Below are 56907 nucleotides of genomic sequence, written 5' to 3'. Positions count from 1 at the left end.
CCCACGACGGACGGATCCTGGAAACCCTCCTCCAAAGCTTCCAGCCAACCGGGCTCGGCCACCGCGTCGTCGTCCAGATAGGCCACGATGTCGCCCGAGGCGGTCGCCGCACCGGTGTTCTTGCCACCGGACAGCCCCTTCTCGTGCGCGTTCTCCACCACGATCGCGTTGGGATATTCACGCTTGAGCATCAGGTGCAGGTCGGGGTTGTAGTCGACGACCAGAATGATCTCGTGCGGCTTCCGCGTCTGGCCCTCGACCGATGCCACGGCTGCCCGGATGTCCTCCCAGCGCTCCTCGGTGTAGACGCAGATGACGACACTGGTCTTCATGACTAGGCGGCGCCCTGGTCGGCGGCCGGGGCGGCGGTCTGGGGCTCGGGCAGCACGGCGGCCGGCTTGGCGCGCCACTCCCTGATGATGGTCTTCAGCACGCGGATGCCGTCCCGGACCGCGTGGAGGTTGCTCTCCCCGTGGATCCGGCAGCGCTCGTGGCTGGGGACCTCCTGGATCTTCAACCCGGCCTTGGCGGCCCTGATGTTCATCAGGGTCTCGACCTCGAAGCCCGCGCAGTCGATGTTCAGAACGTCGAGGTGACGCGCCCAGAAGGCGTTGTACCCGTAGCAGAGGTCGGTGTACTGCGTGCCGTAGATCTTGTTGACCAGCCCGGTGAGCACCTTGTTGCCGAACGTGCGGGTGAAGGTGAGGTCGTCGCTGCCCCCACCGGTCGCGTAACGCGAACCCTTGACGAAGTCGGCACCCGTGACCAGCGCACCCACGAACTGGATGATCTCCCGGCCGTCGGTGGACCCGTCGGCGTCGATCATCACGATGATGTCGCTGGTGCAGGCGGCGAACCCCGCGGCCAGCGCGTCACCCTTGCCCTTGCCCGTCTGGGTGACCACCCGGACGTTCGGCCGCAGCCGCTTGGCGACGGCGACGGTGTCGTCCACCGAGTTGCCGTCCACCAGGACGATCTCGTCGATCCACTGCGGCAGCGTGGCGAAAACGTGCGGAAGGTTCTCCGCCTCGTTCATGGCCGGGACGACCACGCTGACCGTAGGGGAAATGGCCATGTGAGGGGTGAGCGGGGTGAAACGCTCAATAGGAGGCATCGACCTCAGCGGAGGCTTGGCCGAGTGCTTGGTGATGTCGGGACTCATGATTACGGATGTCCTTCCGAACGGTCGGTCGTCATGGGTGGCTGCCAGACGGACCCGGAGCCGTGCACGATCGGAACGATCGAGGGAAGTGGCGAATGCGGGTGAGGATGCATGAAGGGTCCTGGCGGAATGAGCTGCTGAGGTAGTGGGACGAGTCGAGGGGCCTAACCGGCCCCCCATGGTTCCTTGACAACGGTGGCGGGCGATTGGTTCTGGACGGAGGTGCGCATCCGGCCGAAACCTTTCAGCACACGATCAGCCAGTCGATACAGTTCAGGGCGGTCGGTCACGATGGTGCGTGCTTTGTTGACAGGTGCCCGACCCATCCAGTGAACGGCCGCCGTCGGCGACGGGCGTGAGACGCGCCCCTCGGCGACGAAAAGATCACCCGTCTTTAGCCAGCCCTTGTATTCGCGGCCGCCCTTGCCCATGTCGACCTGGCGCAGGCCCGCGTTCGCCGCGTGCTCCGCCATCAGCAGGTGGTGCACGATCCCCGGTGAATAGCGGGCGAACTCGGTGTCGTAAGCGGGGAACCAACCCACCAGGGTGTCGGCCGTACGAAGACCGAAATGTCCCGCGACCGGCGTGTCGCCGGCGTAGACCATGGTCAGCACGCCGGAGAAGGTGCTCGACCTCTCGGCGTGCATCTCGTCCAGCAGCTGGACGATCCACGGCTGGGCGAAGCGGTCCACCCGGCCGGTGCGGCGGTACTGGTCCGACTTCCACTGCATCAGCTGACGCAGCGCTCCACCGTCGGTGGAGTCCCACTCGAAGCGAAGCTCGCCCTGCTCGCGGCCGAGCTTGCGCTCTTTATAACGGACAGTCTTGTAGTTCTTGGGAGAGTTGGCGCGAACCTGCTCGATGTAGGCGTCGAAGCCGACGCTGAGGTCCATGATCGGCGCGGGCCGCACATCGGTCTGGTGCGCCTCGAAGGTCGGCTGGCCCGCGACCATGTGGTCGAAGTCGAAGACCGAGAGCTTGCACGCGCGCAGCAGGGCGCGCAGGTCCACCTTCAGGCCGGGGATCGAGATCAGCCCGTGGCAGGTGGTGAGGAACCCGCCCAGCGGCTTGCCGATGCCGAAGTTGTGCCGCTCGTAGGGGAAGAACCCCACGATCTTGTCGCCGTCCTCGATGACGGCGACGCGGACGTAGTCGCGAAGCCGCCCCATGGCCAGCGCGAATTCCACGGACAGAAACGGATTGTCCAGGGAGGCGTCGGCTCCCTGCAGGTCCCGCCAGCGGGAGATCTCGGCCTCGCCGAGGTCTCTCGGGCGAACGATGCTGATGTTCACCTTGACCTGGCCCCCTGTTCGGTCTGCAAGCTCTCGCTCCCCCGGTACAAAACACGCAGCACGTAGATGAAGCCGCTCAGTACAGCGATGGTGGCCACTCCCGCCCGGGGCGACCACGCGTCAAAAGAAAGCATGGCGGTGGCAAGTAGAACGTTTACAACGAGACTTGCCGCCGCCCCCACTGATAGTGCCGCAAGAGGGTCACGATCACGCAACAGTCCCATGACTGCCGCCCCGGGAACCACCAGAAGGAACATGGGGGTTAAAACCAGACGAAGGGGTGTATCCACGCCCGCCAGGGTCAGAACCGCCCCAGAAATGCAGGCAACGGCGAGTATCCACGTGAACACTCGACGGTCGATCGGCATCTCTGGCTCCCCGGATGGACAGGTGGACGGCTGGTGGCCACCTCATGTGACCAACCGGCGCGCACCAACGTCAATGGCGACGTCTGGCATCTGTCCATGGTTTACCTGATTGCAAAGAGATGTCTGTCCCACATCCAAGGTGTGGTCAAAGAGTCAAGACGTCTCCGGTGCGGGCGTGGACTCCGGCGAGAGGCTCTCCGAGGGGGTCGGCACGGGGTCCGGATCGGGCTCGGAAGCCGTTGGTTCTGGGCTTTCCCACATGATCGTGCAACTCGGGTCGCCCCCTGCGGACCGGAATGAGACCCGTCCGGAACTCTGGTTCCCGATGTCAGAATAAGTGACCCAAATCACTCCCGTCGCACCAGCCTTGAGCCGTCCCCGCCGTGGCTGGACGGTCAATCCTCCCGATGCGGCCGCCGACCAGGCGAGGGGGGCGTTGTGCGCGGTGACCCGGATCTGCCCTCCTTCCTGGCCGATGTGCGACGGGCACGAGACGGCCAGCCGGGCGGCGGGACGGGGGGCGGAGGTGCGCGCGGGGCGGGACCGCTGGGGCGCCGTACGGCGGACCGGGCCGGGGGCGGGTGCGGCGGAGGGCGTCACCGAGGAGACCGGCTCCGGGGTGGGCTCGGGTTCCGGGGTGTCCTCCGGCGTCGCCTCCTGCGGCGAGGTCGTCTCGGGACCGGGCTCGAAGGTGATCGTCGGCGGTGCGGGCTCGGGCGCGGCCTCGGCCAGCCCGGTCGAGCCGGAGCCGATGTCCTGCCCGGTGAGGGCGATCATGCCTCCGGTGGCCGCCAGGAGACCCACCGCGGCCACGACGATCGGGACGCTGCGCTTGCTCCTCCTGCGCCGCGCCGTGCGGCGCGGCCCGGACTCGCGGGCGGGCCGGGCGGTCACGACGGGGAAGCCCGACCGGTCGAAGCGGTCGCCCGCCTCGACGATGGCGGCCCTGGTCGCGTCGAGGGCGGGGTTCACGCACGTCTCGATGACGCGGCGGCGCAGGGAGAGCGGCGGGAAGAGCACCGGCACCAGGTCGAGCAACCGCCCGGCCGAGACGTGCCGGTCCCGGCGTTCGATGCAGACCTCGCACCGGGCGATGTGGCCCGACAGCCGCCTGCGCAGCATCGGGGGGAGCGGCCCCTCCAGCGAGTCCACCATCGCCGACAGGTCGGGGCAGTGCGCCCGGCCGACCCTGGCGAGCACGACCGCGGCGGCGGCGTTCTCCACGTGGTCGCGGGCCCGGCCGAGCCGTGTCGTGACCTGCCGGGAGGTCAGCCCGACGACCGCGCCGACCTCGCCGGCGCCCAGGCCGTGCCGGAGGGAGAGCTCCAGAATCTCCCGCTCCGGCCCGCTCAGCTCGGCTAAGGTCTCGTACACCAGCCAGGCGAGTTCGCGTTCCTGGGGGTCGTCGTGGCCCTCCGGGGAGGGCAGGGGCGTCGTCCCCTCCTCGCCCTGGGGGCGGATCGTGCAGCGGAAGCGGACGAGGGCGTACAGCCAGGGGCGCAGGCGCCCGGCGTCGCGCAGCCGGTCCACGCATCCCTGCGCGGTGACCAGGGCGTCGTGCACCGCCTCCGCGGCGCCGTCCCGGTCGGCCAGCAGGGAACCGGCGTAGTCGGTCAGGCGTTCGGCGTAGGCGTCGTAGAGGCTCGCGGGCGCCTGCGTGTCGGCATGCCTGAGCGCCTCCACGAGTCGTTGGTCGTCGGCTCGGCCGACGGTCGGCCATCCGGGCACGGGCTTTCCTCCCCGTAGGACGCTTTTGTTCACGGGCCATGCCCGAGACCCCACATGCGTGGGACGCCACTGATTCATTGGGGGTTGTCCTGATATGCCGACCTGGCATGAGCTGGGAAAACTGAGACGGCCGGTGCCCGTGGGGCGCCGGCCGTTCAGCGGAGGCGGGAGTGACGGAGATCAGCAGTTGGGCGAGCAGAGGCGGCGCTTCATGCCCTCCAGGAAGAACTTGCGGATCTCCAGGATGTTCTTGGCGATGTAGGCGTCGCCGTTGGTCGCCTTGGCCAGCGCGTCCATCTGCCGCTTGCCGGCGGCCGCCTCGGGGCCGAAGGCGATGAGGATGATGCTGATCGGCTTCTCCGGGTCGAACTCCTGCTTGAGGAAGTTCACGATCTCCTTGTTGCTCATCCCGCCGTCGGGGTCGTCGTTGCCGGCGCCGTCCGTCATGATGAGGATCGTGTTGATCTTGTCGCTCTTGTAGTTGTCCTTCATCATCTTGTAGGCGGCGGCGAGGGTGTCGTTGAGACCGGTGTCGCCGGTCGCCTTGGCCTGGACCGTCGACAGCTTCTGCCTGATCAGGTCCCGGCGCAGCACGCCCTCCACGTTCTCGGTCAGCGGGCCGACCGGGACCGCCTCCCGGTAGTCCACGCCCTGGCCGTCGAGGTGGGTGGAGAACTCCCACAGGCCCATCTCGCTGTTGGTGGGGAACAGCTGCATGCCCTCGAGGGCGATCTTGCCGATCGCCTGCATCCGGGTCAGGCCGGTGCCGGGCACCGGCAGCGCCATGGTGCCGGAGACGTCCAGCAGGGTGACGAGCCGGGTGCCGAGGTTGAGCCGCGACCACGACTGCGACAACCGCGCGACGGTCTTGGCGTCGGGCACCTCCAGCGCCTGCGGCGCCTTGGCCTGGAAGCCGCCGGTGTCGGAGATCGCCTTGCCGCCCTTGCCGTCCGGGGTGCGGAAGCCCTGGTCGCGCAGGGCGGTCTTGGCGGCGTCGGTGCCGAGCTCCTTGGTGAACTCCTCTGCCACCTTGCGCGTGCCCTCGTCGCGGGACATGACGACCACGGGATAGTCCAGGACGAAGGTGCCCTCGGCCGGATAGAGCGGCACGGCCGGGACGTCGGGCTTCTTGGTGGCGTTGAACGCCCAGACGCCCTGTTCGGAGGAGATCCCCAGCGGGGTGCGGCGTCCCTTGACCCCCAGGCTGGCCAGCAGGGCCTCCTGGTCCTTGACCGTCGAGCCGGACAGCGTCTTCATCGCGCCGACCAGCTGCTCCTCGCCGACGCCCGCGGCGGTGGCCACCCCGGAGGCGGCCAGCAGCGCGCCCAGCCCGGCGGCGTTGAGCGAGGGGTCCAGCGCGAGCACGCGCACCTTGCGGCCGGGGCCGTCGACGTTGGCCGCGTTCGTGGCGTTGATCATGCCGCTCCAGCTCGCCTCGCCGAAGCTCTTCTGCAGGTTCGACACCATCGATCCGGCGGCCACCATGACCACGGGGGACTGGGCGACGGACCCGGAGGGCGCGGGCACGGCCGGGTTCTTCGCGCGCAGGCCGGTCACCCACAGGGACGAGTCCGGGATCCACAGGTCCATCGCGCCGACCTTGCCGCCGCTGCCGCTCAGCCCGGCGGCCACCGTCGCCGAGGCGGCCTTGCTCACCTTGACGCTCGCGCACCCGCCGTCGACCTCGTGGCCGGCCTTGTTGAACCGGTCGGCGATCTTCGCCAGGGCGGGCTGGATGTCGGGCGAGGCGGTGACCCGGAGCGCGACCGTGTCCCCGGAGCACCCCCGGTCCCGGTTGATGATCACGAAGGCGGCGACTCCGAGCAGCACGGCCAGGGCGACCGATCCCGCCAGCGGGACCAGTACCTTGCTCCGCCCCCCGTTCCGTCGACGGCGGGCCGGCTCGTTGTATGAGGTGTAGCCGTCGTCGAGTTCATCTGTCCGGTGCCGTCCGCCCACGATGCCCTCTTCGGTGTCGATGTCATGAAGCTAGCGGGTCACCCTACCTAGAGGTAAACCGCAATATTCACGGAACTGTACTGGGAAGGCTTAGTGTGGCAAAACATCTCTTTTGGTGCTGTTATCACTCTACGTAGCGGTAGTGAATGCCTGTGTCTCATGAGATGAGACGGAGACGGGGGCCGCGGCGCGGGATCCCCCGCCGCGTAGGCTGCATCGGGGGACCAGTCGCCGGATCGGGGGGAAGCCGTGCCGTTCACGCCCAGTCACATCGCCGCGGTGCTGCCGCTCGTCTCTTCGGAGCGGATGCGCCGCCTGCTCGATCCGTGGGCGCTGGCGCTGGGCGCGATGGTGCCCGACCTGCCCATCTTCCTGCCGTTCCTGCCCGACTACCGGATCTGGCACTCGGCGGTAGGCGTGCTGACCCTGGCGCCGGTGGCCGTCGTGCTGCTCATGGTCGTCTTCCACGGCCTCCTGCGTGAGCCGCTGACCGCGCTGCTGCCCGCCTCCCTGGCCGGTCGCGCGGCCGGTCTGGCTCCCGGCCGGTACGGCGTGCGCCGCCTGCCCGCCGTGCTCGCCGGAGGCGTCGCCGGGGCGTTCACCCACATGGCCTGGGACTCCTTCACCCACTCCTACAGCTCGTCCATCTGGGGCTGGCACTGGCTGGACGTCCGGGTGGCCGGGCTGCTGCCGGTGTTCCGCGTGCTCCAGTACCTGTCCACGCTCGCAGGCCTGGCCCTCGTGATCTGGTGGGCCCGGCGGGCGCTGATCCGCATGGAGCCCCAGCCGGTGCCCGCCCGCCTGGCCATGTCCGGCCGGACCCGGCGCCGTGTCCTGGCGGCGACCGCCGTCGCGACCCTGCTGGGGGCGGCGGCCTGGCCGCTGCTGTTCCCGCCGGACAGCCCCTCCGCCGTGGTCACCCGGCTGGGCGCCGGGGCGATGGCAGGCTGCTCCCTCGGGCTGCTCGCCTACGCCGTGACGTGGCGCTTCAGGAAGACCGTGGCAGTATTCGAAGGTGTCTAACGCCCCGCATCCCGGCCTGGCCGACTACGCCAACCTGCGCGACGTCGAACTCCGCAAGAGCCTGGAGGCCGAGCACGGCCTCTTCATCGCCGAGGGGGAGAAGGTGATCCGCCGGGCGGTCGCCGCCGGCTACCCGGTCCGCTCGGTGCTGCTGACCCGTCGCTGGGTGACCTCCCTGGCCGACGTCCTCGACGGGCTCGGCGACCGCGTCCACGTGGTGGACGACGAGGTCATGGACGCCGTCGCCGGGTTCCCCGTGCACCGCGGCGCGCTGGCCTCGATGGAACGGCGGGCGCTGCCCTCGGTGACGGAGATCCTGCGCGGGGCGGGCGCCCTTCCGGAGGGCGGGGAAGCGGGCGGGGCGGCCCCCCGGCGCGTCCTGGTCCTGGAGGACCTCGTCGACCACGGCAACGTGGGTGCGATCTTCCGCTGCGCCGCCGCCCTGGGCGTCGAGGCCGTGATCCTCTCGCCCCGCTGCGCCGACCCCCTATACCGCAGGGCGGTGAAGGTCTCCATGGGCGCGGTCTTCGCGATCCCGTACGCGCGGATGACCAACTGGTACGACGGTCTGGCGGAACTGCGCGCCGCGGGCTTCCGGACCCTGGCGCTCACCCCCGACCAGTCCTCCGTCCCGCTGGACGAGGCCGTCATGGGGGAGCGGGTGGCGCTGCTGCTGGGCTCGGAGGGGGACGGGCTCTCCTCCCGCTGGCTGCACGAGGCCGACGAGTCCGTGTGCATCCCGATGAGCCCGGCGGCGATGGGCCTGGGCGTCGACTCCCTCAACGTGGTGGCGGCCGCCGCCATCGCCTGCCACGGCCTGATGCGCGGCGCCAAGGAACGGGCTTAGGGGAATCCCTAGGTCGGTTCCCGAGGTACGGCGCGGCGGCGAGGGCTAGATTCGAGGGTCGGCCGCCGCGGGGCGCCCGGGAAGGTGGGTGGTCGCGCCGGTGCGGGACGGGACATCTCAACGTCGCGATTCTCGTCTGGAGGTCCGGCATGCTTCTCGGCAAGGTGGCCGTGCCGCTCCCGGAACTGCGCTGGCCGGTACAGGTCGCGCTGGAGGGGCCGGCCTGCGGAGCACGGCACGACATCGTCGCCCCGGAGGGCTACCTCGTCGAGGCGCGGCTCGCCGCCGACCTCCTCGGCCGGGACCCCCGGCTCCGGTGGATCCGGCCCGAGCCCCACGAGATCGAGCCCGCCGGTCTGACCAGGCTCGTCGCGGCGAGTCCTCCGTCCCCGGGCGGCCCCGTACCGGACCCGGCGCCGGCCGGTGACGCGCCGGACGCCGCGGAGGCCGGTGCGGCGCTCGGCGCCGCGCGGACCGGCGGCGTGCCGGGCTCGGAGCGGGCCGACGCCGTACGGGATGCGCCGCGGACCGGTACCGCGGTCATCCAGCCGGCGGTGGGATGGGCCCTCGACCGGTCCGCGAGGCCGGTGGTGGGAGAGGAGCTGGTGCTGCTCTCGCGTCTGGGCGGTGCCGGGACCGGGGCCGCGGACCTGGCGGTCGGGGTCACGGCGGCGATGGAGGCCGCCGGACAGCTCGGCTGCCCCCTCCCCGGTGAGAGCGTCGCCCGGCTCGTCGAGGTGACCGGCGGCAGGGCGGCCGTCGTCGACTCCGTCCTGCGGGCGCTGCGGGACCGCGACGGCGGCGCCCTGGAGACCTGCCTCTGGCGCGCGGCCGACCTCAACGGCCTCATCGCCGGGATCTGCACGAGGCTGCTGCACGGGGCCGACGCCGTACGGCTGCACGCCGTCGTCCTGGCGGCGCGCCTGGGCTACGCCCACGGCGGGCTGCCCGCCCTGCGCCCCGCGCTCCGCGATCCCGAGCGTGAGCCGTGGTGGCAGCCGCTCTCCGGCGGCTGGTACCGCATGCAGCCCCTGTGGGCCACCGCGCTCCGCGCGATCAGGGTGCGCGGGGACGAGGCCTTCCGCGACCGGCTGACCCGGCTGGTGGGCGAGCTGGAGGGAGAACGCGCCTACGAGGAGGCGGTCGATCTCTGCCTGGGCGCGGGCGCCTTCGAGATCGGCGCGGCGCTGGTGGCGGAGACGGCCGGAGAGCTCGGGTCCGGCGGACGGCCCCGCGCCCTCGGGCACCGCCTGACCGGGGTTCCCCGCGCGGTCCTCGCCCGCTATCCGGTCCTGGCGGAGCTGGACCGGGAGACGGCCCGGGACGCGGCGGGGCAGGACGGCGGGGCGCTGTGGAACGAGGTCCGTGCGGCGCTGATGAACGGCAGGTTCGGGGCGGCCCTGGCCGCCGGGAAACGGGCCCGTCAGCTCGCCCCCGAGGGCGGGCGGGGCGCGCCCGAGCACCTCGCCCACGCCCTCCGTCTCGCCCGGCGCGCCCGGTGGACCCGCTCGACGGAACGGCGCATGCGCCTGCTCCTGCGGGTGGCCGAGGCGGCGAGCCTGCCCTGCGATCCCCCTTCCCCCGCGGAGCAGGCCGCCTCTCCCGCGTGGACCGGTGAGACGATCCCGTACGCCGGGCCCGCCGTGACGACGGACGGCAGCCCGCCCGCGACGGGGAGCGAGGCGGCGTGGGCCGGGGCCGCCGCGGAGCCGGTCGCCGGACCCGTGACGGGACACGTCGCGCAGGCGCCGCCGGAGCGCACCGAGGACGATGCCGGCGGAGGCGCGGGCGAGGGCGACAGTGAGGGAGTCGGGGAAGTCGGGGGAGTCGGTGGGGGAGTCGGCGGGGGAGTCGTCGTGCGGGCGCGACTACTGGGCGGCCTGCGGCTGACGGTCGGGGGACGTCAGGTGACGGGCTGGTCGGGGCATCTGGGCCGGGCGGTCCTCGAATTCCTTCTGCTGCGGCATCCCAAGCCGGTACGGCGGGACACGCTGACTGACGTCTTCTGGCCCGGGGTCCCCGAGGCGTCGGCGCGCAACCGGCTCAACGCGGTGCTGTACAGCCTGCGCGGGGACCTCAGGAAGGTCACCGGCTCGCCGGTGGTCGTCTACGAGCGGGAGGGCTACTCCCTGGCCGCGGGTCTCGACGTCCGGCTGGACACCGAGGAGTTCATGGCCGGGCGCGCCGAGGCGGTCCGGCTCCGGCAGACGGGCGACCTGCAGGGGGCGATCGGCCGTCACGAGGCGGCCCTCGCGCTGTACTCCGGGGAGCTGCTGGAGGACTCGCCGTACGTGACCTGGGTCATGCCGGAACGCGAGCGGCTGAGCGCGGCCCACCTCGACCTGACGGAGAGCCTCGCCGGCCTCTACCTGGAGGCGGGGGCGTACGCGGCGTGCGCCGACGCCTGCCGCCGCCTCCTGGTGCGCGACCCCTGCCGGGAGGCGGCGCACCGCCTCCTGATGCGCTGCTACGCCCGGCAGAACCAGCCGCACCGGGCGGCCGCGCAGTACGAGCTGTGCAGGCGGGAGCTCGACGCGGTCCTCGGCATGACGCCGGATCCCGAGACGGACCGCCTGTACGAGGCCGTACTCCGGCACCGGGCGATCTGACCGGCGGGTGAAGGGCGACCCGGAGACACCGGGCGATCCGACCGGCGGGGCCGCCCGCCCCCGGCGGCCCCGCCGGTCCCCGGCCCGGGATCACGTTCCGCCGGGACCGTCTCCCAGGCGCAGGTCGCCGCGCTCCTCGATGAAGGCGAGGATCTCACCGAGGTCCCAGCCCCGGACGCTCCTGGCGTCGCCGGTCTGGTGGTGCGACACCTCGCAGGCCAGCGCCTCCCGCGTCCGCGCGTCCACCGTGATCGCCAGGGTGAACGACTGGCGGTGGACGCGCCCGGGCGGGGCGGAGGCGGCGGGCCGGTCCTCCTCCGCGGCGGCGAGCGCCGCGGCCTGGCCGATCCAGTCCTGCCTGACGATCTTCTCGGGGCCGATGCCGATGCCCTCGGTGAGCGAGGCCACCTCCTCGGCGGACCGGGCGGCCAGATCCGCGAAACGGATGATCCCCGCCTCACGCAGCAGGTCGGCGGCCTTGGGCCCGATCCCCTTGATCAGCTTCAGGTCGTCGCCGGGGCCGGCGTCCGGCGCGCTCTCCGCGACCGGCGCACCGGCGGGGACGACGTCATCCCCCTGCGGTGCCCGTTCGCCGGCTTCCGCGACACCGGCCGGGAGACCGAGGGGGACGCCGACGGGGACGCCGACGGGGACGAGGTGGGAGCGGCCCGCGTTGTCGTCGCGGGTCCAGAACCCGTCGGGGGAGAAGACCACGATCTCGCACGCGTAGACACCGGGGTCGAGTGCCGACAGGTCCACCTCGTGCCGTCTGCCGGGGGAGTTCCCGGTCCGCCCGCCGAGCGCCCTGCCCAGGACGAGCCGTCCGGGCACGGTGTGGAAGCGGACGCTCCAGGTCGTGTCCGTGTCGGTCTCCCAGGTGAGCGTGGAGCCCGTGACGCCGACCTCCAGGATCCGGGGGAACGCGGTCGTCCGGCCCAGGGCCACGGCCGCCGCGGCGTCCAGTTTGCCCGCGCCCCACGCGTCGTCGGGCGCGGCGGCGCTCGGGCCGTCCCGGCGCGCGGACCGCGCGAGGATCTGCCCGACCTGCTCGCCGGTGAGCTCCGGCCGCTGGGACAGGATGAGCGCCGCGGCTCCGCAGACGTGCGGGGCGGCCATGCTGGTGCCCGCCATCAGGGTGTGGTCGCCGTCCGGCTGGGGGAGGCGGGCGCTGTTCCAGCACCGGGCGGAGGTGATGATCTCACCGGGGGCCGCCAGGTCGGGCTTGCGGTCGCCGAACCGGGTGGGGCCCGCGCTGCTGAAGTCCGACAGCCCGCCCAGGGAGGCGGGGTCGAACGCGCCCGAGGGCCGGATCATGTAGGAGGCCACCGTGATCACACGGCGGGCGGTGCCGGGGATGGAGACGGTGCGGGACGGGTCGGCGGAGCCCGGGGCGAAGCGGCTCTGCTCGGCGGCCCCGGGCCCGGTCCGCGGCGCCCGTTCGATCCACGCGTCGTAGCGGCCCTCGTGTACGGCGTCGCCGTACAGGACCAGGCGCCAGCGGCCGGCCTCGAGTTCCGCCGCGTCCCCGGCGGTCAAGATGACCGTGGTCGAGGTGTCGCCGGTCCCGGCCGAGTCCTCCTCGCTGTCGATCGTGACCAGGTTGCCGCGGTCGGTGGTGAACAGCCGCCGCTGCCCGGGGGCGGCGGTCGCGGAGGCGGACCCGCTCGGCGGCACGACGCCGACGTCGAGGCGGTCCCGTCCCGGGAACCAGATCTCGATGATGTCGTCCTGCCGGTTGCCCGGCCGGACGAGCACGTCGAGGGAGACCGTCTCGCCCTGGCCGATCACGCCCCCGGCGTGGACGTCCCATCGCCGCTCGTTGCCGGCGGACTTCACGATCGCCACGCCGGGACGCCGGGCGAGGTCGTCCAGCGCCCGCTCCACGAGCGTCTCGCCGCAGTGGCCGCCGCCGTTCATGCCCTGACTGATGTTGACGGCGACCGGGTGCCCCTCCGCCCGCCGTACGGCGTAGTCCACCGCCTCGACCAGCTGGGCGGAGCGGCCCAGCGAGCCGCCGGGATCTCCGGCCAGGGCCACGACGACGAGGTCCGCCTCCGGTGCGATCCCCGAGTAGTCCCCGCCGAAGCCGCTCTCGTCACCGGCGGCGATGCCCGCCACGTGCGTGCCGTGGCCCGTCTCGTCGTCCTTGTGCGGCACCACCTGCAGGGGGTCGCCGTCGATCAGCGCCTTGTCGAGGTCCGCCTTGACGTACTCCACGCCGTAGGGGACGGCGCCGCCGGGCGCGGTCGGCGCGGCCTGGTCCCACAGGTACAGGACGCGCGAGCTGCCGTCGGCGTGCCGGAAGGAGGGGTGGGTGTAGTCGATGCCCGAGTCGATGATCGCGATGATCGTCTTCTTGCCGCGGATGGGACCCGTCTCGCCGTCGATGAACATCTCGGCCCGGACGTCGCACCGGGAGACGTTCAGCTCGGGGAACAGCGGGCGGGAGGCCTCCACGCGTTCGACCGCCGGGTGCGCGGCCAGCCGTTCGAGCCGGTCGACCGGCACCCGGGCGGCGTACACGCCGGCGCCCCTGTCCGGGTGCGGCGCAGGGGAGGGGACCGGGGACAGGGCCGGGGACAGGCGGGACACCTCCTCCGCGAGCTCCCCCCATCCGGTGCCCGCGGCGCGGATGAGCACGTCCACCGTCCCCGTGCCGTCCCCGCTCCGCCAGCCGACGCGTTCGGCCAGCGGCGGCGCCTCGGCCGGCGGCCGGTCCGGCCGTTCGGCGACCGTGCGCAGGAGGTGCCGGAGGCGGACGTCGAGTGTGCTCATGATGCTCCCCTGCCTGTTCCCGTTTCCTGTTCCCGCTGCCTGTCTCTAGGGGTGGTCGTGACCGCCGGCGTCCTCGGCGTTCGCCTCCGGGCCCGGCCGCTCCGGGTGGGTACGGCGGGTCGGCTCGATCCGCAGCACGAAGGGCAGCTCCGCCACCCGCCGCAGCGCCGCGGCCCCCTCGACCCGGCCCGGGAGGACGCTTCCGCCGGCGGGGCGGGCGTGGAAGCCCGCCTCCGCCAGCGCGGACCGCTGCGCTGGGCCCGGCGGCCCGTCGGTGAGCACGAGGAGTTCGACCGCCCCGGCGAGGTGCCCGCCGGACAGCAGGTGCCGGCCGCGGGCGTCGAGCTTGTCCCGCCAGTCCCGGGTCACCACGGCCTCCCCGCGCCCGGCGTCCGCCGGGTCCCCGGCCCGGTCAGCTGTAGACCATGACGCGGACGGGGTTCTCCTCCACGAACCCGGGAAGGATGTCGGGCGCGCCGAGGAAGGCGGGCTGCAGGCCCGGGTGGAACCAGCGGGTCGCGAATCCCGCGAAGGGCGGCAGCCCGATGCCGGGGCCGAGGACGTCCACGGTGATGTGGATCTCCAGCAGCCGGGGCCGGCCGTCGGCGGGAGGCGGCTGCGTGGGGATCCTCATGGGGAGGATGTTGATGAACCCCGGGCCGAACGCCGCCGGGGGAAGGGAGAGCACCGGACCCTGCGAGACCGTGTTGAGGTCGACGGTCAGGCCCCTGATCTGGTAGGTCAGCGGCGCCATGACCGCGGCGGCCGCGGGGCCTCCGGCCAGCGGGGTCGGGTTGCGCCACAGCACGGCGAACAGGTAGGCCTCGTACCCGCTCTGGATCACCCGGCTCGGCTGGAGCGGGCCGCCCGGTACGACGCGCTGGTAGGGGCCGACCGCCATGAGGTCGAACCAGAGGTAGGGGACGGGCAGCGGGGTGATGGGCGTGGTCTCCTCCGGGGAGATCCCGGCCTCCTGGAAGCCGGGACGGTACATCGCCTGGGGCTGCTGTCCCGGCCGGCCCTGCTGGTAGGCCTGGCCCGGCTGGAGCTGCTGCGTCCACTGGCCCTGCTGGCCCTGCTGCGACTGCTGTTGCGCCGCCTGCCCCTGCTGGTAGATCTGGCCCTGCTGTACGCCCTGCCCCTGCTGATATGTGCTCTGTCCCTGCTGGTAGCCCTGCCCCTGCTGAAGGCTCTGGCCCTGCTGGTAGGGGCCCTGCTGGTAGCTCTGCTCCTGCCGGCGCATCTGCGCCTGCTGTGCCTTCTCGGTGAGGACGCGGTACTTCCTGCGGTAGATCTCGGTGTACTGCTCGAGCTTGCTCCAGATCTCCTGGACGACCTCCTGCACCACCGCCTGGTCCTCCCCGGTCTCGAGGATGGCCTGGGTGAGGGCCCCGGTCTGGGAGCCGGGGTACTGCTGCTGGGCCGTGGAACCGGAGGAGCGCTGCGCCATGGAAGGTTCGCTCATCGTCATGGGATCTCACCTTCGAGAGCCGGGCGGGAGGTGCCCTCCCGCATCCCCTCGACCGTGGCACGGCGCGCTTAGCGGGCGCTCAGGCCGTGGCGGAGCCGGGACTCAGTTCTGGCTGAGAAGTCCCTCCCGCCCTGCTGGGACGCCCGCGGCGCGGGCGTCCATCGCTCAGGTCCCGCTCAGGTCCCGCTCAGGTCCGGCTCAGAGGTCGTCCCGTAGCCGGTGGTCTGCTCGCCGTACCCGGTGGCCTGTCCGGAGCCCCAGTCCAGCAGCCGCCTGGCGGACCGGAACCGGCGCTCGGACGTGCGGTCGCCGAGCACCACGCCGACCAGCAGGTGACCGTCGCGCGCGGCGGCGAAGGCCAGGCAGTAGCCGGCGGCGCGGGTGTAGCCGGTCTTGACGCCCAGCACGCCGGGAACGGCGCCGACGAGCTTGTTGGTGTTGGTCCAGGTGTGCGCGCGGTGCACCGCCGTCCTGGGCACGACGTGCCTGCGGGTGGAGACGATGGCCGACAGCACGGGGTCGCGCAGTGCGACCGCGGCGAGCCTGGCCTGGTCGAAGGGGGTGGAACGGCCGCCCCGCGGCTTGGGCAGCCCGTCGGCGTTGGTGTAGAGGGTGCGGGTCATGCCCAGGGCGCGGGCCATGGCGTTCATCTTGGCGGTGAACCGCTTCTGCCCGGGGCCGTAGACCCTGGCCAGGGCGTGGGTGGCGTCCGCGCCGGAGGGCAGCATCACGCCGTAGAGCAGGTCCCTGACGGTCAGCCGCTCCCCGGCGCGGAGCGAGGCGTCGGTGGCGTCGTTGCGCTTGGCGTACTTGACGTCCCCGGCCGTGATCTTGACGACGTCGTTCAGCCGGGCCCGCCGCAGCACGACGTAGGCGGTCATGATCTTCGTCAGGCTGGCCACCGGCGCCGGGGTGGTGGCGCGCCGGCTGTAGTGGACCGTTCCGGTGGTGGCGTCGATCAGATATCCGGCGCGGGCGGTCAGGGTGGGTACGGCGGGCGCGGTCGGGGCGGATGCGGCCGGGGCGGACGCGGTGGGGGCGGGTGTGGTCAGAGTGGGTGTGATCAGAGTCGGCATGTGGGCGGGTGCGGCGGCGGCGGGTGCGGCCGGTCCGGCGACCAGGAGGGCCGGGGCGGCTAAGACGGCACAGGCGATCAGGCGAATTCCCCCGTTATGCATGGGAATCATCGTGACAGGGGCGATAGCCGATATGCGGTTTCTAGCGATTCCGGTAATGAAACCTTGGCATCCGTGGCGCCTGGCGAGGAAAGCCGGAAATCAGCCCTGGGCGCCCGGGGTCGGGCCCGCCTCGGCCGTCATCGGCTCCGCTGAGGCCGCCGGGCCGTCCGTGCCCGTCTGACCGTCCCCGCTCACCGGGCCGTCCGTGCCCGCCCGGCGGGAGCGCGCGCGGCGGCGCCGTACCAGCAGGACCACCGCCGCGACCACGACCGCCGCGACCACCGCGGCCATGACCGGGGACTCCCCGGCCAGGGCGAGCCAGCCCCAGATGACCGAGTAGAGGCCGAAGTACGTCACCGGGCACCAGGTCAGGCAGCCGAGCGCGCTGGCCAGGAGGTACTTGGGATAGGAGATCTTCAGCACCCCGGCCACCCAGGGCAGGGAGTGCCGCACGCCGGGCACCCAGAAGCACCCGTAGACCGACAGGGCTCCCCAGCGCGCGACGAACCGCTCGGCCTTGAGGATCCGCTCCTTGCCGATCTTCCTGCCGAGGCGGGAGGCGTAGATCCTGGGACCGAGCACGTGGCCGATCCAGTAGTAGGCCTGGAAGGCGGCGAACAGCCCGACCATGCCGACCAGGAACAGGATCCACACCGCCGGGGACGTGGGATCGGGGACAGCAGCCGCCGTACGTCGCATCACCGAACACCACCGCCAGGATCGTTCTGCCGTTTCCTCGATATTAGGGCAGCCTTACCTCATTTTGGGTTACAGGATCCCTGCAAGCGGGCCGCAAGCAGAGAGCAACTCACCGGGCGTACACCTTAGGACGACGAAGGAAGGTGTGTGTCATGAGTCCGCGAAGCAGAGTGACGCCGGTACTGGCCAGCGGGACCGCGAGTGTCGTGAAGCTGCTGGTCGCCACTCTCGCCTTCGCCGGGGCCTACGTGGGGGTGGAGGCGTCCGAGAACGCCTCCGGCCAGGCCCGGGCGAACGCGGCGGACTCCCGCGTGGAGACGGTCAACCTGTCCTCGGACGCGCTGTCCGTCCCCGCGACCGAGACCCTGAAGTCCGGCACCGTCACGGTCAGCGCGATCGTCGCCACCGCCCAGGGGTGTGACAAGCCTTACAAGGTGCAGAGCGTGATCGACAACGAGGACCCGGAGGACATCGTCTCCTACGGCTGGAGTCTTGAGCGCTGGAGCCCGGCCGCCAAGAAGTGGCGGACCTACCTGACCGCCGACTCCGGCTTCACCGGCAGGACCCGGGTCGTCGAGTGGCAGCCCCGGATCGTCGGCAACCCCGGCTGGTACCGCGTGAAGCTGTCGGTCACCGACCAGGGTGTCCTGAACAGCGAGAAGTTCCAGGTCAGCTGCTGAGACGGCGACCCTGACGGCCGGTCCGGCGCGTTCGCCGGGCCGGCCGCACCCATCCTGAAGACTGCCCGCCCGGGAGTGCGGCCCGGGCGGGCGCCGGACCGGCCGACGGACCACCGAGGCCGGGCGGGTGCCGTACCGATCGACGAACCGTCGAGATCGGCCGGGCGCCGGACCGGCGGAATGCTCCGTCCCGGAACGCGGCCATTTCGCGGAGCCGCGTTCCGGGACGGTCCGCTCAGGCGCCCAGCGAGCGCTGCGCCGCCTCCACCCAGCGCGGCACGCCGACCCGCCGGGCAACTTCCAGAGCCTTCTCGTAGTGCGGCTTGACCGCGTCGGTGAAGCCCAGCCGGAGCGCCAGGTCGCCGAGCGTCAGGGCGACCGGCCAGAGGGCGACCACCCCGGTGCCGGCGCCGGCGATCCGGTCGGCGAACGGCTTCAGCGTGTCGTAGGCCTCGACCATCCGCTCGCGGTCGTCGAGCAGCATGCCCGCCAGCGCGCGCCAGATCATCGCCAGCTCGTACAGGAAGTCGGGGCGCACCGGCGTCTTGACCGCCAGCAGAGCCCGGGCGTCCCGCATGTGCCCGGCGGAGGCCAGGGCGACCGCGTACGCGTCCAGGGTCCACTTGGCGCCGCGCTGGTGGGCCTCGGCCAGCAGGTCCACCATCTCCCCGGCCTTGCCGTCGACGAGGTGCAGGCAGAAGGTGGTGATCACCGGCAGGTCCTGGCGGCCCTCCAGCATCCCGGCCCGGGCGGTCAGCCGCGCCGCCTCCTTGTAGGCCTGCGCCGCGCCGGCGAAGTCACCGGCGATCATCAGGCGCTGCCCGGCGTACCAGGCGCCCACCGCCATCGGCGCGGGCAGGCCGTACTGCCGGGCGAGCTGCTCGGCGGCGGCGACGTGCGCGTCGGCCTCGGCGAACGCGCCCGAGGCGGCCGCGCACTCCATCAGCACCAGGTGGGCCAGCGCCTGGACGGCGACCTGGCCGCTGGCCTCGCCGACCTCCAGCAGCTCCCGGCCGATGACCTCCCGCTCGCCGACCGGCGTGATGCCGTAGGACTGGCGCAGGCGCCCGCTCAGCGCGGTCGCCAGCAGGGCGGGGTCGCCGGTCCTGCGGGCCAGCTCCTCGGCCTCCAGGGAGGCCTGCTCACCGCGGGAGGTGTCAGAGCCCTCCAGCTCCAGCGCGAGCGTGGCCAGCAGGCTCGCCCGCAGCGACTGCTCGGCGGAGGGCAGCTCGACCAGAGCCTGCTCGGCGACGTCGACGATCTCCCACGCGGTGCGGGTGAAGTCGCGGGCCATGCCCTTGTGCGGTACGGCCAGCGACGCGGCCACCCGGGCGGTGAGCTCCAGGTTGCCCAGCGGCCGGGCGGCCTCCATCGCCTCGCGGCGCCGGCGCCGGGCCGCGGCCATGTCACCGCACAGGGCCAGCGCCTTGATCAGCCGCAGCGTCAGCAGCAGCCGCTCGTGGGCGGTCTCCGGGGTCTCGGCGGCGCCGGAGCGGTCGAAGGCCGCGATGGCCTGCTCCCACAGGGTGGCCGCCTCCCGGTGGGCGAAGCGGCGCTCGGCCTGCTCGGCCGCCAGGCCCGCGTAGTGCACCGCCTTGGCGGCGGTCTCGGTGGTCCCGGCCGAGTCGTAGTGGTGGGCGAGTGCGGCCACGTCGGAGGGGTTGCGCCGCTCGATCACCGCCGCCACCGCGGCGTGCAGCCGGGAACGGCGCAGCCGGGAGGCGTCGGAGTAGAGCGTGTCGCGGACCAGGTCGTGGTCGAAGCGGAGCATGCCGGGGCCCGGCTCGGTGACCAGGCCCGCCAGCAGCGCCGCCTCCACGGCGTCGACCACGGCGTCCTCGTCGCCGGCCACGTCGACCAGCACGTCCACGTCGACGTCGCGGCCGATCACCGCGGCCTGCAGCAGGATCTGCTGGGCCGCCGTGGGCAGCCGGGAGATCCGCCGCCGCAGCACGTCGCGCACGCCGGAGGGCACCCCGGAGAGCACCTCGGAGGCCGTGGCGCGGTCGCCGGCCGCCTCGGCGTCGAGCAGGCGGACGGTCTCGCGGACGAAGAACGGGTTGCCCCGGGTGCGCTCGACGATGCTCTCGACCGCCTCCTGGTCCACCTCGCGCACGCAGGTCGCCCGGACCAGCTCGGCCACGGCCTTGGGGTCGAGGCCGGACAGGGCCACCCGGACCGGCCCGAGCCGGGCCAGCGCGGCCAGCACGTCGGCCTGCTGGTCGGTCAGCTCGCTGTCACGGCAGGTCACCAGGAGCAGCACCCGGCTGCCGGCCAGCAGGCTCGGCAGCGCGCGCAGCAGCGCGAGGGTCTGGTCGTCGGCCCAGTGCAGGTCCTCCAGCGTCAGCAGGATCGGGGTCTCCCTGGCGACCGAGGCGAGGTAGCCGCCCACCGCCCGGTGCAGCCGGAAGCCGCCGGAGGCCTGGTCGTCGTCGGGGACGGGCGCCGCGTCGTCCAGCAGGGGGGCCAGCAGCGGGGCGTACTCGCCCGCGCCGGTCACCTCCACCAGGGTGCGCAGGATCTCCACCCACGCCCAGCCGGGCGGGGTGGCGCTGCTGTCGGGGCAGGCGCCGGAGGCGGTGCCCCAGCCGTCGGCCGACAGCCGGTTGGTGAGCTGGCGCACCAGCGTGGTCTTGCCCGCGCCCGCGTCACCGCTGATCACCGCGACGGTGAAGCGGCTGGTCCTGGTCGCGGCGGAGACCAGCCGGTCGAGCTCGGCGTCTCGGCCGACGAACGGCTCGGGCTCCAGCGGCGGCGGCTCCACCGGGATCATGGTGGGCCGGGGCGGCCAGGTGTCGGCCGCGACCGCGGGGCGCTGCTGCCGCGGGGCGACGGGCAGCTGCAGGCCGGGGTCCTGGGCCAGGATGTCCGACTCCAGCTTGCGCAGCGCGGGGCCCGGGTCGATGCCCAGCTCGTCGGCGAGGATCGTGCGGGCCTTGCGCAGCGCGGCCAGGGCGTCACCCTGGCGCCCGCAGCGGTACAGGCCCAGCGCGAGCAGGCGCCAGCCCTCCTCGCGGAGCGGGTGCTCGGTGGTCAGCGCCTCCAGGTCGGGCACCGCCTCGGCGGGCATGCCCAGGCGCAGGCCGGTGTCGGCGTGCCGCTCGCGGGCGATCAGCCGCAGCTCGGTCAGCCGGTTCACCTCGGCCTCGGCCCACGGCTGGTCGGCGAAGTCGGAGTACGGCGTGCCGCGCCACAGGGCCAGCGCCTTCTCCAGCCCGAGCCGGGCGGAACCGGGGTCGTCGGCGTCCAGCTGCTCGCCGGCGGCCCGGACCAGCGACTCGAAGCGGAGCGCGTCGACCTGGTCCGGAGCGATCCGGAGCGCGTAGCCGGAGGCGACGGTCACCAGCAGCCGGTTGGGGCCTCCGCGCGGGCGGCCGGGCTCCAGGACCCGGCGCAGGCGGGAGATGTAGACCTGCAGGCCCGACTGCGCGCCCTTGGCGGCGTCGTCGTCCCACAGGTCGTACAGGAGCGAGTCGACCGGGACGACCTGTCCGCGGGCGACGAGGAGCCGGGCGAGGACGGCACGTTGCCGCAACCCGCCCAGGTCGAGCGCGTCGTCACCGGAGTGCGCCTCGACCGGACCGAGAACCCGGAACGCCACCATGTCAGCCGCCACGGTATGCGTGCTTTCGAATCGCGCACAAGGTCTTTCCCAATCTGGCAGATGTGAGCACCCCTCAGGGTGCCCGTGAGGCTCCGCCTGAGCGGGGACCCGCGCGCATCCTAACGGCTGACCGGCTCCTTGTCGGGCGCCGGAACGACGCCCTCGCGCCGGCGCAACAGCGCCCACGCGCCCAAGGCCAGACCGCCGAAGGGGATTTCGACAGTGTAGGTCCAGAAACCGAACAGAAGTGCCGCGGCGGTGGCCGAATCCAGTGGCGCGCCGAAGAAGACCAGTGCGCCGACGGTCCCGGCCTCCATGATCCCGGCTCCGCTCGGGGTGACCACGGCGGTGGTCAGGACCCGCGACAGGGCGAAGACGGCGATCGACTGGGCCAGTCCCGGGTAGGCGCCGGTGGCGTGCAGGCAGGTCACCAGGATCAGCCACTGCAGGCCGAGGAAGGAGATCATGCCCAGCGTCAGGCCGGGCCAGCGGCTCCGCACGATGGTGGAGGTGTCGGCGCGCAGCCGCTGGAGGGCCCCGGAGGCGGCGTGCTCGGCGGGCCGGATCCGCCGGGGCGCGAGCCGGGCGAGCGCGTCGAGGACCCGGCCGAGCAGGGTGGCGGCGCGGTCCCAGTAGAGGGCGGCGGCCACCACCGTCACCAGGATCAGGATGGACACGGCCCCCACCCAGCCCGCGTTGACCACGGTGGGGCTGAGCTCCTGCCCGCTGGCCAGCAGGGCGACGATGCCCAGGGCGGGCAGGATGAAGCGGAACAGCGTGTTCCAGATGCCGCTGGCGAGGGTGGAGACCACGACGGCCCGGACGGGGAAGCCCCAGCCCTTGGTCATGGCGAAGGTCAGCGCGACGCCGGCCGCGCCGCCGAAGGGCAGCAGGTTGCTCACCGCGCTGCCGGCGGCGTTCAACGTCAGGGCCTGCGGGTGGCTCAGTCCGGGCAGGGAGGCGGTCAGCACGAAGGTGTAGGCCAGCAGGCTGGCCAGCCAGACGACGGCCATCAGCGCGACCGTCTGCCAGCTGAGCGCGGCGAAGCGGGCGCCGATCTCACTCCAGGAGACCGTCTTGCCCGTCAGCGCGTGCACGATCTGCGGCAGGAAGACGACGAGCGCGGTGGCAAGGCCCAGCGACACGACCGACAGACCGATCTGGACCCACTTGTTCTTCATGCAACCCCCTGCACCAAGTGTGCCGGTCCCCGGGTCATCCTTTCGGAGGAACTTCGAAGGGGTGCCTCAGCCGGGTGCCGGGTGCCAGGCCGCGCCGGACGTACCACTCGGTGCCGAAGATCAGGCGGTAGAGCGGCCCCGGGACCTTGAGCATCACGCCCAGGGTGCGGGTGTCGGCGCCGGTGGCCTGGGTGGCGTGGGCCGCCATGCTCGCCCGCTTCTGCCGGGCGAAGCGGCGCACGTTCACCCGGTGGGTGATCTCCTCGCCGGGGGAGTAGGCCCTCTCGAAGGCCCGGATGTCCAGCTGCGGATAGAACCTGCGCACCAGCTTCAGGCCCCGCAGCAGGGGATCGCGGTTGACCGTGGCCTCCAGCACGACCGGGGTGCCCGCGATCTCCGCCGCCCGGCCGCCCACGCGGTTCACCTGGACGTGGTCGGGGTGGCCGTACCCCCCTGCGGGGTCGTAGATCGTCAGCAGGTCGGCCTTCTCCTCGGTGAGGATCCCCGCCAGCCGCCGCGCCGCCTCCTCGCAGTCGGCGTCGATGAAGGCGTTCGGCGGCCGGTCCTCGGCGATCCCCCCGCCGGGGGCCAGCCCCGAGTCGCCGTAGCCGAGGTTGACCACGCGGGCGCAGCCCAGCGCCGCCGCCGACTTGTACAGCTCGGCGATCCGGGCCTCGCCGAGCGCCTCACCGGGGGCGAGGTCGGCCTGCCCGCGCTCGCCCGAGGTCGCCACCACCAGGACCACGCGGTGGCCCTGCGCGGCGAGCATGGCCATGGTGCCCGCGGTCAGCAGGGCCTCGTCGTCGGGATGGGCGTGGAAGAACACTGCTGTCATCGAAGCGGCCACGCAAGCATGATCTCATGCGGCACTACCCTGGCAGCGTGAGGATCCTCCACGTCAGTGACTGTTACCTGCCGCGCCTGGGCGGGATCGAGGTGCAGGTCGCCGATCTGGTCCGGATGCAGCGCGAGGCCGGGCACGATGTCGAGGTGGCGACCGCCACGCCCGGCGAGCCCCTGCCCGGGGTGCACCGGATCGTCGCGAAGCTCCCCTTCGACCTGCCGGTCCACCCGTCCGGTACGGGACATCTGCTCCGGTTGATGGCGGCCCGGCGGCCCGACGTGGTGCACGTGCACACGGGCGCGGTCTCGCCGTTCGCCTGGATGGGCGTGCGCGCCGCGGCCCGGGCCCGCCTGCCCATGGTCGTGACCGTGCACAGCATGTGGGATCCGGTCACCCGGGCGCTGTACCGGGGGCTGCGGCTGCTGTTCGAGTGGCACCGCTGGGGACTGGTGGGCACCGCGGTCAGCGAGGCGGCCGCCCGGCCGATCCGCGCCGTGGCCGGCCGCGGCGTGCCGGTGCACGTGGTCTCCAACGGCCTGGACGTGTCGGGCTGGCGTCCTCGGGGGCTTCCGGAGCCTCAGGGATCTCAAGGGTCTCAGGAGGAGGTACGGCTCGCGCCGTCATCGGGGACGGCCGGGGCCGTGCAGGCAGCGGTGCACGTGGTGGCCGTGGGCAGGCTGGCGCCGCGCAAGCAGCCGGTCAGGCTGCTCCGGCTGCTGAAGGAGGCCCGGGCCCGGGTGCCGTCCGATGTGCCACTGCGGGCCACCATCGTCGGGGACGGCCCCGCCCGCGCCCAGATGGAACGTTACCTGCGGGCCAACGGGATGACGGGCTGGGTCTCGCTGCCCGGCCGCTACAGCCGCGAGCAGATCCGCGCGCTGCTGGCCTCGGCGGATGTGTTCGTCGCCCCCGCGCCCCGCGAGTCCTTCGGGCTGGCGGCGCTGGAGGCCAGGTCGGCGGGGGTCCCCGTGGTGGCCAGGGCGCAGAGCGGCGTGGCCGACTTCGTCCACCAGGGCAAGGAGGGCCTGCTCGGCCGGAGCTTCGACGACCTGGTGGCCTCGGTGGCCCGGCTGGCCCGCGACCGCGACCTGCGCGAGTCGATCGCCGCGCACAACCGCGCGACCGAGCCGGTGGCCAGCTCCTGGCCCGCCGTCCTGGAAGGGTTCGACCGCTGCTACGAGCAGGCCCGCGCGAGGCGGGAAAGGTGAAGCCGGCACGGGAGCGGGGCCTGCTCCCGTGTCGGGAACGGGGAAGCCGGCACGGAGAACGGGGGCCCATACCGTGCCGGCGGTCTTTCACCGGTGGCGCCGGGGCGGAGCCGGCGCCGGGCCGTGCGCCCGGTGGGAAGAGGTCCGGGCGCGCGGCGGCTGGCTGAGGGCCGGCTCACCGTGCGGCGGGCGGATCGGCGGATGCCCGGTCGTACGGTGTGCCGGCTGAAGGGTGCTGCGCCGTACGGCCGGCGGATGCCGTACGGCAGGGGTACCGGACGCGGCCGTCGCGCCGCACAGCCCCCCCGGCAGGCGGTGCGACCGCCGCGTCAGGCCCGTGCCCTCCGCCCCACCGGAAGGCACGGATCCGTGGCCGGTGTGCCTGCCGCCCCACCGGAAGGCACACGTCCACGGGGTCAGGAGCAGGCGCTGGCGAGCTTGGTGGTGGCCTGCTGAGCCTTCGTGCCCAGGTCCTGGACGGCGGTGGCGGCCCCGGCCGGGTTGCTGGGGTCGATCTTCAGGGAGCCCCAGGTGGCGGAGAAGTCGTTGAGCGCCGAGGCGAGCTCGCCGTCGGCCTTGGCGGCCAGAGCCTTCAGGTCGGCGGAGAACTTCTGGTTCGCCTCGTTGAACTTGTTGAGGTCGCCCGAGATGGTCGCGGCGTTGCTGGAGTAGTCCGTGAAGAGCTTCTGCGCCTCGTTGCAGAGGGCGGTGTTGCTGCCGGCGCCACACGCGGCGGTCAGAGAGAGGAGTGCGGCCCCCGCGGCGACTGCGGCGATACGACGGGGGGAGAGGACGGAAAACATTGTCTGCCTTTCATTGCAAACTGTGACGATCAGTACGTTAGGGCTGCCGCCTTGCGGTTCGCTTTCACGGCGCTTACAGATGGGCATCGTTCGCTCTGCCGCAGGCCACGAGGGCGAAAGCCCGCCTGTTGGGAGAGATCGTCCTCACTGGTGCACGGTGGGCGAAATTCCTGTTTCGTTACTGTCTGTCACTGCAATGAAGGTATCGGTGGCATCATGACCGGCGGGTGCGTCACGGCGGCGGACGCACCACGGGCGGTGACACGGCTAGAAAGGCAGCGGACGTCCCGACGGTGTGCGCAGGTCAAGCGGGGCGGGCTGTCGCGGCGGCCGGGGCTTCTGGAGAATTTGAACCCTTTTCATGTCCTACTCCCTTTTGTTGGAGTTTGGGAGAGACTACGCCATCCGGCCGACAGTTTCGTCCGCTTTTTGAGACCTCCCGTCTCGAAACGGGGGCTCAGCGACGCAGCGCGAAGCTCGTCTCGGTGTCACCCCAGCCCACCGCGCCCACCGCCCACACCGTCCGGGAGTCCGGGACCGCGGTGATGACGGTGCGGCTGACGTCGTCGGAGACCTCGTACTGCTGCTCCGGCTCGGGGGTCCGCAGCAGCGGGCCGTACCGGGCGGTCGGCTGCGCGCCGTCGACGCGGAGCATGAGCGGCCGGCCCGGGTGGTCGGCGTCCACGCCGCCGATCCAGACCTCACCGCCCGAGGCCGTCACGCCGTACAGGGAGCCGCGGGGGACGGGGATCTGCACGCGTGTCCACTTCGAGCCGTCCCAGCGCACCACCAGCGGCTCGGCCGGATGGCGGCCGTAGATGTCGTCGGAGCCGGTGACGACCTCGCCCACCGCCCAGACCTCGGACGGGGAGACCTGCCAGACCTGGTACAGCCTTCCGCCGGGGATCTCCTGGAGTCTCTGCGACTCCCAGCTCCGCCCGGTGCCGTGCCAGACCATCGGTCCCTCCGCCCCGGCGTGGCCGACCGCCCAGACGTGCCCGCCCCCGGCGGTGATCGCCTCGATGGTCGCGGGGCTCCGGGTCACGTTGCGGAAGCGGTCGCCGGTCCACTCCACGATCCAGGCTCCGCCCGGGCTGTTCGCGCCGAACCAGGCCCGCCCGTCGGAGGCCGCCACGTCGGTGAGCCTGTGGTCCTGCGCCACGCCGAAGGGCCGGTGCGGGGTCCAGCGCCGCCCGTCCCAGTGGGCGGCGAACACGCTCTCCCCGTTGCCGACGACCCACACGTCGTCCGGCCCGCGCACGCTGACGCCCTCCATGCGGTAGACCTCGTCCGCGCCCACCTTGATCTCCCGCCACCGGGACCCGTCCCACCGCACGACGGCGGGCGTCCCCTCCCGGTCCTCCGCGCCGTACTGGTAACCGACCGCCCACACGTCCGAGGGGCCGGACGCCGCCACGTCCACCAGCGCGTGGCTCGGCCTCAGCGGAGGGCCGGGCACGGTCCTCCACTCCGGCGCCGCCGCGATCTCCTCCGCGGGGCGCCGGGCCGGCGTCACGCCGGAGGAGACACCCCCCGGGCTCGGGGTCGCGCTCGGCGGCGCCGTCACACCGGGGGCGACGCTCGACGGCGGGGTACGGCCCGGCGGGTCGGACGGGACCGGGTCCGCACCGCACGCCGCCACCAGACAGATTCCGGCGGCCGCGACCGCCATCGGTGTCTTCGCCATCCGCCGCATGTTCCCAGAATGCTCGCGTTCAGCCCCCGGGATGGGCGTGACTCACTCCTGAAACGTGTGCAGCCAGAACACGCCGTCGGGTGACGGATCGAAAGCATGCCCGCGCTCGAAAGCGATGATCGCCTCGGTCACCGCCTCGTCGAGGTTCGCTCGCACGACGGGCGCCCACGACTCGGCGTCCTGCGAGGACACCGAGTCGTCCCGGGCCGGGAAGCGGTAGCCCGCGGACTTCACGGGAAGACGGTCGTGGCGGAAGAGGAAGATCACCTCCGCCAGCGGTCCCGTCCCCTCCACGTGCACGGAGTCGAGCATCACTCCCGGGAGGGGCAGCAGATCGAGTTCCCGCCGCATCAGGCCGGCGAGAACACCTTCGTACGTCTCGTGTCCGGTGGCCTGTTCATCTGCCATGTGACCAGAATAGAAAAGCCTCCGCTGCCCGGATGGGGAGGATTCCGGGCCCGGACCTCCCCACCCCCGGAGGTCAGCGTCTGCGGGCGAGCGTGACGCCGTCGCGCACGGGCAGCATGACGGAGTCGACCCGCTCGTCGTTGACGATGATCTCGTTCACGCGGCGCATGGCCGCCGAACTCTCGTCCTGGAAGGCGGGATCGAACACGCGGCCGCCGAGGAACACGTTGTCCAGCACGATCAGGCCGCCGGGCCGCATCCGCGGGACCAGCTCCTCGTAGTAGGCCGGATAGCTCGTCTTGTCGGCGTCGATGAAGGCGAAGTCGATGTCCGCTTCGGCGGGCAGCGCCCGCAGCGTCTCGATCGCCGGGGCGATCCGCAGGTCGATGCGGTCGGCCACGCCCGCGCGCTCCCAGTAGCGCCGGGCGATGGAGGTCCACTCGGTGCTGATGTCGCAGGCGATGAGCCGGCCGTCCGCGGGCAGGGCGCGGGCGATGCAGATGGACGAGTAACCGGTGAACACGCCGATCTCGACGGCCCGGCGGGCGCCGGTCATCCGGGCCAGCATGGTCAGCAGGACGCCCTCGTCGTGGGAGACCTGCATCCCGGCCGAGCCGCCGGTGGCCGCGCGGGTCTCGGCGGCGAGCTCGCGCAGCAGCTCGTCGGCCGGCGTGCAGTGGGCGAGCAGATAGTCGCCGACGACGGGATCGACCAGGCGGACGTCGCCCTGGGTGGAGGAGACGGCCCATTCGACGCTGAGCTCCTCCTGGGAGGCGAAGCCCAGCAGATGACGGGTGACGACGTCCTGGACGCCGGTGAGGGAGGCGAGATCCCCGGCGGTGGCGGTCATGCTGAGCCTGCCGGGGGAGGGGATGAGCACGCACGTCCCCTGGGCGAACGTGATCGTCCCCCGGCCGTCGTCGGCCAGCTCCGCGGTGGCCCGGTGGGACATGTGCGAGATCAGCTGCTTGATGTATCGCTCGGGGCGAGGGGTTTCGACGTGTGCCGTCGAGGAGGGCATCGAGATCCTTTCGGCGGGCGGCGCGGGCCCGGAGGCGGGCCGCGGAACGGGCCCTGAGACGGGCCGCGGTATGAGCCCGGAGGCGGGCGCGGCACGGTCCGGAGACGGACGCGGACGCACCGGCGGACGGGCCTGCCAAGCCTCCGCCGGTTCACCTGCTTTTGCAAGGGGTTATCCGGACGCGCCGTACGACACCCGATGACTCCGGACCCGGCGCTGGAGCACGGCCGCCCGTTCTCCGGCCGGGCCGCCCCCTTGTCCTCTCTGCTCGCTTCCGGGGAACTGTCACTGCTCGGTGAGTTCCCGTCGGCGACCTACGCCAGAAGTGCGCTGGAGATCATCGGGGCCGGAGAGCGCACCTTCGGTGCGATCGCGGCCGGGGTGGGAGGCGCGGCGCCGTTGCCGTCCGGCACGCTGGCGCCGGTCCTCGCGAATCCCGTCGCCAAACGGGCGGTGGCGGTGGACTCTCCGCTCTCCGCCCGATCCGACACCAAGAACAAGCGGTACCGGGTGGCCGGCCACTGTCTCCGGTTCTGGCCTGCCTTCCTCAAGCGCGCCGTCGCCGACAGCGAGCGAGGCCGCCCCGATCTGGCGTTGCGGCGGATCGAGCGTTCATGGACCTCGTGGCGGGGCCGCGCGGTGGAACCGGTCGTGCGGGACTGTCTCGCCGGACTGCTTCCGGATGACGAGTGGCCGGATGTCGAGGCCGTGGGCGGACGGTGGAACCGGCAGAACAACCCCGAGATCGATCTCGTGGGTGCGGACCGCGGACCTGTCGCGGGCCGGGTCTGTTTCACCGGGTCGATCAAATGGCTCGACGCCCGGGCGTTCGACCGTCATGACTACGGCGAGCTGGTACGGGGTTCGGCGTTCGTCCCGGGCGCGGTTTGGCGCCGGTGACCGTCCGGATGCCCGATCCGGACGGGAATAGGGAGGGCCGGGGCGGGGTTGGCGGGGAAATGGAACCGATCACGCGTGGGCGCGTCCGGATCGAACCATCGGCCAAGAGGGTGCGGGCCTTCCTCGGTGGCCGGGCCGTCGCCGACACCGTCCGGCCGCTGCTCGTCTGGGAGATCCCCTACTACCCGGCCTACTACATCCCACGTGAGGACGTCGTCGCCGAGCTCAAGCCCAACGGCGGGACCAGGCGGTCGCCCAGCCGCGGTGACGGGGTCCTCTACGACGTCGCAGGCGTGGCCGACGCCGCGCTGGCCTACCCCGACTCCCCGATCGAGGAGCTGCGCGGATACGTGCGCCTGGAGTGGGAGGCGATGGACGCCTGGTTCGAGGAGGACGAGGAGGTCTACGTCCATCCCCGTGACCCGTACTCGCGGGTGGACATCCTGCCCTCCTCCCGGCACGTCAGGGTCGAGGTCGACGGGGTGACCGTCGCCGACTCGCGCAGCCCCAGGATCCTGTTCGAGACCGGCCTGCCGCCGCGCTACTACCTGCCCAAGACCGACGTCCGCCTCGACCTGCTCACCCCCACCGCCACCGTGACCCGCTGCCCCTACAAGGGGCAGGCGGAGTACTGGAGCGTCAACGGGCACGCGGACCTGGCCTGGTCCTACCGGACCCCGCTGGAGGAGAGCCAGCGCGTCGCCGGACTGATCTGCTTCTACAACGAGAAGACCGACGTCTACGTCGACGGCGTCCTGCAGGACCGCCCGGAGACGCCGTTCTCCTGATCCTCCGGCCCCGGGTCAGGAGGGGGTCTGACGGGCGGCCTCGGCGTCGATGAGGGCGGCGAGGGACTCCGGGGACATGGAGCCCGGGGGGAGGTGTTCGCGGGCGGCGCGGTCGGCCTCGCGGCGCAGGACCTCGTTGGCGGGGGTGGGGAGGCCGAGTTCGCGGCCGAGGAGCACGATCTCGCCGTTGAGATAGTCGGTCTCGATGGAGCCGCTGGACCTGGCCAGGCTCTGCCAGGAGGAGCCGCCGCCCCGCTCGGTGCCCTCGATCGGGTGGAGGCCGACCTCGTCGCCGCGCCGGGCGCGCTCCTCCTCGGGGGAGGCGTAGTCGATGCCGGCCGCGTCGAGCACGGCGCGGCCCTCGGCGCGCACCCGCTTCATGGTCTCCTCGCCGCCGGTGATCCGGCCGCAGAGCGCCTCGTAGGCGTTGCCCAGGTTCCCCAGCAGCTTGGCGTACTTCCAGCGCATCACATCCGGTACGGCCAGGCCGACGAACGAGCTCTCCGACAGGTCGGCCGCGATCTTCTCGGCCAGCGCGTCCACGCCGCCCGGATATCGGCCGAGCTGGAGCAGACCCGACTTCGGCGCCCCGTAGGCCGCCACGACGCCGGGCTCCAGATGCGTGGCCGGCAGCCACACGCACATGCCGTAGACCCGGGAGAAGCGGCGCAGCACCATGCGCTCGTTGGCCACGCCGTTCTGCGCGCACACCACAGGCACGTCGCGGGGCCAGGGGTCCAGGGCGGCCACGGTGTCCTGGGACTTGACGGCCAGGACCAGCACGTCGTCGTCGCGCAGCCGTACCGGCCCGCGGGTCACGGGGATGTCGAGGGTCTGGGCGGAGCCGGGGGTGATGAGGCGCAGGCCGTCGTTCTTGAGCGCGTCGTGGTGCGCGCCCCGGGCGACCAGCAGGACCTCGTGGCCGGCCTGGAACAGTCTTCCGCCGATGGTCCCGCCGACGGCTCCGGCCCCCACCACGATGTAACGCATGATCGGCATGGTGCCACACCGGTGGTCGGCGGGCCCGCGCGGGTCGGGGGATGGAAGGGGCTAGAAGGGGAGCACCCGGCCCGAGGGGGTGCGCAGGTCGAGCGACACCGGCTTACGTGGCGGACGCGGGCGTTGCACGATCTGGACTCGCTTCACGATGCCGCTCCTTTCTCCTCATGATCACCTGTGTTACCCATGTGGCGTACAAGAAACACCTATCGGCGGATCACGTGCAGCACGCTCGCCACCCGCTCCGCCACGGTCGCGATGTCGTCGGCGTGTCCCAGGCGTCCGGCCCAGGAGAGCCAGAACCACCATTCGCCGTCCTCCTCGTGGGCGGCCAGGACGTCCTCCGTCATGGCCGGGACCATCGGGTTGACGACGTGGAGGCGGGGGAGGGGGTCCTCCGGGGCCTTGAGGTCGACGAGGAAGGAATGCGCCTCCAGCTGGGCTGCGAGACGCCGTAGGTGGCCGACTGCGTCGCCGGGATCAGCAGTCATCCCGATCACTCCTGACGGGCGCTGAGGGTGTCTCTTAAAGCGTGATATCCGCTATCAAGCAGGGGCAATCAGGCATCATTTCGCGAGGGCTTGGGAAACCGTGGAATCGCCAGGAAACCCATTGGTATTCCGTGCGGAAACCACGGATAAAGGGAATGCCAAGCACGAGCGCGTTCGCTCCGTGACGCGCCGTGGTTAACCTTGCGTTAACACCGAGCAGGAGGGGCTCTGTGGCCAGAGGCGAACACTCACCCGCCTGTGCCCGGCGCTGGCGCGAGCAGGCGGCGTCCCGGCAGTGGACTTTCTGGCAGACCGCCCAGGCCATCCACGGCTGCTGCGGGGTGAGCCTGCTCAAGGCGCACCGTCTGGCCCGGGGCTGGTCGGCCAGGCAGGCGGTGCAGGAGATGGAGGAGCTGTGCGGGCGCGAGGGCCTCGGTGAGGCCCGGGCCAGCATCGACCTGCTCAACGCCTGGGAGAACCACCGCGCCAGGCCCCGCCCCCAGACCATCGAGCTGCTCGCGCGGCTCTACCGGGCCAACGCCGTACGGCTCGGCATGGCGGGCGACTACTGCGAGGACGGCGACGACGCCCAGGTCGTGGTGGTCGCCGGAGGCGAGGACCGGGCGCCGTACCGGGCCGAGCCGCACCCGGACGACGACGTGGAGCGGCGCGCGCTGTTCCACCACGCGCTGCTGGCGCCCCGCGTCGCGATGAGCGGGCGGCTGATGGCCGAGGTCGAGCGGGTCCGCCAGGACCTCGACCGCACGCTCGCCGCCGGGGGGGTGACCGAGGAGCAGCTCGACCTGCTGGACGAGCAGGTGCTGCGTTACCGGCGCGAGTACATCACCAGCGCGCCGCTGCCGATGCTCTACCGGCTGATGCTTGAGCTGTCGGAGGTGCGGACGATGACCGCGGCCCGGCAGCCCGCCATGGTCCAGCGCCGCCTGCTCAACGCCACCGTGATGCTGGCGCTGCTGTCGGCCGACGCGTTGATGAAGCTCGGCGACACCCGTCAGGCGCACGCCTGGTACGGCACCGCGCGCACCGCCGCCGACGACATGGGCGACCTGCGGCTGCGCGCCCTGGTCCGGGCGCAGCAGGCCATGCTGCCCTACTACTACGGGGACCTGGCCGAGACCGTACGGCTGGCGCGCGAGGCCAGGATGCTGGCCGGGAACGCGCCGAGCTCCCCGGCGGCGCTGGGGGCGGCCGCGGAGGCACGGGCGCTGGCCAGGATGGGCGAGCACAAGGCCGCCAGGATCGCCCTGGCCGAGGCCGAGCAGATCTTCGCCAGGATGCCCCCCGAGGGCCGCGACCACCTGGCCTTCCGCTTCTCCGAGCGGCGGCTGCAGTTCTACCGCGTCGGCACCCTGATCGAGCTGGGCGAGGAGGCCGACTGGACGCCCGCCCCCACCGGCGCCTACACCATCGACCCGATCCTCATCCTGCTCGACCGGGCCGCCCACCTGGTACGCGGCGGCAAGGGCGAGGAGGGCTGCCTGCTGGCGGAGAAGGCCCTGCTCCAGGTGCCCGCCGAGCACCGCACCTCGATCGTGGTCGACAGGGCCCGGGCGCTGCTGGCGGAGGTGCCGCCGGGCCTGCGCAAGGCCGCGGCGGTCCGCCGCCTGGCGGACCTGCTCTCCGGCGTCCTGCCGGTCGTCGCATGAGCGGCGCGCTCGCGCGGGAGGCGTTCACGGTCCTGCGCGAGGTGTGCGACGGGCTGGGGATCGACCACCGGGGCGCCGAGCTGCTGCGCGTGCGCAGCAACGCGGTCTTCAAGCTGCGCAGTGAGATCGTGGTCAGGATCGCCACCTCCCCCAGCGCGTCGGCCCGGCTGCCGGTGGTGCTGGCGGTGGCCCGGTGGCTGGCCGGGCAGGGCTTCCCCGCCGTCCGCCCGGCCGACGAGATCTCCGAGCAGCCGGTGACATACGACGGGCGGGTCGTCACCTTCTGGCACTACGTCCCGGCCAGCGGCCGGCCCACCACCACCGAGCTGGGCGGGATCCTGCGCAGCCTGCACCGGCTGCCGATGCCGCCGGTGGCACTCAAGCGCTTCGCCGACCCGCTGGCCGAGGTGCGCGGGGCGGTGGACCGTTCGGCGATCCTCACGCCCTTCCAGCGGGGCTGGCTGAGCGAGCGCATCGCCGAGCTGACCGACCGCTGGGCCGAGCTGGAGGTGGACGGCTCCCCGGTGCTGCTGCACGGCGACGCCTGGATCGACAACCTGCTGCGCCGCGCCGACGGCCACGTGGTGCTGTGCGACTGGGACGGCGTGGCCGTCGGCCCCCGCGAGTGGGACCTGGTCCACACCTACCACGGGCAGCGCCGGTTCGGCCTGACGGCCGCCGAGGTGGACGCCTTCGCCGACGCCTACGGCCGGGATCTGCGGTCGTGGCCGGGATACTCCACGCTGATGGAGGTCCGCGACATGTACGCCGTGGGCATCCACATCCGCAACGCCGCCGCCGACTCCTTCTCCCGCAGGGAACTGCCCCGCCGCCTCGGTTCGCTCAGACGAGGTGAGGAACATGCCCGGTGGTACATGGCCGAACCCGTTAGTGTCTCCCCATAAAGATCTTCATATGGGGGCAAAGGCATGCCAAAGGTTACGTTGCGAAATACCTTCCATGTACGGAACACCCCGGCCGCGCTCCAGGCGCACCTGAGCCAGCCGCAGAGCTACGTGGGGCTCTCGCCGCTGGTCGTCGCGGTCCGCGACGTCGAACGAGGGGAGAACGAGACCCGCTACGTCTCGGTCGAGCGGTTCAGGTTCTTCGGCGTCAAGTACGACAATCTGATCAAGGTGACGCTGCGGAGCACGGACGAGACCGTGGAGGGCGAGGTGGCCAGCCCCGGAGGGGTCCGGCTGGACTACCGGTTCCGCCTGACGGGCAAGGACGACGGGACCGAGGTCGAGGACACCCTCGTCGTGCACGCCTGGACCCGGCCGCTGCTGACCTACGCGGCCCGCAAGGCCCGCGAGGTCCAGCTCGCCCGCGCCGGGGTCCTGACCGCCCGCCTGGGCTGAGTATCCGGGCGCTTTCTCTGTTCTTGTCGCCTTTTATCGCGGTTTCCCGTGTCCTGAGCCTGTATTCGTGACCTTGCGGCCGGATATTGTTCTCGCGCTCAGGACGTGGGCGCCGGGGCGGGTGAGCGGGGAGGGATCACGTGGAGGCCGGGGGCCGTACGGCAGGGCGCGGGGGCGAGCGGCGTGCTCTTCGGTTACTTCGGCTACGTGCTGGTGCGCGGAGCGTTCGACCGGCACCTGATCGACATCATGGTGGGCCTGGTCATGGCGCTGTGCTTCGCCTACCAGTACGTCGGCTTGATGTTGCCGCAGCCGGGGATCATCAGCTGGCAGGCCCACCTGTTCGGTTTCCTCGCCGGCGTGCTGGGCGGCTGGCTGTTCCGCGACCGCAGACGTCCGCGTCCGGCCGTTGCCGCACGGGGCCCCGAGGCCGCGCCGGGCTCCACCGCCGCGCTGCTGAAGGAGATCGAGGACCTGGCCTGAACGCGGAGGGGGTGACCGGTCGCCCGGTCACCCCCTCGTCGTCTTCCGGAAAAGGGCGGCGAGCCTAGAACAGAGGCTTGCCGTCGCGGGTGAGCTTCCAGTTGGCCTCGGCGAAGGTCGCCGCGTCGATGACACCGGTCGCGGTGGCGTAGTCGATCAGCGCCTGGCGGATCTCCACCTGGGCGTTGTAGACCACCGGGGCGGTGGTGACGTGCGGGAAGCCGCCGCCGCCGGACTGGCGGTAGTTGTTGATGGCGACCACGAACTGCTGGTCGGCGGTGACCGGCTGACCCTGGTGGGACAGGCCGGTGATCCGCTGGCCGGCGGGCTTGGCGACGTCGATGTCGTAGGTGACGCCGGAGAGCTGGTCGTAGTTGTAGTCGGGGGTGCCCCCGGCGTTGGTCAGCGCGGCCAGGTCGACCGGGGCGTCGGCGGCGAGCTGGTTGAAGTACCTGGCGGAGTACTCCAGATAGTCCTTCAGCTGGGCGCCGGTGAGCTTGACCGCCATCAGGGTGTTGTCGTAGATGTACAGGCCCGCCATGTCACGCACGCTGACCGGTCCGGCCGGGAAGACGGCGGAGCGGCTGAACGGCGCGGAGATCGACAGCACCGGCAGGGAGGCGTCGGCCGTACCCGCCACGGCCTTCTTGACCGTCTCGGTCTGCACCTTCTGGATGTAGTCCAGGATCGGGGTGTCCTTGTACGGAGACTCCGCCGCCGCCAGGGCCTCCCTGGACTGGGCGACGACCGTGTTGACGTACTTGACCGTGGTGTCGTGCTGTTCCTTCATGAGCGCGACGATCTTCGGGTCCTCGTCCACCGTGTTGCTGTTCAGCAGGGTGGAGGACTTGCCGGTGACGGTCCACTTGCCGCGCTTCTTGGTGAGCTGGAAGTCCAGCACGCTCAGCCGCTGGCCCCAGCGGCCGGGCTCGGTCAGCAGCACCTGCTGGCCGGTGACCTTGTTGGTGACGAACTTCTGCGCCACCTCGTTGTGCGCGTGCCCGAACAGCACCGCGTCCACGCCCGGGACCTGCTCGGCGACCATGGCCGAGGCGTTCTCGACCGGCAGGTCGCCGCCGTAGGAGGACAGCCCGTTGTCGCCCGCGTGGGCGGTGACCACGACCACGTCGGCGCCCATGCCGCGGATGATCGGCACCCACTTCTTGGCGCTCTGCACCAGGTCGGTGAAGCGGAGCTTGCCCTCGACGTTGGCCTTGTCCCAGATCGCCACGCCCGGGTTGGTCAGGCCGAGCACGCCGACCTTGATCGGCTTGTCGCCCCTGACCTTCATCGTCTTGATGGTGAACGGCTGGTAGGCGGGCACGCCGGTCTTGGCGAACACGGCGTTGGCGCCGAGCACGGGGGCCTTCATCTGCCTGACCCAGGTCGCCAGCAGCGGCAGGCCGTAGTTGAACTCGTGGTTGCCCAGGGTGACGGCGTCGTACCCGATGGCGTTCATCGCGCGGGCCATCGGGTGCAGCCGCTTGGTCTCGTTGACCGGCTCGATCTTGGCGTAGTAGTACGCCAGCGGCGTGCCCTGGATGGTGTCGCCGGAGTCGAACAGCAGCGTGCGGTCCGCGCCGCGCTCGGCGCGGATCTTGTCGACGAGCGTCGAGACCTTGGCCAGGCCGACGTCGTTGCCCCTGCTGTCGGTGAACTCGGCGTTCTTGAAGTAGTCCCAGTTCAGGGTGTTGCCGTGCAGGTCGGAGGTGCCCATCACGGTGACCGTCACGGACTTATCGGGAGACGCCGAGGCGGTCGCGGGGACGGCCAGGGCCGCCACCGTCACCACGCCGACGACGGCGAGCTTCTTACTGTGCATGTGACTGCACGGTAACCAAGTTAGGTTGCTGCTCGATTACGACATTCTTACTGCTCAGAGCAGTATGTCCGGTTCACGCGCCGCCGTTGATCGCGCCGGTCTTGAGCGAGCCTTCCGTGATCTCCCACTTCTTCAGCAGCCCGTCGTAGGTGCCGTCGTCGAACAGCTCGTACAGCGCCTGCTGCACCGCCTTCTTCAGGGTGCCCTTGCCCTTGCCGATCGCGATGCCGTACGGCGCCGCCTCGATCTGCTCCCCGGACAGGCGCAGCGAGGGGTTCTCCTGCACGGCCAGCGCCCCCGGCGGGAAGTCGTCGAGGTAGAGCTCGGCCTTGCCGGCGAGCACCGCCTTCATGGAGTCGGACAGGGCCTCGACCGTGACCACGGTCATCTTCCGGCCCGCGGGGCAGTTCTCGTTCTGCGCCTCGGCGAGGCCGACGTAGATGGTGTCGGCCGGGACGGCCACCCGCCGCCCGCACAGGGCCTCGACGCCCTCGCCGTCCGTCTTCCCGCGCGCGATCACCACGGAGCCGACGTTGAGGTAGTCGACGAAGTCGACCCGCTTCTGCCGCTCGGCGGTGTCGGTGATGGAGGACATGGCGGCGTCGACCTCGCCGGACTCCGCCTTGTTCAGCAGCTCGCCCCAGGAGGTCTGCCGCATCTCCAGCTTCAGCCCGAGCCTGGCGGCGATGGCGTTGGCCAGGTCGACGTCGAAACCGGTCTGCTCGCCGTCCTTCATGAACTCCATGGGCGCGTACGACAGGTCGGACCCGATCACGAGGATCCCCTCCCGCCGGATGTCCTCGGGCACGTGGGCGCGGGCGGCGGACTGCCGCGCCGCCGGGGTGCCGGTGGCGCCGGAGCCCTGCGGGGCGGGATCGCCGGAGCAGCCGGTGAGCAGGAGGCCGGCGGCGAGGGCGGCGAGCCAGGGAGTGATGCGCATGGGACGTCCTTGGGTGCTGGGTGCACGCGGAGTGCTCGGTGGGCCTGTCGGTCTGTCCCATGAATCGGCAGTGATTCACGCCACTTGAGCCCTCAGCTTCGTCATCCGGCGGTCGATGCATCCGGCAAGCGAAGGAAGAGGCGGAAATGAGACTCACGATCCGACACCAGATCCTGGCCCTGGCGGCGGCGGGCTTCGTCATGGTCAGCACCGCAGGCCTCATCGGCTACCGGGGCATCTCGCAGATCGAGGACGCCCAGGCGGAGGCGAGCGCCGCGGCGGCGGTGCTGAGGGCCGTCGGCGCGGTCGACACCGCCCGGGTGGCGTTCCGCGGTGACGTCCTGAACGCGATCACCACGCGCGACAGCGCCGAACGCCAGGGCGTGCTGGACCTGCTCGGCTCCCACGTGGCCGACCTGCGCGGCGGTTTCGCGCAGATCGTACGGCTGCGGCCGGAACTGGCGGATCAGGTGGAGGAGCTCGGCGCCACGGCCGACGAGATGATCGCGGCCGGGCAGCGGGTGGTGACCCTGGCCAGCCGGGTGGTCAGCGACCCCGAGCAGATCGGCGCCGCTGAGGCGCGGCCCGGCTTCGAGAGCCACTACAAGACCTTCGACAAGGCGCTGCCCGAGCTGGAGGCGGCGATCGCCGAGGACGCGGCGCGGACCTCCGCGGCGGCGGCGGACATGGCCGCCGGCGCCCGGACCCTCACGCTCATCACCGCCGGACTGGCCGCGGTGCTGCTGGGCGGCGCGGCCGTGCTGCTCGCCCGGCGCGTCTCCCGCCGCATCGGCTCCTTCGTGTCGGCCATGAAGGCCCTGGCGGGCAAGGACCTGACCGTGCGGGCGGACGTCGGGGGCGGCGACGAGCTCGCCGAACTGGGCAGGAGCCTCGACGAGGTCGTCGCCACGGTCCGCGGCGCCATCGGGGAGATCGCCGACAACGCCACGGCTCTGATCTCCGCCTCCGAGCGGCTCTCCGACACCAGCCGGGACCTGGCGGCGGGCGCGCAGACGGCGGCCGAGCAGGCCGGCAACGCCTCCTCCAACGTCGACCAGGTCTCCGAGAGCGTCGGCTCGGCCAACGAGGCGGCGCACGTCCTGCAGACCTCCATCCGCGACATCAACGGCGCCGTCGCCGAGGCCGTGCAGGTCGCCGCCGAGGCGGTCGGCCTGGCCACGGCCACCAACCGCACGATCGAGCGGCTGCGGACCTCCAGCGGCGAGGTCGGCGCCGTGGTCAACATGATCACTTCGATCGCGCAGCAGACGAACCTGCTCGCGCTCAACGCGACGATCGAGGCGGCCAGGGCCGGCGAGCAGGGCAGGGGCTTCGCCGTCGTCGCAGGCGAGGTCAAGGACCTGTCCCAGGAGACCGCCTCCGCCACCGAGGACATCGAGGACAAGGTGTCGGCGATGCGCGGCGACACGGAGAACGCGATCGAGGCGATCGGCCGGATCGGCTCGGTGATCAACCGCATCGACGAGATCCAGCGCTCCATCGTCGAGGCGATCGAGGTGCAGAGCCAGGCCACCCGTTCCATCGGCGACGGCATCGCGGTGGTCTCCCGGTCCTCGGGCGACATCACCGGCTCGATCCAGAACGTCGCCGAGGCGACCCGTACCACCCATGACGGCGCCACCCGGACCCAGACGGCCGCCACCGAGCTCGCGGAGCTGGCGCACGGCCTCAACACCCTCGCCGGACGGTTCCGGCGCTGACGGCCCCGGCGCCGTCACATGGCACGGGGGCGGACCAGGCCGTGCTCGTAGGCGTAGCGCACGGCCTCGGCGCGGTCGCGCAGGGCCAGTTTGGCGAGCAGGCGGTTGATGTGCGTGCCGACCGTCGAGACGCTGATGGCCAGGGAGGCGGAGATCTCGGCGTTGCTCAGACCGCGGCCGATCAGGACGAGGACCTCGCGCTCGCGGCGGGTGATGCCGTCCGGTCCCGCCGGGGTCCCGACATAGCCCGCCATCACCCGGCGGGTGATCGCCGGGTCGAGGACCGCCAGGCCGCCGGCCGCCGCGCGGATCGCCGAGAACAGCTGCTCGGGCGGCGAGACCTTGAGCAGGAAGCCGCTCACCCCCACGCGGAGGGCGCCTTCCAGGTTGTCCTCGGTGTCGTAGGTGGTGAGCATGACGATCCTGGGCGGTGCGGGCCCGGCCAGGATCTCCCCGGCCGCGGCGATCCCGGTCATGCGGGGCATCGCGATGTCGAGCAGCGCCACGTCGGGCCGAAGCCGCCGGACGGCCTCCACCGCCTCGCGGCCGTCCGCGGCCTCGCCCACCACCCGCAGGTCCGGTTGAGTGCCGATGATCAGGCGGAGCCCGCGGCGGACCGTCGCCTGGTCGTCGGCGAGCAGGACGGAGACGGTCATGTGACCACGCTGATCCGGCCGGACAGGGGGAGGGAGACCCGCACGCCGTACCCGCCCTCCGGGAGCGGCCCGGCCGACAGGCGGCCGTGGAACAGCGCGACCCGCTCACGCATGCCGACCAGTCCGTGGCCGGTGCCCTCCCTGCCGGGGGCGCGGCCGTCGCGCGGGCCCTCGTCGATGATGTCCAGGCAGAGCATCCGGGACCGGTAGGCGACCGTCACCTCGGACCTGGTGGGGCCCGCGTGCCGGAGTGTGTTGGTGAGCGCCTCCTGGACGATCCGGTAGGCCGACAGGTTCAGGCCCGCCGGGAGCGGCACCGGACTGCCCTCGACGGTCAGGCGCACGTCGAGGCCGGCGGCGCGCACCTGATCCAGCAGATCGTCCAGCCGGGCCAGGCTGGGCTGCGGGGCCAGCCCGTCGTTGCCCGCGTCGGTGCGCAGCAGGCCGACCACGCGGCGCAGCTCCTCCACCGCCTCGCGGCCGGTCTCCTCCACCACGGTCAGCGCCTCGCGCTCGGTGGCCTGGTCGGGGCGGAGCATCAGCCGCGCCGCGCCCGCCTGCATGACCATCACGCTGACGCTGTGCGCGACGACGTCGTGCAGCTCGCGGGCGATGCGGAAGCGCTCCTCGTTGACCGCCTCCCGGGCGAGCAGCTCGGCGCGCTCGCTCGCCTGGACCGCCATCTCCCGGTAGCGCCGTACGGCGACGCCCGCACCGCCCGCGATGGAGGCCATCACCAGCAGGACCGCCACGTCCCCGGCCCCCGGGTTCACCGAGGCCATCGTCACCACGGCCACGTTGAACACCGCGGTGACCGACAATCCCGCGATGACCCGCCGGTCACGCAACGGGAGCACGCTGAGCAGCGTGGACAGCAGCAGGAGCTGGACGTAGAGCATCCACGCCGACGACAGGGCGCCGAAGTGCGCGATGGCCGCCGTACCCGCCAGGGTGTAGGAGACCAGCACGGCGAACGGCGCCCGCCGCCGCAGGAGCACGAGGACCGCGGAGACCACCACGGCCCCGATCCACCACCCGGGAAGGCCGTGCCCCGGAGAGCCCTCGTGCCCGCCGAGCTCTTCGGCGACGCCGAACAGCACGACGGCCAGGGAGATCAGCCAGTCGACGAGAACGGGAGGCGGGCGGCGAGTCATGAGGCGAGGGTAGAGGGGACGTTCGCCGCCGGGGATCCACCTCGCGGCGGATAAGAACGGACCGGAGGTCATCCTCCGCGGGGCGGACGCGCGGTCGAGGCCCGCCTTGACGACGCGGGGCCGGGCCCGCGCCTAGCGTTCCCGCCATGTTCAGCTTCACCGATCCCGACGCCTTCCGCCGCTGGGCCGCGGGCGTCAGTCTCGTGCTCGCCCCGCTCTGCCTCCTGCTCGGAATGATCGTCGACCCGCTGGAGGCGGGCGGGAACGACGTGCTCGGCTACGCCCGCAACCCCGCCGCCACCGGGATCAGCGCGACGTTGCTGCACTACGCCTGGGTGCTCTGGATCCCCGGCGTCATCGGCCTGGTTCACCTGGTACGGGAACGGGGCGTGGTCCTGGCCAACGTGGCGGGCGCGGCGACGGTGATCGGCCTGGTCAATTTCTCCTCGCTGATGATCGCGGACTTCTTCGACATCGTGCTGTACCAGAGACTCCCGGCGGAGCAGGCCACGGCGATCCTGCAGGACGCGGCCCAGCCCGCGATGGTCGCCGCCTGGCAGATCCCCGGCATGGCCGGCTCGTTCGTCGGGCTGGTCCTGGTGGCCGTGGCCTACGCCCGCGCCGGCCACGCGGGATGGTGGTTCCCGGCCGGGACGCTGGCCGGGATCGCGATCTGGCTGGCCGGTGCGGGCGGCGGGAACGCGCCGCTCGGCTACGCCGGGCCGGTGGTCCTCCTGGCGGTCTTCGGCGTCGTGGGCGTGGCGATGGTGCGGATGACCGCCGAGGAGTGGCGGCCGGTCAGGCGGCTGTCCACGGTGTGAGCGGGGCCGGGCCCGCGGTCACTTCTCCACGGACGACATGTCCGGGTAGCGGTCGCCGGACGCGGAGCCGGCGGGCACGGCGGCCTCCAGCGCGGCGAGCTGCCCGTCGGTGAGCTCGACGCCGGCCGCCGCCGTGTTCTCCTCCAGATAGCGCAGCCGCTTGGTGCCCGGGATCGGGATGACGTCCTCGCCCCGGGTGAGCAGCCAGGCCAGGGAGAGCTGGGCCGGGGTGCAGCCCACCTCCTCGGCGATCTTGCGGATCTCGGCGACGAGCGCCTCGTTGTGCGCCCCGCTCTCCCCGGTGAACCGCGGCAGGTACCGGCGGAAGTCGTCGGCGGGCAGCTCCTCGGCGGGCGGGAGGGTCCCGCCCAGCAGACCGCGGCTGATCGGGGAGTAGGCCACCAGCGCGATGCCCAGCTCCCGGGCGGCCGGCAGGATCTCCTCCTCGATGCCCCGGGTGAACAGGGAGTACTCGCTCTGGAGCGCGGCGATCGGGTGGGCGGCCTGCGCCTTGCGGAGGGTGTCGGCGTTCACCTCCGACAGGCCCAGGTGGCCGACCTTGCCCGCGGCTACCAGCTCGCCCATGGCGCCGACGGTCTCCTCGATCGGCACCCGGGTGTCACGGCGGTGCATGTAGTACAGGTCGATGTGGTCGACGCCGAGCCTGCGCAGGGAGGCGTCGCAGGCACTCCTGACGTACTCGGGGCTGCCGTCGATCGCGCGCGCGGCCGGGTCGTCGCTCCTGACGATGCCGAACTTGGTGGCCAGCACGACCTCGTCCCTGCGCCCGGCGATCGCCCGCCCGACCAGTTCCTCGTTGTGGCCTCTGCCGTACATGTCGGCGGTGTCCAGGAAGTTGACCCCGAGATCCAGCGCCCGGTGGATGACCGCGATCGACTCGGACTCGTCGGCCGAGCCGTAGAACTCCGACATTCCCATGCAGCCGAGCCCGATGGCGGAGACTTCCGGGCCGCCGGCGCCGAGGCGTCGCATTTTCATGACTTCTCCATGGTGTGGTAGAGATCGATCTTGTAGTCGATGACCGCGAGATCCTCGCCGAGCTGGGCGATCCGCTCCAGAACGCGTTCCCGGTGGACCTCGAGCATCCGCCGCCGCTCGGCCGCGGTCGCCGGGCCCTGGCGACGCAGCTCCGCGTAACGGCACATCTCGGCGATCGACATCCCGGTGGTGCGCAGCTTGGTCAGGAAGTCCAGCCACTCGAGGTCGGGCTGGGTGTAGCTGCGCCGGCCGCCGGTGTCGCGGCCGACCTCGTGGATGAGGCCGATCTGCTCGTAGTAACGCAACGTGTGCGTGCTCAGCCCCGACACACGCGAGGCCTCCTGGATGGTGATCCCCATGGACTTCACCCTGCACCTTCGAGTGCACTTCAAGTCAAGCGGGCCACCCCCTACGGCGGGCCGACCCTGAGGGGGACAGCCCCACCCCCGGGGGACTTCGCGCACTTCACCGGCGCGGCGGTACGGAGGTCCCCCTGAGGGAGGCCGTACCCCGCCCCGGGGTCCCTACGGGATCACTCAGGGACGCTTGGGGAGTATTTCGGATACTTCGCGACCTGCCCGGACGCGAGGGTTTAAGCCATGTGGAGCAAGGCGTTTTCGAGATCCGGGATGGTCCTCGGCGGGTACGCGGCGATCGGCGCCGGTGCCGTCTCCATGCTCGGGCTGCACGTGGCGGCGGGCCTGAACCCGGTGCACACCGTGATCAGCGAGTACGCGTTCGAGCCGGACGGCTGGCTGCTGCCCACCTCCCTCACGCTGTTCGCTCTGGCCGCGACGGTCTTCGCGACCCTGCTGGCCCGCCGCGGGCAGGACCGCGGGGCGGCGCTGCTGGTCGGGCTCTGGGGCCTGTGCATGCTGCTGATCGGCGCCTTCCCCACCGACCGGCCCGGAGTGCCGCTGTCGATGTCGGGTGGCATCCACCGCTACGCCGCCTTCATCGCCTTCCTGGCGATGCCGATCGCCGGTCTGATCCTGGCGCGGCGCAATGAGGGCCGGCCGTACGCCCGGGTGGTGAAGGGGCTGAGCATGGCCTCGCTGGGCGTGCTGGTCCTGGTGGTGCTCCCGTACGTGGTGCGGATGTTCGGCGTCGACCTGAGCAACGACGACATCCCGGCCGGGGTCACCCAGCGCCTGGTGGTCGTCTTCGAGGTCGCGGTGCTGACCGTGTCCGGGCTGGTGCTGAGCAACGGAATCGGCCGGGACCGCACCCGTGCCCGCACCGGCGCCGCGCCGTCAGCCCAGCCTGCGGCCCAGCCCGCGGTAGGCGGCCAGGGTCAGCTCCCAGAAGCGGTCCACGTCGAGACCGGTCGCGACCAGGGCGTTGCCCGGCCCGCGCGGGCGCAGGTCGGCGAGCGTCGTCCCGGGAGCGGGCCGGGCGCCGGGCCCGGAGTCGTCGCCGGAGGTCTCCACGGTGACCGCGGCGGGTACGGTCACGGTCACCGCGGGGTCGATCACGTGCGCCACCGCGCAGACGTCGTAGACCGCGGGGCCGTCGTCCCCCCGGGCCCGGCCGGGGAACTCCACGCACGGGACGAGCAGCTCGCCGCCGAGCCGGCCCGTCGCCCGCATCGCCTCGACCACGGCGTGCCCCGCGCGGGCGCGGCCCGCGGCGTCGACCCCGATCGCGGTCACCGTCCAGCCCGCCCCGAACACGACCGCGGCGGCCTCGGGGTCGGCGGCCATGTTGAAGTCGGGGACGGCGGGACGCCCGGTGTAGGAGCCGCCCAGCAGGACCAGGCCGCGCGCCCACTCGGCCAGGCGCGGCTCCGCGCGCAGGGCCAGGGCGATGTTGGTCAGCGGGCCGAGCGCGACCAGGGTGACCTCGCCCGGACGGGACCGCACGGCCTCCACCAGGAAGCCGGCCGCGTGACCGGCGGCCGGCGGCCGGGTCGCCTCGGGCAGGACGACTGCGCCGAGACCGGAGACCCCGTGGGGGCGGCCCTCACGCGGTGGGCGGTCCCCCGACAGCGGACCGGGGCTCCCTGCGACGACCGGCACCTCGTCCATGTCCAGGAACTCCCGTAACCGCAGCGCGTTGGCGGTCGTCCGGTCCAGGCCGACGTTCCCCGCGACCGTGGTGATCCCGAGGATCTCCAGCTCCGGACTGCCGGCCGCCAGGGCGAGGGCCATCGCGTCGTCGATGCCGGGATCGCAGTCGATGATCACTTTCCGGGCCGCCACGGAAGCAGGCTATCCCGCCGGCCTGGCCTCGGCGCCGGCTCCCTGGTCGTTCCACCGATCGCGTCATAGCATCGCTTCCATGACCGTCGACTGGAACCTCGAACTGACCGAGCAGCTCGACCGGCTCTGGCGAGACCAGCTGAGGCCGCGGCTCGATGGCATGACCGCCGAGGAGTACCTCTGGGAACCCGCTCCCGGCTGCTGGAACGTGCGCCTGCGGGAGCAGGCCGATCCGGCTCGCGCCGTCGGAGCCGGGGACTTCACCATCGACTACGAGTGGCCCGAGCCGGACCCGCCACCGGTGACGACCATCGCCTGGCGGCTCGGGCACGTCATCGTCGGCGTGCTGGGCGCCAGGAACGCGGCACACTTCGGCGGGCCGCCGATCGGCTACGAGAGCTTCGCCTACGCGGGCACCCCCGACGAGGCGCTGCGCCAGCTCGACGACGCGTACGGCCTGTGGATCAAGGGCGTACGAGGACTCGGGGCCGAAGGGCTCGACCGCCGCTGCGGTCCCGCCGAGGGCCCGTACGCCGACCACCCGCTGGCCGCCCTGGTCCTGCACATCAACCGGGAGGTCATCCACCACGGCGCGGAGATCGCCCTGCTCCGCGACCTCTACCGGCACTGCTGACCGGTCTGCGCCTGCCCCGGACCGGGGGACACGTCCTAAGGTGTGGGCATGCTTCGCGGAGACAGAGTTCTGCTCAGGGCCGTGACCAAGGACGATCTGACCGAGCTGCACCGCCTGTACCAGGACGTGGACACGGCGATCCTCGCGCAGGGGACGCCGTGGGTGCCCGAGACCCTGGAGCAGGCGATCACCCGCTACGAGGAGCGCGAGCCCGATCCGGACAACGTGCCCTTCACCGTGCAGTCCGCCTCAGGAGAGGAGGTGCTCGGCAGCGCGATGGTCTGGGGGATCGACACCTTCAACCGCCACGCCCACCTGGGCCTGTCCCTGCTGCCGGAGGCCCGCGGTCAGGGATACGCCCCCGACGCGCTGCGGGTGCTGTGCGACTACGCGTTCCGCATCCGCGGGCTGCACCGGCTGGGACTGGAGACTCTCGCGACCAACGCCCCGATGATCGCCGCGGCGGAGAAGGTCGGCTTCCGCCGGGAGGGCGTCCTGCGCGCCCACGCCTGGGTGGCGGGCTCCTTCGTCGACGAGGTGCTGTTCGGACTGCTCGCCGGGGAGTTCTCCCGTCCGGGGGCGTGACATCGCTCACCGCCCGGTGGGATCCGGGTGCTCCGGCAGGTTCGGGGCCATCTCCGGCATGAGCAGATACGCCCGCTCGTTGGGGCGGGGCCGTACGAGATCGCCGGGGCGGCCGTTGACGATGGCCGCGAGGTTGCGCAGGGAGACGGAGCCGGGGTCCCAGTAGCTGGAGTGCGCCTCGTTGAGGACGGAGCGCTCGACGTGGAAACGGCGGGCGCCGAAGGAGCGGTGACCCGGGTCGTGGGAGAAGCGCCCGAGGTCGGCCACGATGTCGTTTCCCGCCTCGCCGACCCAGACGCGGTCGGCGGGCAGGCCGAGCTGGGCCGCGTGGGCGACGCCGACCCCCGGGCTGCCGATCAGGACGAGCTCGTCGGCCAGCCGGCCGGGCCGCATCCGGGCGGCCTTGCCGGTGACCAGCGACCCGTAGCTGTGGCCGAGGACCAGGCAGCGCGCGGGGACCGCGGGGGAGTGCGCGGCGCGGAGTCCGTCGTGGAAGGCGGCCAGCGCCCGGGCGCCGCGGACGGCGGGCAGGTCGGTGGCGACCGACCGGTCGGGAAGGAAGAACGAGCCGTCGATCTGGGGCGCGGTGTAGTCGAGCCAGGCGATCGAGGCGATGGGGCCGTTTTCCGCCGTGTCCTTGCTCCCGGTCGGGTCCTGCGCCTGCCGCCACAGGGCGCGGGCCCGTTCGATGTCGCCGATGAACCCGGACAGGCGGCTGCCGAGTCCGGGAACGTAGGTCACGGTGGTGCGAGCGGTGTCCGGATCGCCCCAGGAGACGATGATCCGGCCGAGTCCGGTGAGATCCATCCCCAGCAGGTAGGCGTGCGGCCGGCCTGTGTCGCCGGGGGAGAGGGCCCGTTCCACCATGCCGATCTTCGCCAGGGCCTTCAGCGGAGCCTCTCTGGCCAGCACCAGTGAGGGTTCGCCCAGACGCGAGACCTCCAGGGGCAGCCGATCGAGCTCCGCGGTCAGCCGGGCCTTCTCCGCGGCCAGCAGCAGCCGGTTGGCCCGGTCGCGGTCGACGGCGGGCACCCCGTCGAGCGCCCCGATCCCCGCGCCCGGGATCTCTGTGCCCGGGGTCTCTGTGCCCGGGATCTCTGTGCCCGGGATCCCCGCGTTCAGGGTCCGTCCGTACGGTGCCGTTCCTCCTGCCTGACCGGGGACGGCGATGTGGACGAGCCGGTCGCGTACCGGCACGGGCAGCCCCCGCCACCACGCGTTGACCCGGCCCGCGAGATCTCCGTCGATCCCCTGGTCCTGCAGCGCCAGCAGCGCCGCGAGAGCCGCGCCGTCCCCGGCGGCGACCCGGTCCAGCAGTCCCGAGACCCCCAGCGGATCCCCGGCGGACCCCCCGAACACCTCGAACCCCGTGACACTCGCGGGCAGCCACGCCTCCCGCTCGGCGGCCAGGACCAGCGCGAGCCGCCGCCGCAGATCGCCCGATCCCTGCCCGGCCCATTCTCCGGCCCGCGCCAGGGGCCGTGCGGGTTCCCCGTCCAGCCCCGCCCCGGTGAGCTCCGCGTGGAGCCGCTCGCCCGCGGCGGCCAGCCGCTCCGAGGCGGCCGACAGGCAGGAGACCAGCATGGTCATGGCACGGGGATCGACGGCCCGATAGGTCCCGTGGCCGGAGGTCGCCATCGCCAGAGAGGTACGGACCTCGGGAACCGCCGGAGCCGTGCCGCCCCGCCGTACGATCAGCCGGGCGAACGACGCCAGCGCGGCCTCAAGGGCGCACTGCACGGCCGTACGGTGCCGGGCGGCCTCGGAGCCGAAGCGCGGAGCCCCGCCGCCGACCCACGCGTGGGCGTTCATCGACCGCACCACCGCGTCCAGATCGGCGCGATGCTCCCCGGCCAGCGCCGCGACCCGCCGGAACGCCTCCCCGGCCGCCTCGCGTCCCGCATCCGTCTCGGACATGACCGTCCAGGCTGCCAGGCCCCCACCGATCCCCGCAGACGATCGACAGATCACGGGCCTTTCCCCTGGATTCCCCGATTTGTGCAGGACGGGGCTTTTTATGACCCGCCGGGTGCGGCGGTGCGTGCCCGGTGGGGCGTGTTCTCGCCCACCCGCGGGGCACGTCCGCAGTGGGCCGGATGTTGCCCCCAGGCTGCGCCCTGCGGCAGCCGAGTCTGTCCGCGAGGTCGGGGCAACAACCGCGAAAGGCGATGAGGATCGGATCGCGAAGAGCGGTGAGGATCGGGCCGTGGAGGACAGCGAGCATCGAAAGGACGCGGCATCACGGGAAGTCAGTCGGGGACGGCGGTCAGGGTGACCCGCCGGGTGCGCCGGTAGTACGACCAGCCGGCAATCGGCAGTGCGATCATCCAGGCGAGGAAGATGGGCAGGCCGATGAAGGCGCCGGTCAGGGTGAACGGATCATCCGTACTCGCCTCGGCGACGGAGCGGGGGATCTGTACGGGCAGGGTGAGGGAGTAGGCCACCAGCAGGCCGGAGCCCAGGACGGTCGGGGTGAGCGGGAACCACGGTGGGACCCGGCGTCCGCCCAGCACGGGGATCCACCGGGGATAGACCAGACCCCAGTCGCTGATCAGGCCGAGTGACAATATCCCGCCGAGGATGGCGAGCAGGATCAGTGTCCCGAGGTACACGGCGCCCGCCGGGATTCCCAGGATCCCATCTTCCGGGAAGCTTTCCGTGCCGTGCGCGCGGCCGTGGTACCAGGCCTCGAAGCTCGCTTCGTTCGCCAGGAACGGGATGCCGAGCATCCAGGGGAGGTGCAACGGCACGAATCCGAGGATGGGAGCCATCCAGCCCACCGTTCCGGCGATGCGCGCCCAGCGGGGCGGCGGAGGAGCTGCCGTTTGCGTCATGATCGTAGGATCCACGGCGCCGCCTGTGATCAAGCTGAGAGACGCTGATGAGTCTCTCAGCCCCGGTCGCCGGGTTCCCGTCGCAGCAGGCGAGCCTGTCCGCAGGATCGGGAAAACAATCGAGAGCATGCTCCGGCCTGAGAACCCCGGCGCGTCCACGGCGAAGCCGCCGACGGGACGGGCTGGCTGGACAAGGCCGGGTTGAGGTGAGCTGAGGCCCCCGGCAAGACAGCGGTCGGCCAAGATCCGATGTTCCAGCCGGGAGCCTCGCTGCTGTCTTGCCGTGCCGCTATTCCGCTGTCCAACCACATCCTTGCCCGCCTGGCCAAGCTGATCCGCGCTCACCGCGCCGAACGGCGCTCCCCTGACACCGCCCCCCTGGAAAACAACCGGCGAATTATCGCCGAAATCGCAGTCCTGTGCCACTTAATTTTATAAATGTGTGCAGTTTGGTGAATTAAGCTCCAGCATGCCCTTCTGCGCAGAACGGTTACACCGCTTCCGTGCAGGGTTCTCTTCGGGTTGACCGAACCCCAAAGAGAACAGAAAGGCAATTCGGAATGTCGATGAACAAGAAGACCCTCAGTCTCGCGATACTGGCCGGTGCGGCGGCGGCACTGCTCGGCGCGCCCAGCCCGTCGGCGCAGGCGACAACCGGTCCGTCTCCGCAGCCCACGTCCCCGGCGGCGCAGCCCACGACCGGTCCGGCAGCACGGACGGCGACCGCGGCACCCGTGCTGGTCTCGCTGATCCCGCAGCACGTTTCGCAGGCCGACGGGCTGAGGATGGCCCTCACCGCGGCGCTCCCGCCGACGCCGGGAGCCACCGGCCTCAGGGTGACCCAGGAACTGGACCTCAGCCTGCAGGCGCAGAGGTGGGAACTGCGCTTCGCCCCCGGCGGCGGCCTCCTGCAGCTCGTCAACGTCCACACCGGCCTGTGCCTGAGGGGCGGCAGCTCGGCCGGCAACCTCGTGCGCCAGGCCAAATGCGTTCCCTCGGCCTCGCTCGATGACCCCCGTCAGTTCTGGCAGGACCGCCAGACCCTGCACAACGGCGTCCTCGTCCACCGCTACCAGAACGCGGACAACGATCTGTACATGGGGATCAGGGCCAGCTCCCCGCAGAAGGGCGCCCTGCTGGAATCACAGGTCCTCAACAACCTGCCCAGTCAGAGGTTCAAGCTGAATTGAGCCGATCGGCAGAGGGCGGAAACCACCTGCGGAAATAGGATCAGAACAGGTTCCGGGATCCCGTCCGGCGATTTCGCCGGGCGGGATCCGTCGTTTTCCGATGGCAGCCCGTCGGTGGGCGGTGGGATGGTCGAACTCTTCGCGGGCCTGCCGTACCGGGTCGTCGGGGATGGGAAGGATGGGAAGGCCTCACTGTTTCCGGGCTGAGATGATCATGCGGGTACCGGGGAACTTCTTCTTCCACGTTATGGAGGCGAAGCCGACTCGACGGAGGATCGTGGCGACCTCCTGCGGAGTCGTGAATCCGAGTGTGGATCTCTGCAGGTACCCGTATGACCTGCGGTCACCTGCGACTATCTGGCCGAGAAGGCGGATCGGGACTCGAACACCCAGGGCCACCGGGTATCGGAGCGGTCCTCGTGGCGGGCGGGTCTCCAGGATGACGACCCGGCCTCCCGGTTTGGGCACCCGGTACTGCTTTTCGAGCACGCGCTCGGCATCGTCGACATTGCGGAGGAGATAGCCATGGATGACGGCGTCGAAGGACTCGTCGCCGAAGGGCAGATCGTTCGCGTCCGCGTACTGCCACACGATGGCGGAGGCGCCCGGTCTGCTCGCCGCCTCCGCCGGCATCCGCTGTGAGAAATCGACGGCGTAGACAGTCGAGTCCGGATACTTCTCCAGCGCGGCGAGAGCGATGACGCCGGTTCCGGTGGCGGCATCGAGCATGTTTCCACCGGCGGGGACGCTCGCACTCACCGCGACGTCACGACACCAGGCGGCGTGCCGTCCCAGCGTCATGAGGCGATTCATCCGGTCGTAGTGGCCGGTGACCCTGTCGAACATCTGCTGGAACTCTCGGCCCTCGGACGGCGACGGGTCCTGCGGCCTTCTCAAGTGCTCCCCCGATGTTCGCGGCGCCTCTTCGTGCCTCGATGAGCGGCTCTCATCATGCGCGCAGACCACTGTGATCACGCTGAGAGGAGCTGAGGGGCGGCTCAGAAAACGTCCGGCGGTCGATCCATTCGGGCTGCGGTGCTGGAAAGGGCTTACCGGATCCGGCGACAGTGTCGCGTTCGTGGATGATGTCGTGAGCGGTGCGGAAGCCGACTACGCCGCTGCCGGGCCGGGAGACGAACCCGGACGGTCCGTCGCGTTGATGTGCGGCATCGCCGGTGACGCAGGCGGGCCGACCGGTGGTCCTGGACTACAGCTTCTGGGAGCGCGCGAAGCGCGACCGCTACAAGTCCTTGATCGAAAGCCGCGGACATCCGTGGGAACTCGTCTATCTCAAGGCGGACCCGGAAACGCTGCGCCGACGGCTCGCCGTACGCAACGCCCTGGAGGGACCGAACTGCGTCACGGTGTCGGAGGACCTTCTGCAGCGGTATCTGTCCGGCTTCGAGGAGCCGGCCGGTGAGGCGAACGCACGATCGGGCAGCGGTGAGATGAACAGCGTCAGACCGCCATGACCGTGGTGAGAACCTTTCCAGCCACAGCGGCGGCACCGGGGCCGGTGGCCGCTGCGTAGGCCGTACGGCCGGCGCCGGGATGGTGGCGCCGGCCGGGAGGGCGGGGGTCAGCGGTTGCGGTTGTCGCCGCCGAGGCCGGCGCGGCGCAGGGCCTCGGCCATGGCTCCGCTCGGTGCGTTCCGCTCCTGGCCTCCGCGCTGCTGGCCGCCCCGCTGGCGGTCACCGCGTCCGCGCTGCTGGTCGCCGCGCTGGCCGCCGCCCCGCTGCTGTCCTTCGCGGCGGTCGCCGCCGTCACGCCGGCCACCGCCGTCACGCCGGCCGCCGGAGCGGTCGCGCTGGTCGGGGCGGGTGTCGGCCTCGTCCTCCAGGCGCAGGGTGAGGGAGATGCGCTTGCGCGGGATGTCGACGTCGAGCACCTTCACCCGGACGACGTCGCCGGACTTGACCACCTCGCGGGGGTCCTTGACGAAGTTCCGGGACATGGCCGAGACGTGGACCAGGCCGTCCTGGTGCACGCCGACGTCGATGAACGCGCCGAACGCGGCGACGTTGGTGACCACGCCCTCCAGCAGCATGCCGGGCTTGAGGTCGGAGATCTTCTCCACGCCCTCCTTGAAGGTCGCGGTCTTGAAGGCCGGACGGGGGTCGCGGCCGGGCTTCTCCAACTCGGTCAGGATGTCGGTGACCGTCGGCAGGCCGAAGGTGTCGTCGACGAACTCCTGAGGCTTGATGGACCGCAGCGTCTTGCTGTTCCCGATCAGCTGGGTGATCTCGCACCCGGTGGCCGCGAGGATGCGGCGGACCACCGGGTAGGCCTCCGGGTGCACGCTGGAGGAGTCGAGGGGGTCGTCGCCGCCGGGGATGCGCAGGAAGCCCGCGCACTGCTCGAAGGCCTTGGGACCGAGCCGGGGCACGTCCTTCAGGGCGCGACGCGAGCGGAACGGGCCGTTGGCGTCGCGGTGGGCGACGATGTTCTCGGCGAGTCCGGAGCCGATGCCCGACACCCGGGTCAGCAGCGGAGCCGAGGCGGTGTTGACGTCGACGCCGACGGCGTTCACGCAGTCTTCGACCACCGCGTCGAGCGAGCGGGAGAGCTTGGTCTCGGCCAGGTCGTGCTGGTACTGGCCGACCCCGATGGACTTGGGGTCGATCTTGACGAGCTCGGCCAGCGGGTCCTGCAGGCGGCGGGCGATGGACACCGCGCCGCGCAGCGAGACGTCCAGGCCGGGCAGTTCCTGCGAGGCGTAGGCGGAGGCGGAGTAGACCGACGCGCCGGCCTCCGACACCACGATCTTGGTCAGCCCGGGGACCAGCTTGACCAGCTCGCCCGCGAGCTTGTCCGTCTCCCGTGAGGCCGTGCCGTTGCCGATCGCCACCAGCTCCACGCCGTGGTCCTTGGCCAGCTTGGCCAGGGTCGCCAGCGACTGGTCCCACTGACGGCGCGGCTCGTGCGGGTAGATCGTGTCGGTGGCCACGACCTTGCCGGTGCCGTCGACCACCGCGACCTTCACGCCGGTGCGCAGGCCGGGGTCCAGGCCCATGGTCGGGCGCGTCCCGGCGGGGGCGGCCAGCAGCAGGTCGCGCAGGTTGGTGGCGAACACGCGCACCGCCTCGTCCTCGGCGGCCTGCCACAGGCGCATCCGCAGGTCGATGCCGAGGTGGACGAGGATGCGGGTGCGCCAGGCCCAGCGCACGGTGTCGGCCAGCCACTTGTCGGCGGGCCGTCCCCGGTCGGAGATGTCGAAACGGCGGGCGATGGCCCCCTCGTAGGTGCCGCTGGGCTCCTCCTCCGGCTCCAGGGTCAGGGTGAGGATCTCCTCCTTCTCGCCCCGGAACATCGCCAGGATCCGGTGGGAGGGAAGCTTGGTGAACGGCTCGGAGAAGTCGAAGTAGTCGGAGAACTTGGCGCCCGCCTCCTCCTTGCCCTCGCGCACCGCCGAGACCAGACGGCCCTTGCTCCACATGCGCTCGCGCAGCTCGCCGACCAGGTCGGCGTCCTCGCTGAAGCGCTCGACCAGGATCGCCCGCGCCCCCTCCAGCGCGGCGGCCGCGTCGGGCACCCCCTCGCCGAGGAAGGCCGCGGCGGCGGCCTGCGGGTCGACGGACGGATCGCCGAGCAGGCCGTCGGCCAGCGGCTCGAGGCCGGCCTCCCGGGCGATCTGCGCCTTGGTGCGCCGCTTGGGCTTGTAGGGCAGGTAGATGTCCTCAAGGCGGGCCTTGGAGTCGGCCGCCATGATCTGGGCTTCGAGAGCGTCGTCGAGCTTGCCCTGGCTCCGGATCGACTCCAGGATCGCGGTGCGCCGCTCCTCCATCTCGCGCAGGTAGCGCAGCCGCTCCTCGAGCGTGCGCAGCTGCGCGTCGTCGAGCATCCCGGTGGCCTCCTTGCGGTAGCGCGCGATGAAGGGCACCGTGGCCCCGCCGTCGAGCAGCTCGACCGCCGCCCGCACCTGCCCCTCGCGCACACCCAGCTCGTCGGCGATCCGCTGATGAATAGAAGTCGTCACGGCCTCTTCCTTTGTGATGGACGCCCCAAAGCTACCGCGTGACGCGGGCCCCCGAATGGCGGCGCCTCCTGACCTGTGGACGACACGCGGACCGGAGCCCTGCCTGTGGACAACTCCACCGCCCACATCTCCGGGAAGGGCGGGGCGTCAGGGAAGGGGGACGGCGTCGGGGGAGGCCGGGGTGAGGCGGGTCCACTCGACGGTGGCCGCGGCGGCGTTGCCGCCCGGCGTGCCGCTCACCCAGTGGGTGAGCTGCGGCCTGTCCCTGCTGTCCTGGATCACCCAGACGGCCCCGGTGTCGGCGCCGTCCCGGTACAGACGGGCGACGCCGGAGCTGTCGACGGTCACCCGCCAGGTCGCGAGCCGTCCGGCGCCCTCCAGCGAATGGACCCTCTCCCAGACGGACGAGCCCTTGCGCATCGTCCAGACCCCGCTGCGCTGCACGGTCAGCATCAGTCGCCGGGCACCGTTGGCCACCTTCGCGCCGAGGCAGACCCCGTCGCCGGTGCGGGGGTTCAGCGCGCTGTCGTCGTCCACCCGTCCCCGGAACTCCAGGGTGAAATCGCAGCCGCGCCGTACGTCGAGCGCGCAGGTCGCCCCGCAGTCGCGGGCCGGGGAACTGCGCAGGACGAATCCTCCGCCGGGGGTCCGCCGCGCGCCGCCGTACAGCTCCCACTCCCCGGACAGCAGGTCCCCGCCGGGGAACTCCCGGGAGATGTCCAGCCTGGCCACCCTGATGTTGGTCTGGTTGTGCTCCCAGACGACGAAGAACTTCCCCGGCTCGTACTCGTCGGCGCTCGGATAGACGTCCCACCCGCGCGCCGCTCCCGTGGTCAGTCTCCTGCCGTCGGCGAAGAGCCGGCCCGGGCCCCACGGCTCGCCGGGCCGCCTGACCTTGTAGTGCAGGACCTCCCGGTACTGGTCGGGCTTGCTCTGCGCCGGCCCGGTGAACGGCCCGGCCAGCGTGTTGTAGATCGCCAGGTGCCGCCCCGCGGAGTCGGCGGTGAAGAACGTCTTGACGTAGTAGTTCGGCAGGTCCTCGTCCAGCGTCATCGGCGACCAGGTCAGCCCGGCGTCGGTGCTGGTCGCGGTGGCGCAGTGGGTCGCGCTGACCCGATAGTGGGCGTCGCGCCCGGCCGCCGAGACTCCGCTGCGCAGGTCCAGCGTGCGCGTCACCATCACCAGCGTGCCGGGGTCGCCGGAGGCGGGCGCGATCTGCGGCTCCTCGACCGTCACGCCGGGCGGGTTCACCGCGAGCGCGCCGGAGGTCCACGTCCGCAGGTCCGCCGAGCGCAGCACGCCTGCCCGGGTGGTCCCGCCGGCCTGCCTCCAGTACGGCACCAGCCAGTGCCCGCCGTACCTCAGGGGCCTGCCCGCCACGACGACGCCCCTGCCGTTGCCGGGCACGTCGACGGTGATCGGGAAGTCGGTCCAGGTACGGCCGGCGTCGGTGCTCCTCTTGGCCGTCATCGTGGCCGGGAAGCCGTCCACGTCTCCCTCGCGGTCCCGGTCGCGCTCGACGTCGATCAGCCCGAGCAGCGCGTAGAGCGTGCCGCCGTCGTTGAGGAACATCACGTAGTGGTAGCGGCGCGCGGCGGTCGCCGCCGCCAGCGTGCCCACCGTCCAGGTCGCCCCGCCGTCGTCCGACCGGCCGTACATGATCGCGCCCTGGTCCGTCGGGGTCGGGTCCCTGGCGTCGCGCACCCCGGCCCGCCAGCCCACCACCAGCCGCCGGGAGTCCAGGGCGACGATGTCGGGAACGCGGTTCCCCTCGTGGGCGAGCTCCCCGCCGGGGGTCAGCGAGACCTTCCCGTAGACGGTGACGGGGGTGCTCACGTGCGTTCCGACGACGTCGATGTGCGGCCATGACATGGACGACAGCGAACAGGCCGGAGATGGCCGGAAGGTGGCCGTGAGGTGACAGCCGGAGGTGGCGCCCACTCATCGAAATCAGGACTCAGGGATCAGAGACCGGAGATCCAGAGATCCAGGGACCCAGAGACCGGGGACTCAGCGATCAGGACTCGACGGGCAGGGCGGTGGCGGGTGGCTCGATCGGGTCGGGACGATCCGAGGGGACCGGGTCCGGGGCGGTTTCGGCGACCGGTGCGGGCGGTAGCGCGTCGGGT

The 56907-nt window shown here is 72.0% G+C and carries 49 protein-coding genes and 1 pseudogene (1 of these 50 only partly in view); 18 read left to right on the top strand and 32 right to left on the bottom strand.

Annotated features, from left to right (window positions below):
• The 6 genes from Psi01_RS38670 to Psi01_RS38645 form a co-directional block, all read right to left on the bottom strand.
• Positions 1-332: the start of a glycosyltransferase family 2 protein gene (locus Psi01_RS38670; protein WP_204069155.1), read on the bottom strand. Its footprint begins 610 nt before the window's first position; 332 of the gene's 942 nt are visible here — the first part of the coding sequence; the start codon lies at positions 330-332; its stop codon lies beyond the left edge, outside the window.
• A 2-nt stretch (positions 333-334) separates the two neighbouring features.
• Positions 335-1075 (bottom strand): glycosyltransferase family 2 protein, encoded by a 741-nt coding sequence (locus tag Psi01_RS38665; protein ID WP_239128353.1) that lies wholly within the window; start codon positions 1073-1075, stop codon positions 335-337.
• Positions 1076-1326: 251 nt separating this feature from the next.
• Entirely contained in the window at positions 1327-2454 is a 1128-nt protein-coding gene (locus tag Psi01_RS38660; protein ID WP_204069153.1) for a GNAT family N-acetyltransferase, read from the bottom strand.
• A complete protein-coding gene (locus tag Psi01_RS38655) occupies positions 2451-2822 on the bottom strand; it encodes a hypothetical protein (RefSeq protein WP_203878245.1) in 372 nt (123 codons plus the stop codon). Before Psi01_RS38655 ends, Psi01_RS38660 begins: the two co-directional genes overlap by 4 nt.
• 153 nt (positions 2823-2975) lie before the next feature.
• On the bottom strand, positions 2976-4550 hold the full coding sequence (locus Psi01_RS38650; protein WP_204069152.1) for an RNA polymerase sigma factor: 1575 nt from the start codon (positions 4548-4550) through the stop codon (positions 2976-2978).
• Positions 4551-4730: 180 nt separating this feature from the next.
• Positions 4731-6509: a substrate-binding and VWA domain-containing protein gene (locus tag Psi01_RS38645; RefSeq protein WP_204069151.1), complete on the bottom strand. Its 1779-nt coding sequence runs from the start codon at positions 6507-6509 to the stop codon at positions 4731-4733.
• Positions 6510-6758: 249 nt separating this feature from the next.
• Here Psi01_RS38645 and Psi01_RS38640 point away from each other — a divergent pair, with 249 nt between their 5' ends.
• The 3 genes from Psi01_RS38640 to Psi01_RS38630 all read left to right on the top strand — a co-directional run bounded on the left by Psi01_RS38640 (position 6759) and on the right by Psi01_RS38630 (position 10988).
• Entirely contained in the window at positions 6759-7532 is a 774-nt protein-coding gene (locus Psi01_RS38640; protein ID WP_204069150.1) for a DUF4184 family protein, read from the top strand.
• A complete protein-coding gene (locus tag Psi01_RS38635) occupies positions 7525-8379 on the top strand; it encodes a TrmH family RNA methyltransferase (RefSeq protein WP_204069149.1) in 855 nt (284 codons plus the stop codon). Before Psi01_RS38640 ends, Psi01_RS38635 begins: the two co-directional genes overlap by 8 nt.
• Positions 8380-8528: 149 nt before the next feature.
• A complete protein-coding gene (locus Psi01_RS38630; RefSeq protein ID WP_204069148.1) occupies positions 8529-10988 on the top strand; it encodes an AfsR/SARP family transcriptional regulator in 2460 nt (819 codons plus the stop codon).
• Between the two features lie 90 nt (positions 10989-11078).
• Here Psi01_RS38630 and Psi01_RS38625 read toward each other — a convergent pair whose 3' ends face one another.
• From Psi01_RS38625 to Psi01_RS38605, 5 genes are all read right to left on the bottom strand, one after another.
• Positions 11079-13763 carry a S8 family serine peptidase gene (locus tag Psi01_RS38625; RefSeq protein ID WP_204069147.1) on the bottom strand — a complete coding sequence of 895 codons (2685 nt, stop codon included), beginning with the start codon at positions 13761-13763 and terminating at the stop codon, positions 11079-11081.
• A gap of 45 nt (positions 13764-13808) precedes the next feature.
• On the bottom strand, positions 13809-14132 hold the full coding sequence (locus Psi01_RS38620; RefSeq protein WP_204069146.1) for a hypothetical protein: 324 nt from the start codon (positions 14130-14132) through the stop codon (positions 13809-13811).
• A 43-nt stretch (positions 14133-14175) separates the two neighbouring features.
• Entirely contained in the window at positions 14176-15228 is a 1053-nt protein-coding gene (locus Psi01_RS38615; RefSeq protein ID WP_204069145.1) for a hypothetical protein, read from the bottom strand.
• Between the two features lie 182 nt (positions 15229-15410).
• The gene (locus Psi01_RS38610) at positions 15411-16310 is read right to left on the bottom strand and encodes a D-alanyl-D-alanine carboxypeptidase family protein (protein ID WP_239128352.1); all 900 of its coding nucleotides are present in this window, start codon (positions 16308-16310) and stop codon (positions 15411-15413) included.
• Between the two features lie 201 nt (positions 16311-16511).
• Complete coding sequence (locus tag Psi01_RS38605) at positions 16512-17111, bottom strand: DedA family protein (RefSeq protein ID WP_204069143.1); 600 nt, start codon at positions 17109-17111, stop codon at positions 16512-16514.
• Positions 17112-17263: 152 nt separating this feature from the next.
• Here Psi01_RS38605 and Psi01_RS38600 point away from each other — a divergent pair, with 152 nt between their 5' ends.
• Entirely contained in the window at positions 17264-17791 is a 528-nt protein-coding gene (locus Psi01_RS38600; RefSeq protein WP_204069142.1) for a hypothetical protein, read from the top strand.
• A gap of 235 nt (positions 17792-18026) precedes the next feature.
• Here Psi01_RS38600 and Psi01_RS38595 read toward each other — a convergent pair whose 3' ends face one another.
• From Psi01_RS38595 to Psi01_RS38585, 3 genes are all read right to left on the bottom strand, one after another.
• On the bottom strand, positions 18027-21395 hold the full coding sequence (locus Psi01_RS38595) for an ATP-binding protein (RefSeq protein WP_204069141.1): 3369 nt from the start codon (positions 21393-21395) through the stop codon (positions 18027-18029).
• Between the two features lie 119 nt (positions 21396-21514).
• Positions 21515-22576: a lysylphosphatidylglycerol synthase transmembrane domain-containing protein gene (locus Psi01_RS38590; protein ID WP_204069140.1), complete on the bottom strand. Its 1062-nt coding sequence runs from the start codon at positions 22574-22576 to the stop codon at positions 21515-21517.
• A gap of 34 nt (positions 22577-22610) precedes the next feature.
• Positions 22611-23423, bottom strand: coding sequence for a PIG-L deacetylase family protein (locus tag Psi01_RS38585; RefSeq protein ID WP_239128351.1), 813 nt, complete (start codon positions 23421-23423; stop codon positions 22611-22613).
• A gap of 35 nt (positions 23424-23458) precedes the next feature.
• On the opposite strand from Psi01_RS38585, the gene Psi01_RS38580 reads away from it, so the two are divergent.
• Positions 23459-24628 carry a glycosyltransferase family 4 protein gene (locus Psi01_RS38580; RefSeq protein WP_204069139.1) on the top strand — a complete coding sequence of 390 codons (1170 nt, stop codon included), beginning with the start codon at positions 23459-23461 and terminating at the stop codon, positions 24626-24628.
• A gap of 416 nt (positions 24629-25044) precedes the next feature.
• Here Psi01_RS38580 and Psi01_RS38575 read toward each other — a convergent pair whose 3' ends face one another.
• The 4 genes from Psi01_RS38575 to Psi01_RS38560 form a co-directional block, all read right to left on the bottom strand.
• Positions 25045-25431, bottom strand: coding sequence for a DUF8711 family protein (locus tag Psi01_RS38575; protein WP_204069138.1), 387 nt, complete (start codon positions 25429-25431; stop codon positions 25045-25047).
• Between the two features lie 457 nt (positions 25432-25888).
• The gene (locus Psi01_RS38570) at positions 25889-27118 is read right to left on the bottom strand and encodes a hypothetical protein (protein ID WP_204069137.1); all 1230 of its coding nucleotides are present in this window, start codon (positions 27116-27118) and stop codon (positions 25889-25891) included.
• Between the two features lie 51 nt (positions 27119-27169).
• Positions 27170-27535 carry a hypothetical protein gene (locus tag Psi01_RS38565; protein WP_204069136.1) on the bottom strand — a complete coding sequence of 122 codons (366 nt, stop codon included), beginning with the start codon at positions 27533-27535 and terminating at the stop codon, positions 27170-27172.
• A gap of 73 nt (positions 27536-27608) precedes the next feature.
• A complete protein-coding gene (locus tag Psi01_RS38560) occupies positions 27609-28556 on the bottom strand; it encodes a DUF2218 domain-containing protein (RefSeq protein ID WP_307819308.1) in 948 nt (315 codons plus the stop codon).
• A 198-nt stretch (positions 28557-28754) separates the two neighbouring features.
• Between Psi01_RS38560 and Psi01_RS38555 the strand changes: the two genes are divergently transcribed.
• Positions 28755-29456, top strand: a complete 702-nt coding sequence (locus tag Psi01_RS38555; protein WP_204069135.1) for a DUF234 domain-containing protein — start codon at positions 28755-28757, stop codon at positions 29454-29456.
• A 59-nt stretch (positions 29457-29515) separates the two neighbouring features.
• A complete protein-coding gene (locus Psi01_RS38550) occupies positions 29516-30244 on the top strand; it encodes a DUF427 domain-containing protein (protein WP_204069134.1) in 729 nt (242 codons plus the stop codon).
• 15 nt (positions 30245-30259) lie between these two features.
• Here Psi01_RS38550 and Psi01_RS38545 read toward each other — a convergent pair whose 3' ends face one another.
• Both Psi01_RS38545 and Psi01_RS38540 read right to left on the bottom strand, forming a co-directional pair.
• A complete protein-coding gene (locus Psi01_RS38545; protein ID WP_204069133.1) occupies positions 30260-31234 on the bottom strand; it encodes a ketopantoate reductase family protein in 975 nt (324 codons plus the stop codon).
• 215 nt (positions 31235-31449) lie between these two features.
• Positions 31450-31734, bottom strand: coding sequence for a hypothetical protein (locus tag Psi01_RS38540; protein WP_204069132.1), 285 nt, complete (start codon positions 31732-31734; stop codon positions 31450-31452).
• A gap of 230 nt (positions 31735-31964) precedes the next feature.
• Between Psi01_RS38540 and Psi01_RS38535 the strand changes: the two genes are divergently transcribed.
• From Psi01_RS38535 to Psi01_RS38520, 4 genes are all read left to right on the top strand, one after another.
• A complete protein-coding gene (locus tag Psi01_RS38535) occupies positions 31965-33401 on the top strand; it encodes an NsdA family TPR-like regulatory protein (RefSeq protein WP_204069131.1) in 1437 nt (478 codons plus the stop codon).
• The gene (locus Psi01_RS38530) at positions 33398-34306 is read left to right on the top strand and encodes a phosphotransferase enzyme family protein (protein ID WP_204069130.1); all 909 of its coding nucleotides are present in this window, start codon (positions 33398-33400) and stop codon (positions 34304-34306) included. The genes Psi01_RS38535 and Psi01_RS38530 overlap by 4 nt, the downstream gene beginning before the upstream one ends.
• A 39-nt stretch (positions 34307-34345) precedes the next feature.
• On the top strand, positions 34346-34762 hold the full coding sequence (locus Psi01_RS38525) for an SRPBCC family protein (RefSeq protein ID WP_239128350.1): 417 nt from the start codon (positions 34346-34348) through the stop codon (positions 34760-34762).
• Between the two features lie 105 nt (positions 34763-34867).
• Positions 34868-35245 (top strand): rhomboid family intramembrane serine protease, encoded by a 378-nt coding sequence (locus Psi01_RS38520; protein ID WP_204069128.1) that lies wholly within the window; start codon positions 34868-34870, stop codon positions 35243-35245.
• A gap of 64 nt (positions 35246-35309) precedes the next feature.
• Here Psi01_RS38520 and Psi01_RS38515 read toward each other — a convergent pair whose 3' ends face one another.
• Together Psi01_RS38515 and Psi01_RS38510 are read right to left on the bottom strand one after the other, a co-directional pair.
• Entirely contained in the window at positions 35310-37067 is a 1758-nt protein-coding gene (locus Psi01_RS38515; RefSeq protein WP_204069127.1) for a bifunctional metallophosphatase/5'-nucleotidase, read from the bottom strand.
• Positions 37068-37140: 73 nt separating this feature from the next.
• Entirely contained in the window at positions 37141-38007 is an 867-nt protein-coding gene (locus Psi01_RS38510; protein WP_204069126.1) for an ABC transporter substrate-binding protein, read from the bottom strand.
• A gap of 146 nt (positions 38008-38153) precedes the next feature.
• On the opposite strand from Psi01_RS38510, the gene Psi01_RS38505 reads away from it, so the two are divergent.
• Complete coding sequence (locus tag Psi01_RS38505) at positions 38154-39728, top strand: methyl-accepting chemotaxis protein (RefSeq protein WP_204069125.1); 1575 nt, start codon at positions 38154-38156, stop codon at positions 39726-39728.
• 14 nt (positions 39729-39742) lie between these two features.
• On the opposite strand, the gene Psi01_RS38500 is transcribed toward Psi01_RS38505, so the two are convergent.
• Both Psi01_RS38500 and Psi01_RS38495 read right to left on the bottom strand, forming a co-directional pair.
• Complete coding sequence (locus Psi01_RS38500) at positions 39743-40384, bottom strand: response regulator (protein WP_204069124.1); 642 nt, start codon at positions 40382-40384, stop codon at positions 39743-39745.
• Positions 40381-41538, bottom strand: coding sequence for a sensor histidine kinase (locus tag Psi01_RS38495; protein ID WP_204069123.1), 1158 nt, complete (start codon positions 41536-41538; stop codon positions 40381-40383). The genes Psi01_RS38500 and Psi01_RS38495 overlap by 4 nt, the downstream gene beginning before the upstream one ends.
• A 146-nt stretch (positions 41539-41684) precedes the next feature.
• On the opposite strand from Psi01_RS38495, the gene Psi01_RS38490 reads away from it, so the two are divergent.
• Complete coding sequence (locus tag Psi01_RS38490; RefSeq protein ID WP_204069122.1) at positions 41685-42359, top strand: hypothetical protein; 675 nt, start codon at positions 41685-41687, stop codon at positions 42357-42359.
• An 18-nt stretch (positions 42360-42377) separates the two neighbouring features.
• Here the strand turns inward: Psi01_RS38490 and Psi01_RS38485 are convergent, their stop codons facing one another.
• Together Psi01_RS38485 and Psi01_RS38480 are read right to left on the bottom strand one after the other, a co-directional pair.
• Positions 42378-43358, bottom strand: coding sequence for an aldo/keto reductase (locus tag Psi01_RS38485; protein WP_204069121.1), 981 nt, complete (start codon positions 43356-43358; stop codon positions 42378-42380).
• The gene (locus Psi01_RS38480; RefSeq protein ID WP_204069120.1) at positions 43355-43717 is read right to left on the bottom strand and encodes a MerR family transcriptional regulator; all 363 of its coding nucleotides are present in this window, start codon (positions 43715-43717) and stop codon (positions 43355-43357) included. The genes Psi01_RS38485 and Psi01_RS38480 overlap by 4 nt, the downstream gene beginning before the upstream one ends.
• A gap of 240 nt (positions 43718-43957) precedes the next feature.
• On the opposite strand from Psi01_RS38480, the pseudogene Psi01_RS44655 reads away from it, so the two are divergent.
• Positions 43958-44494: pseudogene (locus tag Psi01_RS44655) on the top strand (DUF998 domain-containing protein); the annotation flags it as partial.
• Between the two features lie 117 nt (positions 44495-44611).
• Here the strand turns inward: Psi01_RS44655 and Psi01_RS38470 are convergent.
• Positions 44612-45559 carry a nucleoside hydrolase gene (locus Psi01_RS38470; RefSeq protein WP_204069119.1) on the bottom strand — a complete coding sequence of 316 codons (948 nt, stop codon included), beginning with the start codon at positions 45557-45559 and terminating at the stop codon, positions 44612-44614.
• A 79-nt stretch (positions 45560-45638) separates the two neighbouring features.
• Between Psi01_RS38470 and Psi01_RS38465 the strand changes: the two genes are divergently transcribed.
• Entirely contained in the window at positions 45639-46193 is a 555-nt protein-coding gene (locus tag Psi01_RS38465) for a DinB family protein (RefSeq protein WP_204069118.1), read from the top strand.
• A gap of 48 nt (positions 46194-46241) precedes the next feature.
• On the top strand, positions 46242-46778 hold the full coding sequence (locus tag Psi01_RS38460; protein ID WP_204069117.1) for a GNAT family N-acetyltransferase: 537 nt from the start codon (positions 46242-46244) through the stop codon (positions 46776-46778).
• A 6-nt stretch (positions 46779-46784) separates the two neighbouring features.
• On the opposite strand, the gene Psi01_RS38455 is transcribed toward Psi01_RS38460, so the two are convergent.
• Both Psi01_RS38455 and Psi01_RS38450 read right to left on the bottom strand, forming a co-directional pair.
• A complete protein-coding gene (locus tag Psi01_RS38455) occupies positions 46785-48695 on the bottom strand; it encodes an alpha/beta hydrolase (RefSeq protein WP_204069116.1) in 1911 nt (636 codons plus the stop codon).
• A gap of 332 nt (positions 48696-49027) precedes the next feature.
• A complete protein-coding gene (locus Psi01_RS38450; protein WP_204069115.1) occupies positions 49028-49612 on the bottom strand; it encodes a hypothetical protein in 585 nt (194 codons plus the stop codon).
• A 566-nt stretch (positions 49613-50178) separates the two neighbouring features.
• On the opposite strand from Psi01_RS38450, the gene Psi01_RS38440 reads away from it, so the two are divergent.
• Complete coding sequence (locus Psi01_RS38440) at positions 50179-50802, top strand: RICIN domain-containing protein (RefSeq protein WP_204069114.1); 624 nt, start codon at positions 50179-50181, stop codon at positions 50800-50802.
• 189 nt (positions 50803-50991) lie between these two features.
• Here Psi01_RS38440 and Psi01_RS38435 read toward each other — a convergent pair whose 3' ends face one another.
• Positions 50992-51777, bottom strand: a complete 786-nt coding sequence (locus tag Psi01_RS38435; RefSeq protein WP_204069113.1) for a ubiquinone/menaquinone biosynthesis methyltransferase — start codon at positions 51775-51777, stop codon at positions 50992-50994.
• Positions 51778-51977: 200 nt separating this feature from the next.
• Here Psi01_RS38435 and Psi01_RS38430 point away from each other — a divergent pair, with 200 nt between their 5' ends.
• Complete coding sequence (locus Psi01_RS38430; RefSeq protein ID WP_275424651.1) at positions 51978-52274, top strand: P-loop nucleotide/nucleoside kinase family protein; 297 nt, start codon at positions 51978-51980, stop codon at positions 52272-52274.
• Between the two features lie 107 nt (positions 52275-52381).
• On the opposite strand, the gene Psi01_RS38425 is transcribed toward Psi01_RS38430, so the two are convergent.
• Together Psi01_RS38425 and Psi01_RS38420 are read right to left on the bottom strand one after the other, a co-directional pair.
• Entirely contained in the window at positions 52382-54778 is a 2397-nt protein-coding gene (locus Psi01_RS38425) for a Tex family protein (RefSeq protein WP_204069111.1), read from the bottom strand.
• A gap of 147 nt (positions 54779-54925) precedes the next feature.
• A complete protein-coding gene (locus Psi01_RS38420) occupies positions 54926-56650 on the bottom strand; it encodes a sialidase family protein (RefSeq protein ID WP_204069110.1) in 1725 nt (574 codons plus the stop codon).
• Positions 56651-56907 lie beyond the last annotated feature (257 nt).

This window comes from Paraplanobispora siamensis (assembly GCF_016863175.1).
GTDB lineage: Bacteria > Actinomycetota > Actinomycetes > Streptosporangiales > Streptosporangiaceae > Planobispora > Planobispora siamensis.
The sequence above is the reverse complement of the archived record's forward strand: the minus strand, read 5'-3'. Positions and strand labels throughout refer to the sequence as shown.

Coding starts and splice junctions, on each gene's coding strand:
- Psi01_RS38575 (WP_204069138.1), bottom strand. CDS start 25,431: ATGTTTTCCGTCCTCTCCCCCCGTCGTATCGCCGCAGTCGCCGCGGGG.
- Psi01_RS38545 (WP_204069133.1), bottom strand. CDS start 31,234: ATGCGTTACATCGTGGTGGGGGCCGGAGCCGTCGGCGGGACCATCGGC.
- Psi01_RS38555 (WP_204069135.1), top strand. CDS start 28,755: ATGACTCCGGACCCGGCGCTGGAGCACGGCCGCCCGTTCTCCGGCCGG.
- Psi01_RS38560 (WP_307819308.1), bottom strand. CDS start 28,556: ATGCCCTCCTCGACGGCACACGTCGAAACCCCTCGCCCCGAGCGATAC.
- Psi01_RS38615 (WP_204069145.1), bottom strand. CDS start 15,228: ATGAGCGAACCTTCCATGGCGCAGCGCTCCTCCGGTTCCACGGCCCAG.
- Psi01_RS38485 (WP_204069121.1), bottom strand. CDS start 43,358: ATGAAAATGCGACGCCTCGGCGCCGGCGGCCCGGAAGTCTCCGCCATC.
- Psi01_RS38665 (WP_239128353.1), bottom strand. CDS start 1,075: ATGGCCATTTCCCCTACGGTCAGCGTGGTCGTCCCGGCCATGAACGAG.
- Psi01_RS38610 (WP_239128352.1), bottom strand. CDS start 16,310: ATGCCGACTCTGATCACACCCACTCTGACCACACCCGCCCCCACCGCG.
- Psi01_RS38450 (WP_204069115.1), bottom strand. CDS start 49,612: ATGACGCAAACGGCAGCTCCTCCGCCGCCCCGCTGGGCGCGCATCGCC.
- Psi01_RS38515 (WP_204069127.1), bottom strand. CDS start 37,067: ATGCACAGTAAGAAGCTCGCCGTCGTCGGCGTGGTGACGGTGGCGGCC.
- Psi01_RS38480 (WP_204069120.1), bottom strand. CDS start 43,717: ATGGGGATCACCATCCAGGAGGCCTCGCGTGTGTCGGGGCTGAGCACG.
- Psi01_RS38595 (WP_204069141.1), bottom strand. CDS start 21,395: ATGGTGGCGTTCCGGGTTCTCGGTCCGGTCGAGGCGCACTCCGGTGAC.
- Psi01_RS38600 (WP_204069142.1), top strand. CDS start 17,264: ATGAGTCCGCGAAGCAGAGTGACGCCGGTACTGGCCAGCGGGACCGCG.
- Psi01_RS38565 (WP_204069136.1), bottom strand. CDS start 27,535: ATGGCAGATGAACAGGCCACCGGACACGAGACGTACGAAGGTGTTCTC.
- Psi01_RS38460 (WP_204069117.1), top strand. CDS start 46,242: ATGCTTCGCGGAGACAGAGTTCTGCTCAGGGCCGTGACCAAGGACGAT.
- Psi01_RS38570 (WP_204069137.1), bottom strand. CDS start 27,118: ATGGCGAAGACACCGATGGCGGTCGCGGCCGCCGGAATCTGTCTGGTG.
- Psi01_RS38530 (WP_204069130.1), top strand. CDS start 33,398: ATGAGCGGCGCGCTCGCGCGGGAGGCGTTCACGGTCCTGCGCGAGGTG.
- Psi01_RS38500 (WP_204069124.1), bottom strand. CDS start 40,384: ATGACCGTCTCCGTCCTGCTCGCCGACGACCAGGCGACGGTCCGCCGC.
- Psi01_RS38420 (WP_204069110.1), bottom strand. CDS start 56,650: ATGTCATGGCCGCACATCGACGTCGTCGGAACGCACGTGAGCACCCCC.
- Psi01_RS38495 (WP_204069123.1), bottom strand. CDS start 41,538: ATGACTCGCCGCCCGCCTCCCGTTCTCGTCGACTGGCTGATCTCCCTG.
- Psi01_RS38630 (WP_204069148.1), top strand. CDS start 8,529: ATGCTTCTCGGCAAGGTGGCCGTGCCGCTCCCGGAACTGCGCTGGCCG.
- Psi01_RS38490 (WP_204069122.1), top strand. CDS start 41,685: ATGTTCAGCTTCACCGATCCCGACGCCTTCCGCCGCTGGGCCGCGGGC.
- Psi01_RS38655 (WP_203878245.1), bottom strand. CDS start 2,822: ATGCCGATCGACCGTCGAGTGTTCACGTGGATACTCGCCGTTGCCTGC.
- Psi01_RS38440 (WP_204069114.1), top strand. CDS start 50,179: ATGAACAAGAAGACCCTCAGTCTCGCGATACTGGCCGGTGCGGCGGCG.
- Psi01_RS38465 (WP_204069118.1), top strand. CDS start 45,639: ATGACCGTCGACTGGAACCTCGAACTGACCGAGCAGCTCGACCGGCTC.
- Psi01_RS38605 (WP_204069143.1), bottom strand. CDS start 17,111: ATGCGACGTACGGCGGCTGCTGTCCCCGATCCCACGTCCCCGGCGGTG.
- Psi01_RS38590 (WP_204069140.1), bottom strand. CDS start 22,576: ATGAAGAACAAGTGGGTCCAGATCGGTCTGTCGGTCGTGTCGCTGGGC.
- Psi01_RS38505 (WP_204069125.1), top strand. CDS start 38,154: ATGAGACTCACGATCCGACACCAGATCCTGGCCCTGGCGGCGGCGGGC.
- Psi01_RS38550 (WP_204069134.1), top strand. CDS start 29,516: ATGGAACCGATCACGCGTGGGCGCGTCCGGATCGAACCATCGGCCAAG.
- Psi01_RS38455 (WP_204069116.1), bottom strand. CDS start 48,695: ATGTCCGAGACGGATGCGGGACGCGAGGCGGCCGGGGAGGCGTTCCGG.
- Psi01_RS38510 (WP_204069126.1), bottom strand. CDS start 38,007: ATGCGCATCACTCCCTGGCTCGCCGCCCTCGCCGCCGGCCTCCTGCTC.
- Psi01_RS38625 (WP_204069147.1), bottom strand. CDS start 13,763: ATGAGCACACTCGACGTCCGCCTCCGGCACCTCCTGCGCACGGTCGCC.
- Psi01_RS38540 (WP_204069132.1), bottom strand. CDS start 31,734: ATGACTGCTGATCCCGGCGACGCAGTCGGCCACCTACGGCGTCTCGCA.